Here is a 44,913-nt window from a genome sequence, read left to right on the forward strand (position 1 = left end):
GTCGGGGACCGAGCGGCTCAAGGCCGGGCTGTTTCACGGCCTCGGGTTTCGGACCTTCTCGAAGACCACCGGGTGCGAGGCGATGTTCATCCACGCCGCGCCCCTCGGTCCGCAGGTCGAGATCTACACCTTTCGGCCCTACGGCAAGGCCACGATCTGGGAGCAGCGCGACCTCCTTCAGCTCGCCGCCGGGCTGCGCAGCGAGGTGTTCTTGTGGGAGTGCATGGCGCTCAACCCCGAGTACGTCGACATCCTCCAGCGCGGGTGGATGCGCGACGACTTCGCTACGATCACCAACACCTACCCCGACCACGAAGACATCCAGGGCCCGGCCGGTATCGACGTCGCGACCGTCGTCGGTCGCTTCATCCCCGAGGGCAACCCCACCATCAGCTCCGAGCTCGGCTTCAACCCGGTGCTGCGCGACTCGGCCCAGGACCGCGGCGCCGAGTTGATTGAGGTTGGCGACCACGACGGCGACCTGCTGCCCGACGATCTGCTCGGGCTGTTTCCCTACTCGGAGCACCCGCGCAACATCGCGCTGGTCGCCGAGCTCGCCCGCCAGCTCGGGATCGACGACGAGCTCGCGATCGTGACGATGGCCGACTACGTGTACCCCGACCTCGGGGTGCTCAAGTTTTACCCTGAGGTCCAGGTCCGCGGGCGCACGCTCTCGTTCGTCAACGGCTGCTCGGCCAACGAGCGCGCGGGCTTCTTGAACAACTGGCGGCGCACGGGCTGCGTCGAGCTGGCCGCGGCCGCCGACCCGGCGCGGGCGGTCATCACCGTCGTCAACAACCGCGACGACCGCGTGAGCCGGTCCGAGGTGTTCTCGCGCATCCTGGTCAACGACGTCGCCGTCGACGCCCACGTGCTGATCGGAACCAACCTGGCCGGGCTCCAGATCTTCCTTGATCGGGCGCTCGACGCCTTTGCGAGCGAGCAGGAGCTCGTCGACGCCGAGGCCCTCGCGCAGGGCGGGGCCGGGCTCACGCGCGCGCGCAAGCGCCTCGCGGCCTTGCTAAAGCGAGTCCGCGCGCCGGTCGAGGGCTGGTGGGAGCAGCTCGCGACCATCTTGAGCATGGGCCTGGGCGCGCTCGGCCGCCGCTTCGACCCCGAGGGCAGCGAAGCCGCCAAGATCCGCGCGCACGTCGAGGAGCTGCGCGGGGCCGAGGGCAGCCACGAGTTCGAGACCGTCGTCGCCAAGCTCGCGAGCGACGCGACGCTCAACCAGGCGCTGCGCGAGGCCCATGATCACAGCGTCGAGGACGCGGAGCTCATCCACCCGCACGAGGTCGGGCGCGCGGCCGACTACGACGAGCTGCTCTCGCACACGCGCGACCGCATCGCTCGCATGGTCATCGCCGGACGCCTCGCGGCCAAGCTCGAGTCCGTGCTCGAAGCCCGCGACGCCGCCGCTTTGGCCAGCCTCACCGCGGAGCTGAGCAAGGCCTGGGTCGGCCTGTTTCGCGCCCAGCTGATCGTGGTCTGGGACGCGGGCGCGACCGGTGATCAGATCATCGATCAGTGCGCGCGGGCCGTCCCGCCCGGGGCCCACGTCACGATCATGGGCACCCAGAACATCAAGGGCACCGGCCTCGACTTCATCTACCGCTGGCAGGCGCTCGACGCCGTCCACGCCGGCCTGAAGCAGCTCGCGAGCGAGGACGAGCAGACCCGCCTCGACGCCCTGCGCAGCCTCGACGCCCACTCGGACTTCGGCTTCACCGACACTGGCATGCTCGTCGCGCGGCTGCCCGAGTTCACGGCCGGGACCGCCCAGGAGGCCTCCTTGCGCCACGCGTTGCGTGACAAGGCCAGCGCGATCCACAAGCAAAAGCTCGCCAAGCTCGACAGCGGCGCGAGCGGAGCCGCGGCCAAGGGGGGCAAGTTCTGGACCTGGGTCGAGGGCTGGATCGACTTCATCGACGGCGCGGTGCGCTATCGGCAGTCGCGGCAGCTGGTTCAGGATCTGATCGATTTTCGCGTCAGCCACAACAAGATGGCCGTCGAGATGCGCGGGATCTATGCCCGGGCCAAGGGCGGCTGGCTGGGCAAGGCGCTGGCGACGAAGCTCGGGGTCGGGGGCAAGAAAGCTTAGACCCCCCGCGGTCGGTCGCGCCCGAGCGCAGCCCGGTCGCTCGGTCGCTCGGTGGGTGCCTGGGCTGGACCGACGCCCGCCTGATCGCCGACCGCGAGTGGCTCGACGCCAGGCGGCGCGAGTGGCAGTGCGAGGCCTCGTGAACCCTCAGCCCGTCGGCAGGTCGATGCCGCCCGGGTACCAGTAGGACACCGCCGTGCCGTAGCCGTAGACCGACAGCCCGAAGGGCATGCCGCCTTCTTGGACCACGAGCCGGTGGGTCCCGTCGCCGTCGTTGGACAGCGGGACCCGGCGGACGCGCCACGAGCTCACGCCGACCTGCTCGGACCCGGCCGCGTTGATGATCGTGTCGCCGTCGAGCTCGATCGTCGTGTTCTGGTCGAACACGACGTTGACCCAGTTCTCGCTGTAGTCCGTCGGCGCGTAGATCAGGTACTCGCTCAGGTAGCGCTCGGTCGGGATCGCGAGGCTCATCGAGGGGTCGCCGCCGCCACCGAAGGCCGCGCCGGTCATATACTCGGCGACGAGGACCTTGTCGCTCGCGTTGATCGTGAAGCTCGAGGTCGCGTCGAACTCGACGTAGTCACCTGCGTACTGAATGCTGGTCGGCGCGCCCATGACCGCGGGGTTGTAGGACAGGCCGGTGTCGTCCTTGGTCGCGATGATGCGCACCATTCGGCGCGCGAGCTCGGCGCCGTTGGTTTGTGGTTGGATCGGCGCCGAGACCAGGTAGGTGTCGCTGGCCAGCTCGACGGGGATGATCGCGTCTTCGAGCCGGTCGCAGGCCGACACGTCGAAGGGCACGTTGGTGCACTTCGAGCCGCCGATCACCTGGATCGGTTTGTCGGCCACGATCCGCGTTCCGGTCAGATCCGAGGGGATCGGCAGCATCGGATCGGGGTCGGGCGCGCGCCAGCTGAACACCTCGAGCACGTCGCCGCGGTGCAGGGTGACCTCGCCCGTGCCGTCGGCCGAGACCCCGCCACCCTCGCCGACCACGCCGCCTGTGTTCGAGGGGAACAGCTGCACCTTGGTGTCTTGCTCGCGGCCAACCACGGCGTAAAAGCCCGGGAACTCGAAATTCTCGCCGAAGACCCAGTGGTTGCGCGAGACGACGATGTACTCGGTGCCCCACGAGCGCGCGGGGAACAGCAGCGACGCGTCGCCGCTGCCGGTGTTGGCCCCTTCGTTGGGGTTGAACTGGTAGACGCTGACCGGGAGCTCCGTCCGGATCCGATAGCCCGCGTCCTCGGCAAGCACGCTCGGCTCGAGCTCACCCGACGGCATCACGACCGACAGCTCGGGGACATCCGCGAGCGCGAGGGGCTGGACCGTGTTCGGTCCGACGAAGCTCTGCTGCATGCAGTTGTCGCCGCCACCTTGGGTGACGCAGACCGAGGTGCCCTGGTCGTTGCCGTTGGCGATGACCACGCCGAGATCGAGGGCCTGGCCGAGCAAGGCCCCGGCGGTCACGGTCGGGTAGAAGTCACAGCCCAAGAAGCCTCCGGAGATCTCGCTGCAAGGACCCGTGCAGGCCCCGGCGTCACACGTGAGCCCCTGGAGCGGATCGCAGTAGCTCTCGTTCCAGGCCGTGCCGTCCTCGTTGCAGACGCTCGCGATCGTGTCGCCCTCGCACATGCTCGTATCCGGAACACACAGGACGCAGCCGAGGCCGCCGACGCACTCGTCGCTGCAGACCTCCTCGCTGAGGCTGCCAGTGTCGTCGCAGATCTGCGCCGTGCCGTCGACGCAGACGATCTCCTTCGGCGTGCAGCCGTCGCCGTCGCCGTCGCCGTCGCCGTCCCCGTCGCCGTCCCCGCTGTCGCCGTCGCCGTCGCCGTCGCCGTCGCCGTCGCCCGAGGTCTCGGTCTCGGTGCCGTCGCTCCCATCTTCGGCCTCGCCGCCCGGGCATCCGGTCACCAACAAGGGCAGCGCGAGCAAAGGTGCGCGGGTCCAGTCATGAAATCGCATGACCGGAAGATATCAGACTCCGGCCCAGGCCCGAGGGTGGGCGCTCGTGCCCTCCGCTTTGGGGCGGCGCTGGGACAGCGCGACCGCTAATCACACAGATCCATCTTGTTTCCGTTGAGCACTTCTGCGCCGCCGACGGTGATCGCGGCGGCGAAGTCCGTGACCAGGCACTCGGACAGGTCCTCGTTGCTGACCACGCTCAGGTCACCGTTGACCGTGGTGACGCCGAGCCCCTCGAAGCTCGTGAGCGCGGGGTTGTCTTGGATGCTCAGATCGCCGCCGACGGTGGTCAGCTTGTCGAGGCCCGTGAAGTCGGTGATGAGCGCCGAGTCGGACAGCTCGAGGCCGCCGCTGAGCATGGTCAGCTCCTCGAAGCCGCTGTAGTCCGTGAGGTCGGGGTTGCTGGCGATCTCGAGCCGGCCCGCCGAGCTCAGGGCCGGAAACGAGCCGAGATCGGTCAGCCCGTCGTTGCTCGTGATGATGATTGAGCCGACGGTCGCGAGATCGTCCCACTCGAGCAGCGTCGGCATCACGCTGTTGCCCGTGATGATCAGGGTGTCGACCCGCTGGAGGTTCTCGAGCCCGGTCAGCGTGGTCAGCATCGGCGCGAAGCGGATCTCGAGGATCCCGATCTCGCGCACGTTCGACAGCGCGCTCAGGTTGGTCACGCCGCCTCCGGTGATGATCAGGCGCTCGGGTACGCACTCGCCGAGCTGCAGCTCCTCGATCTCGGAGTTGAAGTTGACCACGATGTCGGGCCCCGGGGTGTCGGTGTCGAGGCAGCTGGGCTCGCCGGTCTCGGTCTCGGTCTCGGTCTCGGCCGACGGCTCCTGTGTGGGGCACGCGGTCAGGGCGAGGGCGGCCCCGAGCAGGGCGAAGGCTTCGAGGCGGGCGAAGTTTGAGCTCAAGGCAAGGGCACGCACCGCGCGAGTATGCCAGGGCATCTGTCAGCGCGCGACGGTCGGCCGCTGGGCTGGGAGCACGACCGTGAGCGCCTCGGCTTCGCTCGGGGCTGGGCCCTCGCTCGCGCTGAGGACGTGAATGGTTCGGGCCCGCAGCGTCGGCGTGCGCGCGAGCAGCACAGCTAGCGGGGCCATGACCTGCTCCTCGAGCACGCGCTTGAGCGGTCGCGCCCCGCGGGTCGGGTGCCAGCCCCAGTCGGCCAGCGTCGCCCGAGCCTCGTCGCTCACGCTCAGGCGAAGCTCGCGGCGCGCGAGCCCGGTCCGCTTGCTCATCTTGGCCAGCTCGAGCTCGACGATCGCCCGGATGTCTTCGGGCGCGAGGTTGCGAAAGGGGATCACGAAGTCGATGCGGTTGAAGAACTCCGGGCGGAAGTGGCGGCGGACGGCCGCGTCGAAGCCCTTGGCCTGCTCGCGCGCCGACGTGGCCCCGAACCCGGCCGCGCCACGCTCGGACACACCGAGGTTCGAGGTCATGACGATCAGCGTCATGCGAAAGTCGACCAGCGATCCGCCCGCGTCGGTCATCCGGCCCTCGCCGAGGACCGCGAGCAGGAGATCGAAGACCTCGGCGTGGGCCTTCTCGATCTCGTCGAGCAAGATCAGCGACAGGGGTTGCTGGCGGACCTTCTCGGCCAGGCTCTCGACGCCGGGCCCGACCGCGAGCAGGCGCTGGGCCGAGCCCGGGAGCATGAACTCCGACATGTCGAGGCGGATCATGCGATCGGCGGCGCCAAACATGTAGCGCGCGAGCTGCTTGGCGAGCTCGGTCTTGCCGACGCCGGTCGGGCCGACGAAGAACAGGCTGCCGACCGGGCGCTCGGGATCGTCGAGCCCGGCCTTGAAGCGCGCGAGGACCCGGGCCGCGGTCGCGCACGACTGGTCCTGACCGACGACCCCGGCCCGGAGCCGCGCGGCGATCGTCTCGGGCCCGGCGACGGACTCCTCGCTGATGAGCTCGAGCGGCAGCCCGGTGTAGCGGGAGAAGGCGGCCGAGGCCTGCTGGGCGCGCAGGAGGGTGACTTCGCCCGGCGGAGTATAGGTTGGCGGGGCCGCGCCGCTGTCTTCGCTCCCGCTGTCGTCGTTGGGGTCGTCGGGCTCTGGCCGCGCGCGCTCGACCAGGGCCGTGGTCTCGTCGAGGCCCTGCTCTTGGTTGAGCCAGTCGAGGAAGCGAAAGCCCTTGCCCGGAAAGCAGCTGTCGCGGCGAAACAGCTCGAGGTGCTGGACGACGCGGCGCAGGGCCTCGGGCGGGAGCGCGAGCTTGGGGTTGACCCGGGCCTGGTAGGCGCGGAGCAGGCCTGGCATCGCGACGGCTGGGGTCGCGGCGATCTTGACGGTCGTGAACGCGGCCAGGAGGCGCGGCGCCTTGGTCTTGAGCTGCTGGTACTCGTGGGGGTGGCACTCGGCGATGAGGCTGAGCTCGTCGGCCTCGATCGCGGGCAGGAAGAAGTCCGCGATCGAGCTCCGGGCGGTGCGGACGTCGAGCAGCGGCGGGAGCTGGCCGACGTAGAGGTAGTCGCCCTCGTGCGAGAGCTCGTGGACCATGTCGAGGCAGCGCTGCTCCCACTGCCCGAGGTACATCATCCCGGCGATGATGCGCTCGGCCGAGGTCGACCAGATCCGTGGGCTGGTCCGGGCGCCAGCTGGACGCGAGCCTCGGCGCCGCCGGGAGAACTCGCGGGCCAGGGCCTCGACCCAGGTGGTCTTGCCGACCCCGGGCCCGCCGACCAGCAAGATCGAGGCCGGGGTCTCGCGCTCCCACAGGTGGGCGTGGCCGCGCAGATCCGGGGGCTCGACGAGGCGCGAGCGTCGGCGGCGGGCGTGTTGGACCAGCTCTTCGGCGACGGCGTGGAGGGTAGGGAAGGCCGCCCAGCTCGGGGGCTCGCCGCGCTTGCGCTTGCGTCGGCCGAGGACCGGCGGCGACCAGGTCTCGATCCGCTCGGGGCCGAGCGAGCGGAAGTCGAACAGTGAGCGCGCGGCCTCGCCGAGCAGCGCGGTGCTTACGGCCTGGCTGAGGACCTGCGGGGCGATGTCGAGATCCTCGAGGATGAACCACCAGTCGAAGCGGGGGAGCACGACCCGGTAGCCGCCCTTGTCGAGCTTCGACCACGCGAAGGCGAGGCGCAGGGAGATCGCGTCCTTGCCGATGACCCAGCGCTTGTGGACGACCGCGAGCGGGTGGACCTCGATCTCCACGGTCCGGACGTTGAGGGCCTCGTCCCACAAGAACGAGTCGATCGGCTCCTCGCGGACGATCATGTCGGCGAGGAGCTGCTCGAGGCCGGCGTAGACCTCGGCTTCGCTCGCGCCGAACACCGCGGGGGCCCGCTCGGCGTAGCCGCGCGCGAGCAGGGTCCCGGTCAGCTTGCCGTCGTGGTGGGTCACGAAGTAGACGCGCAGCGAGGGCTTCATGAGTCGCCCCCTGGCCCGAGCCCGGCGTCGGTGTTGCGGCGCTCGCGATCTTCGCCGATCGCCACGCCGACCCGCATCAGCCACAGCAGCGCCAGGACCGGCTCGAGCTGCGCGCGGTGGGGCTCGTCGTCTCCTGACTCGGGCTTGCGGCCCGCCCCCCTCGCTTCGCTCGGGCCCCCAGGCCCTGGGAGGCTGTCTTTGTCGTCTCCAAGACTCCCTCGCTGCGCTCGGCCCCCAGGTCCTGGGAGACTGTGGCTCGACACGTGGCTGAGCGGGTAGTCCTCGACCTCGACGCTGGCCGGGCGCCCGGGCCGGGCCTCTTCGAGCCGGAAGCGGCGGATGATCGGCAGCATCGCGTCGGGGTTGGGCGGGAGCTCGGTCCCGGCCTCGAGCGCCTCGATGAAGGCCTGGCGCTGGGCCAGGGTCCGGGTGATCAGCTGGGCGGGCTCGTCGCTGGGCTCGCCGTCGAGCACGCGGACCCGGACGATCTCGTGGCCGCCGCCGAGGGTCTCGAGCACCTGGCAGCCCGACTCGCCCGCGAAGAACTCGCGCACGCTCGGGCCGACGAGCTGGAGGACCAGGAGCTCGGGATCGTCGGCGCACAGCTGCTCGAACAGCTCGCGCCCGAGCTCCGGGTCGCGGATCCGGACCGAGACCACGTCGTCGATCCCGCCGCCGCGGCGCAGGCCTGCGCAGGCTTCGAGCTCCCCGCGGCCGCGGCTGCGGTAGGCGTGGGCGAGCTCGGCGAACAGCCCGGTCTGGTCGGCGGCGAAGCGACCCGAGCGGCGAGGATCGCTGATCCGCGAGAGCTCGAGAAAGACCACGTGCTGGCGAGGATCACGGGCGCGCTCGAGCGCGCGCTCGAGAAACCACACCTCGGCGATCGCACGGAGCATGGCCTGGCGCTCGCGCAGCGGCAGGCTCGGGTTGAATTGGCGCCGGTCGAAGCGGCGGACGCTGGGTTGGCTGCCGCCGCCGAAGGTCCGCACCCGCATCTGCTCCTGCGAGAAGCGATCGATCTCGAGCTGCTCACCGAGGCCCTCGTGGGGCCCCTCGCGCTCCTCGACCTGGCCGCTGAGGCGCTGATCGTAGGTCGCGTGGAGCTCGAGGGCCTCGCGCAGCCCGTGGATCTCCGAGCGCAGGATCTCGAGGTTGTAGAGCGCCTCGGTCTGATGGGTTGGGGCGCTGTCTTGGCCCTCGTCGGCGGCGTGGCGGTTGTAGGCCTCGAGCAAGGTCGCGAGGGTCTTGGACAGCTGCTCGAGCCGGGGGCTGCGCTCGAGCCCGCGCAGAAACGCGAGCGCGGCCGGGACCTGCTCGAGCAGCGCGGCGTTGGGCTGCTCGAGCAGCTCACCGAGGCGGCTGTCTTCGGGGATCGGATCGGCCTCGCGCAGGGCCTCTTCGTGGACCTGCAGGGCCGCGCGCGCCTGATCGCGCGGCTCCCCACGCGGTTCATAGATCCACAGCAGGCGCATGCTCGCCGCGCGCGAGCGCGTGAGCGTGTCGACCAGCAGCGAGCCGAGGTTGTCCTCGAGCCAGCGCTTGAGCGAGCGGGCCCCGTCGCGGGCGTTGAAGCCTTCGCGGACGATCTTGGCCAGGACCGCCTCGGTCGTCCGGACGAAGGAGTTGCGCTCGGCCAGGCCCCGGCGCCCGAGCAGGCGCGCGAGCTCCTTGCGCGCGATGATCCGGGCGGCGGGCTCGTCGAGGGGGCGAAATTCGACGACCCGATCGATGCGGTTGAACAGCTCGGGCGGGAAGAACTCGCGCACGGCCTTGGCGATGTCGAGCATGATCGCGCGGCGGTCGTCGCCGCCGAAGCCCATCGACGAGCTCCCGCCCGCGCCGAGGTTGGAGGTCATGATCACGACCGCGTGGCGAAAGTCGGCCACGTCGCCGCTCGCGTCGCTCAGCCGGCCGTCGTCGAAGAGCTGCAGCATCAGGTTGAGGACCGAGGGATCGGCCTTCTCGACCTCGTCGAGCAAGACCACGCAAAAGGGCTGGGCGCGGACCCGGCTGGTCAGCACGCCGCTGGGCTGGAAGCGATCGCCGATCAGCCGCGCGGCCGCGCCGGGCACGTTGTACTCGCTCATGTCGAGGCGAACGAGCCGGCTCTCGTCGCCGAACAGGTACTCGGCGAGGGCCTTGGCCATCTCGGTCTTGCCGGTCCCGGTCGGGCCGGTGAACAAGAACACGCCGTAGGGGCGGCCCGGGTCGCACAGCCCGGCCTTGATGCGGACGATCAGATCGCGGACCACGGCCACGGCCTGGGGCTGGCCGATGACCTGGGCCGCGAAGCTCGACGCGACCGCGTCGGCCTCGAGGGGGACGTCGGGGGCCAGGAGCAGGGCGGGCATCCCGGTCCGCTCGGACAACAGCTCGATCAGCTCGGGCGTGCCGACCTTGGGCCGACCGGTGTCCTCGCCGCCCCCACCGGCGTCGCCGCTTGCTTGGTGCATGAGGATCTCGGCGAGCTGCATCTTGGCCGCGCGCTCGCGCGAGGTTCGGTGTCGAGCCCCGAGCGCGCGGACGAGCTCGAGCGCCTTGCCGGGGTACGCGGTGCCCGAGTAGAGCGAGCCCGAGAGCTCGTAGATCGATCGGTAGACCCGCGGATCGAAGCCGCAGCCGAGCGCGAGCTCGAGCTTCCGGGCCTCGTGGACGAGCATGCGCATGGTCGTGCCCGCGTCGGTCGGCTCGACGTGGATGGTGGTGAACAGGTTGGCGAAGCCCGAGGCGTCGGCCTGGAGCTGCTGATACTGGGCGGTGGTGCACTCGGCGATCAGCGTGAGCTCGCCGCGGGCGACGGGCCCGCGAAAAAAAGCGGTGAGGCTGCGATCGCTCTGGCGCGACTCGCCGATCCGGCCCCAGGCGTGGAGATCTTCGGCCCACAGCACGATCCGCTTGGCGTAGGTCTCTTCGAGCAGCTCGATGCAGCGTTGCTCCCACTGCCCGAGGTAGCTCATGCCCGCGATGATCCGGCGGCCGCTGATCTGCCACACGTGGTGGACGCGATCGAGGTTCTGGTGGGCGGCCCAGCCGTCGGCCTCGAGCAGGTCGACGATCATGCGGTGGAGCAGCGTGGTCTTGCCGACCCCGGGCGGGCCGATCAGCAGGACCGGGGCCTTGCGCGAGCCACACAGCAGCTGGCGGAGCTGCTCGCGGTAGGGCGCGCGGACCATGCCGGGCGAGAGCTCGTCGTCGACGGCCTTGCGGGTGAGATCGAAGCCGAGCTCGCTGAGCAAGGTCGTGCCGGGGCGTCGCCTGCGGGTCCCGATCTGGGCCATCTCGGGCCCCTTTTGCTTGGCCAGCTGCGAGAGCAGCGACTTCGGCTCGGCTCGAAACGCGATGATCTTCAGGGTCTCGTCGCCGCGGCGGACGAGCTGCTCGAGCTGCTCGGGCTCGAGCCCCGCGGCCGACCAGCGCCGCTGGAACACCGCGTTGGCCAGCTCCTGCAACGAGTAGCGCTCGTTGAGCGGGAACCACTCGTGCGGGCGCATGGGGTGGTAGGCGATGTCGAGGGTCCGGGTCGGACCGAGCGGCCGCGGCTCGACGATGACCGGGACCCGCCGCGCGAAGCGGGTGCGCGCGTCGTCGGTCCGGACGCTGAGGTCGAGCTGGACGTGGTGGAGCCGACGGCCGCGGACGAGCTTCAGGGCGGGCAGCTCGGCGGGCAGGGCCCGACGCACGCGCTCACGGCACTCGGCGATGAAGCGGTCGCGGAGCTTGGACGAGGTCCGGCCACCGACATAGACCTCGCGCGCGCCGAAGCCCAGCGACCACCACTGGCTGAAGTTGTTGGACTGGCGCTGAAACACCGAGACGGAGAAGTCGAGCTGGGCCATGGGTCAGTCTCGTCCCGCCTCGTCGTGGTCGCCCTCGAACGCGCGCTCGACCAGCGAGGCGAACAGGACCTGCTCGATCTGTGGCCAGAACTGCGCGGGGGTCAGGGCCATGCGGCCGGTGGTGATCTTGCCGTCGAGCATGCCGCGCTCGTCGAAGTGGGCGAGCTTGGGCGTGGCGTCGAGCTGCTTGCGCCCGAGCGGCCGGCCGACCTCGACCGGGCCCTTGTCCCAGGCCTCGGCGTTGAGGGTCGCGCTGCGGGAGACGAAGCGACAGCGCAGGTGGGTCGGGCGCTGATCCTTGTCGCGGCGGCCCTCGTGTTGCCAGGGGTGCTCGTAGCGAAACAGGCCCAGCTGGCTGTCGATGACGGCGCCTGCGTGGCGGCCCTGGACGCACATCAGGAGGTCGCGAAACCGGCGCTTGGCGGCCTTGTCGGCGCCGGGCTCGAACTCGGCGAGGAGCCGGCGGCGGAGCCACGCGGGGCTGCGCGGAGGGCCCCAGGCGCGGCCCTCGGGCCACCTGACCTCGGCCTTGTCCTTGTCACCGAACACGTGGAAGGTGGCCGACCAGCCGCGCTCGCCGAGGCAGTCGAGCAGCGGCAGGAGGTAGATCAAGAACGCGCCGCGAGGGTCTTGCTCTTGGAGGTGGACGGTGATCGTGTGGCGCTCGTTCTCGAGCAGCAGCGCGTCGACGATCGCGAGCTGGAGCGCGCGGTGGGCGTCCTCGGCGGCGTTCTGGTAGAGATCGGCGGGCTCGCCCTCGTAGAGCGCGGCGATCGTCAGCTCCTCGGCCGACTCGATCGACTCGCGCAGCTCGTCGAGGCGCTCGAGGGTCCCGACGAGGCGGCCGTGCTCTGACTGCAGGCGCCCGAGATCGGCGGCGTGCTCCCAGGCCGAGCGCGAGCCCTTGCGCTTGTGGGCGCCGTAGCCGAGCTCGGCCACGAGCACGCGGAGGCGGTCGCGGAGCTCGCGGATCGGGTTGAGGTCGAGGGCCGCGGCCGCGCTCCGGCGCAGGGTCGAGACCCGGTTCAGGGCGTCGAGGGTCCGCCGGGCCGCGCGACCGCTCGGGACCGCGACCTCGATCGTGAGGCTGTCTTGGGTCTCGCTGGTCAGGACCCGCTCGCGCTCGCGCTTGCGCCTGGCCGCGGCCTCGCGGGGCTTGGCGTCGGTGCTCGGGGCCTCCTCGACGCGGATCGTGCCGCCCTCGGCCCGATCGCCGAGCTTGGCCAGGGTCCGGGCGAGGGGCGCGACGAGGCGATCCTCGAGCTCGCGGCGCAGCGCCCGGGCCCCGTAGGTGTCGGAGTAGCCCTCGGTCGCGAGGCGCGCGAGGGTGGTCTCGCTGACCTCGAGCTCGATGCCGCGCTCGCCGACCCCGTCGCGCTCGCGGACCCGCGCGAGCGAGACCGTCGCGACGTGGAGGATCTGCGCGCGGTCGAGGGGGTGAAAGGGGATGACCCGGTCGATGCGGTTGACGAACTCGGGCCGAAAGTGGGTGTCGACCTGGTCGAGGTAGTAGCGCTCGGCGGCGCGCTGATCGCTGGCGGGGTCGCGGTCTCGCTCGCCGCCGCCAAAGCCGGTGCTCGGGCGCCGATGCGCGGCCCCGAGGTTGGAGGTCATGATGATGATCGCGTTGTGAAACCAGGTCGTGCGCCCGCGCGCGTCCGACAGCCGGCCCTCACCGCAGACCTGCAAGAGCAGATCGAACACGGCCGGGTGGGCCTTCTCGATCTCGTCGAGCAAGACCACGCAAAAGGGCTGCTGGCGGACCTTGCGGGTCATCACGCCGTCGTCGCGATCGGTCCCACGGATCAGGCGCTCGGCCGCGAGCGGATCCATGTATTCGCTCATGTCGAAGCGAATCATGCGCTCGGGGGAGCCGAACAAGAAGCGCGCGAGGGTCTTGGCGACCTCGGTCTTGCCGACGCCGGTCGGCCCGACAAACAAGAAGGTTGCGAGGGGCTTGGCCGCGGGCTGAAGCCCAGCCTTGACCGTGCACAGGGTCTCGGCCACGCGACCGATCGCCTCGCTCTGGCCGATCACGCGGGCGCCAAAGTAGTCGAGGATGCGCTGGTACTCGAGGGTTCGATCCTCGCGCAGGAGGAACATCGGGATGCCCGAGTGGATCGAGAACCCGCGGTAGACCTCGTCGGGGCCGATCGCTCGGGGTTCGCCGCCCTCGCCGAGCTCGCCCTCCTGGGTCGCGCGCAGCGAGGCGTAGAAGCGCACGGCCTTGCCTGGGAACGCGCGGTAGCTGAGGTAGCGCTCGGCGAGATCGACGAGCGGGGTGACGGCGTCGCGCTGCGGCGGCAGCGACAGGGTCGGGCGGTCGGGGTCGCTGCGGCGGTCGTACCTGGCCCGGGCCTCGAGGATCGCCCGGGTCTGGTCGGCGTCGAGGGCCGTGACCGGGATCCGATTCAAGTAGGCGAAGAAGCCGACGTGGCGCTTCTCGTGGTGCTCGAGCAGCTCGGGGGTGATCTCGCCGAGGAGCCGAACCCGGCCGCGCTCGAGCCACGGGCGCATGCTCGACGCGACGTCGCCGAGCTCGCCGCTGGTCCGCGCGAACAGATCGCCGAGGTTGTCGAAGTAGAGGATCGCGTCGAGCATCTCGGCCGCGGCCATCACGTCGTTGACGCGCTGCTCGAGCTGACCGAAGCCCGACTGACCCGCGACCAGCTGGGCCCCACTCGTCGCGATGATCTCGGGCAAGGTCGCGAGGCGGCCGCGCGAGCGCGAGCCCTGCAGCCAGCCGTCGATCATCCCGTGGAGCAGCGCGGTCTTGCCCGCGAGCTCGGGTCCGACGAGCATCAGGGCGAGGCGCTCGGGCCCGCGCAGGAGCGCGTCGAGGCTGGCGATCTCGCGCTCGCGGTGGAGGACCGGCGCTCGCCGACGCAGGCGGAGCTCCTCGACCAGGGCGGTGCCGACGCGGCCGAGGAGCTTGCGCGCGTCGGACTCGCTGCGCTCGCGCGCGCGGCGTCGGCGGGCGGCCGCTCGGGCCTCGGCGCCAGCTCGTTCTTCGCGCTCGACCTCGATCGTGAGCGGATGCAGCTCGAAGGGGTCGGCGCCGCTCAGCAAGCCCAAGAAGGCGTGACCGTCGAGCTCGCGCGCGGACACGACCCGCTCGACTTCGTCGCGGATCTTGGCCGCGCGCAGCTCGGGCTCGGCGAGGCCGCCGGGGATCCAGACCGCGTGGCGCAGGTTCAAGACCACCGCCCACGCGTCGGCGCCAGCGGGCACGATCAGGCAGGGGAAGGTCAGGGGCTCGGGCAGCGAGACCCGATCGGGCAGGTCGTCGCGCTGGAGCGGGACCTCGACGAGCTCGAGCTCGGCCTCGGCGTGAGGGTCGTAGATGGCGAGGGCGGCCCCCGGCGCCTTGGCCAGGTGCTCGCGCAAGAACAGCTCCTGTTGCTCGATGGCCTCCTCGCGCGTGCGGCCGTGGGCGACCTTGTCGGGCTCGGCGAAGGGCCACGCCAGGAAGTCGCCGCTTTGCAGCTCCTCGATGACCAGCAGCACGACGAGTTGGAGGGGCTCGGACATCGATCGGCGGCGAGTGTAACAGGCCGGCCCTGTGCGCGCCGCCGGGGCGGCGCCCTCCTCAGGCGCGCCTCGCGGACGCTACTTGATCGAGATTTCTTTGGTGATCACCGCGCCGCCGCGCTCGACGGTGACCGACAGGTGGCTGGCCCGGCGCAGCTTCTGATACATCGCGAGGGCGTCGTCGATCGTCCCGAGCTTGCTGCCGTTGATCTCGCTGACGACGTCGCCGTTCTTGAGCCCGATCATCGTGGCGAGGCTGCCCGTGCGCACGCCCGAGACCCGGAAGCCGGCGGTCTCGCCGTCTTTGGTCACCGGGTACATGCGGGCCTGTGTCATGAGCTGCTGCGGGTTCTTGATCAGCTGGTCGACGAACTTGCGGTCGACGGTGCAGGCGTTCTCGCTGCTGCAGTCGATCGCCTGCTCGGCGCCCGCGAGGGCGACCGTCTTGCCCCGCTTCGCGCTCGTCGTCGCCTTCTTGGTCGGCGCCTTCTTGGTCGGCGCTGGCTTGGGCGGCTCGGCCCCGAGCGTGATGTACTCGCGCTGCCCCTGGTTGAGCAAGACCACGCGGCCGCGCTCGACGGCGAGGATCGTGACGCCCGGACGGATCTGCTCGTTGGCGGTGTACGGACCGAGGCTGTTGTTGTCGAGGTCGCGGATCGTCGCCATCGACCAGGCCGGGTCGTCGGACTCCATGGTCGCTAGCAGCTGAAGGGCGAGCGGGCTGGCGACCTCGCCGGCGACCAGCTGGGTCGCGTTGGCGAGCACGGGCTGCTCGTCGATCGGCGCGCAGGTGGGGCAGAAGATGTTGTTGTTGACGACCTCGTCCGCGCTCATCTGCTTGCGCGTGCCCTTGTTGGCCATGGCCCCGAGGGCGCGCTCGTTCATCTTGGCCTGGGCTTGCGCCTTCTCATCTTCGGCGTCGCCGTCTTCGGCGTCGTCGTCCTCGTCGCCGGTCTCGCTGTCGTCGCGGGCCGAGCTCGCGGCGGCGGAGACATCGAGGAGCAGCTTGGATGCGAGGTGGGTGGTCAGGGCGCTCCCGGCAAAGAACACGAGCAGGCCGATGCCGAAGAACTTGACGAGTCCGAAGTGCCGGGAGAGGAGCCGTTGCATCGCCTGCATCGCCCCCACGGGTTGTGCAACGGTCGTGCCACGCGACCCAGGTTCAGGAGCAAAGCTCGAAGGGCGCGTGGAGGCTCCCTCCGAGCCGGTTTTCATCGGCGGCTGTCCGCCATCGGTGCAGCGGAGGTGACAAAGTGGCAGCTGTGACCGGCGAGAGGAGACCTCAGGTCCGACTGTCATGCCATGCGAAGCAGGCTGCACCCGAGGGCTCGAGCGGCGGCAAGGCAGGATCTGCGAACATGCCTACTTGCTTGGTTAGTAGCTGCACATAGTCATGGTTGGTATGAAAACGCGCATTCAAAGTGGCCCGGACCCGGGTCGCTCCCGCGGACCGCGCGTGCCAGGCCGGTTTCCGCGGGGGTGGCGACAATTCGACCGCCCAGTCGCTCAGCTCGGATCCTCGACCTCGGTGGGCATGCGAGCACGAAGGATCTCGTCGACCCACGGGGCGAGGCGTTCGCGTACCGCGGCAAAAGCCCGGGACAGGCGGCTGCGAACGGTGTTGTATCGGAGGTCGAGCTGGTCGGCGATCTCGCGGTTGCTCGCGCCCTTCATGTGCAGCCTCATCACGCTCTGATAGTGGTCCTCGAGCTGCGCGACGGCTTCGGTCAGGCGCTGGAGGTACTCGGCCCGCGCCATTCGTTCGCTGGGCGGCGTCTGGGAGTCCGGTGGCTCGCTCGTGGGTGCCGACTCGGTCACAACGCGTCGTCCGAGCTGCCGACTGCGCTCGGCCAGGACGTTACGGGCCACCGCGAACACGTAGTGGCGGAAGCTCGACTCGCCCCGAAAACGCTCGATCCGGGCCACTGTCTCCAACAGAGTGACCTGTGTGAGCTCATCGGCCTCCTCGAGCGGCACCCGCTTGCGGTAGTAGGAATTCAGTTCGTTGTGGTAGCGGAGGGCCAGCCGGTTGCCAGCGGTCTTGTCTCCAGCCCGCATCGCAGCGATGAGCTCGTCGTCGGTCACGTGCCCACGCTAGCACCGCAAATTAGCCGAATTTTGGGTCGAGCGTCTCGGGCCACTTCGACGATCCCGAACCCCGACCCAGCGTATCTGCATGGTCGAACCACGGAGGTCTTCGAGTTTCGATCATGGTCCGAGCTTGCGCGCGAGGGTGTTGCGCCCGATGCCGAGGCGCCGGGCCGCCTCGCTCTGGTTGCCCTGACAGGCTTCGAGCACCGCCTCGATGTGGGCGCGCTCGAGCTCGGCGAGTGTGAGCTCGGGGTCGCCGAGCTGCGGCCCGCCGGGCGAGCGCTTGGCGTGGGCGCGGGGCCGAACGACCAGCGGCAGGTCGTCGGCGTCGATGACCCCGCCGTCGCACAGGACGACCGCCGACTCGATGCAGTTCTCGAGCTCGCGGATGTTGCCGGGGAAATCGTGGGCCAGGAGCCGGGCGAGGGCCGCCTCGGAGACCCGGCGGATGCTTCGCTCGTGGCGCTTGGCGTAGCGGTCGACGAAGTGCTCGACGAGGCGGAGGAGGTCCGCGCGTCCACGCTCGCGCAGCGGCGGCAGCACGATCGGGACGACGCGCGCGCGGTAGTAGAGATCTTCGCGGAAGTCACCGCGATCGATCATCGCCGGGAGGTCGCGGTGGGTCGCGCAGATGACCCGGATGTCGGCGCGGATCGTCTCGGTGCCCCCGACGCGCTCGAACTCGTGATCTTGCAGGACCCGCAGGAGCTTGGCTTGGAGGGGCAGCGGCAGCTCGCCGAACTCGTCGATGAACAGCGTGCCGCCGCTCGCGGCCTCGACCTTGCCCTGGGTGCTGCGATCGGCGCCTGTGAACGCGCCGCGCTCGTGGCCAAAGAGCTCGTTCTCGATCAGCGCCTCGGGCAGGGTCGTGCAGTCGACCTTGACGAAGGGCTGGTCGCGGCGCGGCGAGTTGACGTGGACGGCGCGGGCGATGAGCTCCTTGCCGGTCCCGCTCTCACCGTTGATCAGCACGGTCGCGTCGGTGCCCGCGGCCTTGCGCACGACCGCGTACACGGCCTGCATCGCCGGTGACTCGCCGACGATCTGATTGAAGGTGTAGCTCGGGCCCGGCCGCGCCGCGTCGTCGCCGTCGAGCTCGACCGGTCCGCGCGCGCGCAGCTCGGCGTAGAGGCTGGTGGCCTCGAGCACCTGCCCAGCCTGGCCGGCGAGGACCATCGCCCGCTGCTCGTCTTCGGCGTTGAACTGGCCGCGGGCGGCGTTGAGCAGCTGGAGCACGCCGATGACCTCGCCGCCGCTGTCGCGGATCGGCATCGTCAGCATCGAGCGGGTGGTGAACCCGGTCCGTTGATCAAAGGTCGCGTCGAAGCGCGGATCGGTCGCGGTGTTCGACACGCTCACGACCTTGCCCTCGGCCGCGACGGTGCCCGCGACGCCCTGACCGAAGTCGAGGCGGATGCGGGCGAGCTCGGGCAGGTGAGCGACGACCGAGTAGAGCGTGCGCGTGCGACCGTCGACGAGGTAGAGGGTCCCGCGCTCGGCCGCGAGGCGATCGACGATCGTGTCGACGACCGCGACCAGCAGCGCGTCGAGCTCGACGCCGCGGGTCAAGAAGGGGGCGGCCGCCAGCGCGACGCTGTCGCGCGGCGAGGGCTCGCGGCCGGGCTTGGGCTCGCTGGTCACGAGCCCAAGGTTGGCCCACGCGCGCGGGCGTGCAAAGCCGGAGGCGGGCCGGGTGCTCGACTTGGTGTCCATGGCTCCCGAGCGTCGGCTAGAGGGCGGCGACGGCCTCGACCGAGGGCGAGCCCGGCAGCGCGACGCGAGCGTGGCCGCGCGGCTCCCCGAGCTCGATGACCATGTCTTCGCGGGCTACGGTGGTCGCGGGGAACCGGCGGCGAGCCCGAGCCGCGAGGGCGTCCATGAAGCCGTCGTCGTGGCTGGGGTCATGGTGGAACAGACACAGCTCGCGCACGCCCGCGGCCTCGGCCACGGCGGCGCCCGCCTCGAAGGTGCTGTGGCCCCACCCGCGCCGACTGGGACCGCTGACGCCCGCGTACTCCTCGGGGGTGTACATCGCGTCGTAGATCAGGAGGTCGGCCCCGGCCGCGAGCTCGACGAGGGCCGGCGGGGGGGCGTCGGCCTCGTGCTCGAGATCGGTGGCGTAGACGATCGCGTGGCCGTCGTGGTCGACGCGCCAGGCCACGCAGCCGTTGGGGTGATCGACGGCCGCGTGGCGCAGCCGGGCCTGACCCACGCGGACGACGTCGCCGAGGCTCAGCTCGTGGAAGCAAAGATCGCCGCCCATGAGCTCGAGCCCGACGGGGAAGGTTGGCGGTCGCATCTGATCGGCGAGGACCTCGCGAGCTGGCGGCGCGCCATCGCCCGCGCGGACGTGCCAGATGTCGAGGCGGTTGCCGGGCACGTAGGCCGGACCGAAGAAGGGGAAGCCCTGGATGTGATCCCAGTGCAGGTGGCTGAAGAACAGGTTCGCGTGGACGCGCCCGACCCCGGTCGCGCGGGCGAGGTCGCTGCCGAGCGCGCGGATGCCCGTGCCCGCGTCGAAGATGAGCTGCTCGCCCGCGACCTCGACGGCGACGCAGGGGGTGTTGCCGCCGTAGCGACGGGTGGCTTCGCCGGCGGTGGCGATCGAACCTCGGACTCCGTAAAAGCTGACTCGCATGGTGTTTCTCCTGGTGCGCTCCGTGGCGCTCGCCAGGTACATTTGCAATCGTCGTTCGAGTCGCGTGGTGTAGTAATTCCAAATAGTTAGACCTGCCCGCGGCGATCTTCGCGCGATCGCTGATCCATCCTGGGGCAGGCCTGATCCAAGCTGGATCGCTGGCGGATGGAGCTTCAGTCACGCAGCTTGAAGTACAGGTCGCGCTCGAAGCCGCAGCGCGGGCATCGAACCCTGGCGATGCGCAGACGCTGCTCGGCGATGGTCTCGGCGCGGTGTTGCTCGCAGCGCACCTGGCCCTCGCACACCGGGCAGGGCCAGCGCTCGGCGTGGCCCTCGATCACCGCCGGGGAGTCGACAGCGATCGCCCGCCCGGGGTCTGCGCCCGGCAGCTGATCCGCAGGGGGCAGCGGCCGGACCGGGTCGCGCCCGAGCGCGGGCCTGGGGTCGGCCCTGGCCGCGCCGCCGAGCCCGTAGAACAGGCCCGACAGCAGCGCGAGGGCCAAGAGCGCGAGCAGCACCGTCACCGAGGCGTCCCGGCTTCGACCTCGGCGATGTGCTCGGCGATCAGCGCCGCGACCTCGCGGCTGGCGAGCACCGGGCCCATGTGACCGACGTCCGCGAGCTCCACGTGCCGACACTCGGGCATGACCTCGGCGAGCACCTCGCAGCAGCGCCTGCCCGCGCGAGTCGAGGCCTCGCCCGACATGACCAGCGTCGACAGGTGGCCGAGGGCCTCGACGTAGCGGGGGTGGGCGACGTCGTCGAGGGTCGTCTCGCGGACCTCCTCGAACATCTTGCGGCTCGATCGCATCCATCGCCCGCGCTCGTCGGCGTCGAACTCGGCGAAGGTCCCGGCGCCGCTCCAATAGTCGACGAAGCGCGCGACCCAGGCCTCGCTTCCGCCAAAGTCGTCGGCGAGGAAGCGGCCGTCGGCGTCGTAGTCGCCGAGCTCGTCGAGCCCGACGCTGTCGTCGGTCGAGCGCAGGACGCCGAAGCAGGTCGGCTCGAACAGCGCGAGCGAGCGGAGGCGTGCGGGGTCGCGGAGCCCGGCCAGGAGCCCGACGCGGCCGCCGTAGGAGTGGCCCACGAGGTGGGCTGGGCCCTCACACCGTTCGAACAGCGCGTCGGCGACGTCGACGTCGTAGCGCGTGCGAAATGGCCCGCGGTCGGGCCCGGCGGGCCAGGTCTCGGACTCGCCGTAGCCGATCAGATCGACCGCGAAGACCTCGTGACCGCGCTTGCTCAACAGCTTGGCGAGGCGCCGCCACTGCAGGCCCGAGAGCCCGGTGCTCGGCAGGCACACGACCGGCGCGTGTGGGCGCGTTGCCGGGCCCGCCGGGAAGTGGTGGTAGGCGATGCGCAGGTCGTGGACCGTGAGCGTCGGCATGGTCAGGGCAGGGGAGCACGGCCGACGGGCGTCGACAAGGCTGCCGCTCAGTCCGGCTTGGCCACGCCGCACGCGGCGTTGAACCCGGTCGGGCGTCGAACCCGGTCGACGGTCGCGCGGACCCGCTCGCATCCCGCTCGCTGGACGCCGGGCTCCAGGTAGACCCCACCAGGGCCCCCACCACGGCCGAGGCTACGCGCGCTCCTTCAGTCGCGCCGGGTCGGATGATCGCTCAGCGTCGGCGCCGGTCTGCGCTCCGCCTGCGCAGGCCGAGGAGGCCGAGGAGCGCGAAGCCGAGGAGCGCGCCCTCGCGACCCGGCGCGGGCTCGGCCGCGCACCCGCAGCCGACACCATCGACAAAGGCGTCGTCCTGAAATCCGCCCGACCCCCCGGTCTCACCGCCGCCGTCGCCCTCGGTCCCGTCGTCGGCCGAGCCCTCGGGCTCGCAGTAGCCGTCGACGCAGATCAGGCCCTCGTCGCAGCTCCCACCCATGGTGCACATGCAGTCGAGCGCGCCGATGTAGCACTCTTCGCTGGTGTCGCCCTCGCCCTCGCCGTCGCCGCTCGCCGTGCCGTCGTCCGAGGAGTCGCCGCCATCCCCGTCGCCGCTGTCGCCGTCGCCGTCGCCGGAGTCGCCGTCGCCGGAGTCGCCGTCGCCGTCCCCGACCTCTCCAATGCACGCGCCCTGGGCCTGGGTGAGGTTCGTGTCCTCGCCGTAGTAGAAGCGCAGGATATCCTCGTAGCCGTAGCCGTTGTTGTTCTCGAGGCAGCGCGCGCCCCACTGGGACATGCACCCGCGGTTTTGGCCGAAGCCGTTCTCGTCGGGCTCGAACACCCAGCCGAGCGCGGTCTGTTCGACGTCGGGCCCGGCCATGTTCTCGTTGTAGGTCACCCAGTGCTCGGTCCCGACGTCGACATCGCCGACGCAGCTCGGCGCAGGGGTGTTGGGATCTCCGGCGACATAGAAGGCGTAGGTCAGCACCCCATTGAAGTTGAGGTACATGCCGCTGGTCTCCTCGACGGCCTGGTAGGCCGCGGCCGAGGGTTCGGCTCCGCAGGTGTAGACCTGGCAGCCCTGGCTGTCACACACGCTGCCCTGGTTGGCGATGTAGTAGTAGGCGACCGAGCGGGCGGCGATCGCCTGGGCCTTGAGCGCCTCGAGGTTGGCCCCGCCGTTCTCGCAGGTGATCACATGGGGCAGGTAGTCGGTCTCCATGTCCTTGACGCCCTTGCCCTCGACGAGGATCTCGCAGTAGGCCTCGGGCAGCGGCGCCGGGATCCAGGCCGAGGGGGCGGGCGTGTAGTCGGCGCGAAAATGTTGTTGGTCATCGGGGCTGCAGGCGAGTGAGAGCCCGCAGATGATGCTGGTAAGCATCGTGAGTGATACGAAGACATTGCGACGCGCCATCACTACGTTATTTTCGCACGTCAGCGGGGCGGGGCCCAGGCGTGAATCGAGCTGGTATTTGATAGGCTGCTGCCGATGGTCTCCGACCGCCCCTACGACATCGTCCTCTATGGCGCGACAGGCTTTACTGGTGGGCTGATCGCGCAGTACTCGAGCGCTCGCCTCGCGCGCGCAGATTCGAGCGATCGCGCGCTCCACTGGGCGATCGCAGGGCGCAACCGCGCGAAGCTGGAGGGAGTTCGGGCGAAGCTCGATGGCGCAGGTGACGTCGGGCTGATCGAAGCCGACACCGACGATCCTGCCTCACTGCGGGCGATGGCCAGCCAGGCTCGAGTCGTGATGACGACGGTCGGGCCCTACGCGCTCCACGGCGAGCCGCTGATCGAGGCCTGCATTGAAGCTGGGACGGACTACGTGGACCTGACGGGCGAGCCGACGTGGTGGCGGGCGATGGTCGACCGCTACCACGAGCGCGCCGTCGCGCGCGAGGTGTTGATCATCCCCGGCTGCGGCTTCGACTGCATCCCCGCCGACATGGGCGCGCTGTTTACGGCCATGCAGCTGCCCGCGGGTCAGCCGATGACGATCGACGCGTACATGCGCGGCAGGGGCTCGGCCTCGGGGGGAACGACCGCCTCGGCGCTCGAGGCCATGCGCGGCTCGGGCCGCGGCGGCTCCGATCGAGGTTCGGGCCAAGGCCTGCTCACGCGAGTCGACGCCCTCGACATGTGGGCGCTGCCGTCCCCGGTCCTCGATCCCCTCGTCGTCCGTCGCAGCGCCGAGCTTCAGCCGCAGCGCTACGGGAGCGAGCTGCGCTATCACCAGTACTTTGGGTTTCGCCGCCGGGCAGAGGCCCTCGGCGCGCTGGCTTTCTTCGGCGTGTTCTACGGCGCGGCCAAGCTAGCGATCGGGCGCAAGCTGATCACCAAGCTGCGCCCCTCGGGCAGCGGGCCCGACCAAGAGACGCGAGACAAGGGCTGGTTTCGCTTCGACTTCATCGGCCGCGGCGGCGGGCGAGAGGTCCGGGCCCACGTCAGCGGCGGAGATCCAGGCTACACCGAGACGTCGAAGATGATGTCCGAAGCGGCGATCATGCTGGCCGAGGCCCGCGACGAGCTGCCGCTGCGGGGCGGGGTCGCGACCCCGGCCGCGGGCCTCGGCCCGGCGTTCATCGATCGCTTGCAGGCGGTCGGCATCGAGTTCGCGGTCGACAGCTGAGCCCCGAGCACCCGGCCGCCGATCGGGCCGCGCCGCTTCGGTGAGCGCTCACTGGGTCACGCACAAGGTGAACCTGTCGACCTGGTTGTTGCCGACCGAGCACCACGAATTTTGCTCGGCCCCGCAGCCCGAGTCGTTGATCCAATTGTGGCCCATGTACTGGTAGATGCCCCACAGATCCTGGCACTGCGAGGGCGCGTCGTCGTTGCACAGCAGGCTGGCCATGTCCTGCATCGGGTTGCCGCAGCTGTCTTCGTTGTTGGTCTGGACGCAGACCTCGTCGTTGTAGCTGCAGTTGTCGGGGCCCGCGCAGGGGATGTCGAGGCCGCAGTCCGAGCACGCGGTCTCGATGTTGGTGTCGGTCATGGCGCCCATGACCGGGACCTTCCAGTAGGTCCAGCCGTTCCAGTCGTCGACGATGACCTCGCCGCCGCACTCCGCCACGCACATTGCGTCGCAGCCGTCGTTGCTCATGTTGTTGCCGTCGTCGCACTCCTCGACGCCCTGCTGCTTGAAGCCGTCGCCGCAAAGCTGCTCAGCCCACGAGCTTGGTCCACAGGTCGAGCGCGCGCGCGTCGAGCACGCGCCGAGGATCGCGGACGGCCACGTAGCTCCGGCTTGGGAGGCCCGCGAAGGGCACCAGCTTCACGCCCCGAGGTGGGCGGCAGAAGTCGTTGACGACCGCGACACCGACCCCGAGCGCGACGAGCTGCAAGGTCAGCGGCCAGCCTCCGACCTCGACGGCGATCTCGACCTCGGCCCCGAGCTCGCGGCGGAGCCCGACCTCGAGCGCGAGCCTGTGCGGGCGACCCGGGGCCGGGGCGATCAGCGGTCGACCGCGCAGATCGTTCCACGAGACCCGCGCGCGCCCGGCCAACTCATCGCGCTCGAGGACCGCGAGCGCGAAGCCGACCTCGGCGATCGACTCGTGCTCGAGCGTGGTCGGGACCGTGTCGCTCGACAGCACCCCGAGGTGGGCGACGCCGCCGGACACCGCCTCGATCGTGCCCTCGGCGTCGCGGACCAGGACCTGGAGGGCGTCGCGCCTCGCAAAGCGGCGCAGGGCTGGCCCGAGCAGGTACAAGAGCGCGCCTTCGCCCGCGCTGAGGCAGATCGGCGCCCGGGCGCGCGCGTCGTCGAGCTCCTCGGTGAAGTCCCGCAGCCGCGCGCCGATCTCCCGGGCGAAGCGGGCCGCTCGCTGCCCGGCCTCGGTCAGGACCAGGGCCCGGCCCTCGCGGCGGTACAGCGGCGCGCCCAGGACCTCGCTGAGGCGGCGCAGCCGGGTGTGGAGCGCGGGCTGGGACAGGCCGAGCTCCCTCGCGGCTCGCGTCAGGTTGAGGTGATCGGCGAACACCGCGAACGCGGCCAGCTGTTCAAAGTCTGGAACCTTGGACATGAACTATCCAAGTTGTGGATAGCATATCCAGACAGCCGAATTGCCCGGTCACCCTCGCGGGCCCATCTTGGCGTCATGCAAGCTAACATGACATCAAGCATGGAGCGCCGGCTCGTCAAGAAGAGCAAGCGGCTGTCGTGGCTGCTCCGCCACCACGCCACCGATCAGGGCCTCGACATGGACGAGGCCGGCTGGGTCGCGGTCGACCAGGTCCTTTCAGCCCTGCAGATGAGCCTCGCCGAGCTCGAGCTGGTCGTGCGCGAGAACAACAAGCAGCGCCTCCAGCTCGACGGCGGACGCGTGCGCGCGTGCCAGGGCCACTCGCTCGACAACCGCGCGGTGACCCGCGAGGGGCTCGAGCGATCGTGGGCGACCTACGGAGGCGAGGGGCCGGTCTGGCACGGGACCAAGGTCGACGCCGTCCCGAGCATCGCCGAGCAGGGCATCTTGCCCGTCGCCCGGACGCACGTGCACCTGGCCCCGACGCTGGTCAGCAAGGTCGGCAAGCGTGCTGCGGTCCACGTGATGCTCGAGGTCAGCCCGGCGCGGCTGCGCGCGGCGGGCGTCGTCCTGTACCAGGCGCCCAACGGGGTCGTGCTCGCGCGGGACATCCCGGCCAGCTGCGTCGTCGGGCTGCGCGCGATGACCCGGCGCGCGCGCGAGCGCGAGCTCGAGCTGAAGGGGCTGTTCCCCGAGCTCGCTCTAGCCTGAGCGGCGGGCTCACGCGGGTCGAGTCCCTGCCGAGCTGCTCGACGGGGCCGAGGTGTTCGACGGGGGCCGAGCTGCTCGACGGGGGTCGAGCGGTTCGACGGGGCCGAGCTGCTCGACGGGGCCGAGCTGCTCGACGGGGCTGAGCTGCTCGACGGGGCCGAGCGGCTCGACGGGGCCGAGCTGTTCGACGGGGTCGAGCGGTTCGACGGGGCCGACCGGGTCGCCGACGAAGGTCGGGCCTGGCGTCTACTGGCCGGTCAGGACCCGGGCGGGATCCGTCCGCGCGGCCCGGTTGGCCGGGAAGAAGGCCCCGAGCACGCAAAAGCCGATCGCAAACCCAAACGCCGCGAGCAGCAGCAGCGGGTCGAAGTCGAAGTAGGTCCGCGGCTTGTAGGGAAAGTCGGGGATGTAGCTGGCCGAGACCCAGTCGAACAGGCGCCCGGCGCCGATCGCCATCGCGACCCCGACGGCGCCCGCGAGCGCGCCGACGATCGCGGCCTCGCCGATGATGATCCGGCGGATGTCACCGCGGCTGGCCCCGACCGCGCGCATGATCCCGAGCTCTTGCTGGCGCTCGTAGATCAGCATGAAGAACACATGCATGATGTTGACTGCGGCGATCCCGACGATGACCACGCTGACGAAGCCGAACACCATCATGAAGATGGTGATCAGCAGCGCGGCCTGCTCGGCCCCGGTGTCGGTGACCTCGAGCTCGAGGTCCGCGACCGCGGCCGCGACCGCGGCGACGTCGTCCTTGGACTCGATCTCGACGACCGCCGAGTGGAACATCGTCGCGGCCTTGGCGTCGCCGAATTCGACGTTGAGGCGGCGGACGTAGCCGACAGGAAAGGTCATGCCGAGGTCGATCGCCTTGTCGGAGAAGCCGACGAGCATGCCCCGGGCCTCGTAGGTGTAGTCCTTGGCCGAGGCGTCGACCATCGACGCGCCAAAGGTCAGATCGAAGGTGAAGCCGATCGCCGAGTCGGGGTTGATCTTGGGGAAGCCGTGGGCCCGCCGGACCGAGCCGTTGTAGAGCTCGACGATGTGGTGCGAGATGATGATCGGGATGTAGTTGCGGCACCGCGGCTGTTCGAGGGGCTTGGCCGGCGGCTCGGTGTTGCGCTTCTTGGCCCGGGCCGCGGCCTTCTCCCAGCTCGCGAGCTGCTCGACGCCCCAGCAGTAGGTCTGCTCGCCGTGCTGCTCGACGCACTGCTCGTTGTTCTCGCAGGGCGTGGCCGTGGCCAGGGTCTTCCAGCCCTCCCAGGTCTCGGCCTCGGCCTCGAAGTCCTCGAACGCCCAGTGGCGGCTGATGTCCTCGCGGACGAGCTCGGGATCGACGCCGTCGGCGACGAGCTCGGCCCGGAGGTTGTTGCCGAACAGCTTCTGGCCGCCCCAGACCATCGAGGGGATGGTCAGCTTCATCTTGGGGTAGACCGCGACGACGCTGGGGATCGACTCGAGCTGCTCGACCTTGGTGTCGTCGATGATCTCGTTGCCCAGCGGCACGCGCAGGAGCGAGACGTCGACGTCGAAGCTCTTGGGCACGACCTCGAGCTTGTCGAGGGGGAAGATCTTGCCGAGCACGACCTTGCGGACGCCGCCGCCGAGGGCCAGAAAAAAGGTGAACGCGGCGATCCCGACGACGACGCCGATCGACGCGAGCAGGAAGTGCCTGCGGTTGCGCTTGATGTCGTCGAGCGCGACGCGGAGGAGTCGTGTGGCCCTCATGCGCTCAGCCCCGCTTCGCTCGTGAGCCGGGGCTCGGGCTGGTCGTCGAGGGGGCGCTCGGCCCTGGCCCGGGGTTCGGGCTCGGGTTCGGGTTCGGGTTCGGGCTGGGGTTCGGGTTCGGGTTCCGCTGCGTCGAACAGCGCGCCGCTGCCGTCGACGATCCGGCCGTCGGTGATGTGCACGACCCGCTTGCACGCGCCCGCGATCAGACGATCGTGGGTGACGATGACCAGGGTGATGTCCTGCTCTTGGTTGAGGCGGTGAAACAGCGCGACGATCGACTGCGCGGTCGCGACGTCGAGGTTGCCGGTCGGCTCGTCGCAGATCATCACCTTGGGCCGATTGAACAGCGCGCGGGCGATGGCGATGCGCTGCTTTTGCCCGCCCGACAGCGTGTTGGGCAGCGCGTCGCACTTCTCGGACAGCTCGACCTGCTCCATGACCTCGCGCGCGCGGGCCAGCGCCGCTTCGTGGGGTACCGCGCTCTCACCGCGGGCGAACACCGCAGGCAGCGCGACGTTCTCGACGCAGGTCATGTGCTCGAGCAGGTAGAAGCTCTGGAAGATGAAGCCGATGTTCTGATTTCGATACGCGCTGATCTCGACGTCATCGAGCTCGCGCAGCTGCTTGCCGTCGACCTCGACGGAGCCATCGTAGTGGCTGTCGAGCGCGCCGATGATGTTGAGCAAGGTGGTCTTGCCCGAGCCCGAGCGCCCGACAATGCCCACGAATTCACCCGCTTCGATGTCGAGATCGATGCCCTTGAGGACCTCGTTGACCACCTTGTTGGTCGTATAGCTCTTGCGGACACCGCGGAGGCGGATCATGGCGCGAGACGATAGCTGCCGCGCCTGGGGCGGTCAAACCGAGGTCGCCCGGGACACTTTGTCAAACATGGTCTAGCGCCCCAATTTCGCCAGTTTTGCGCGGTGTACGCGAGCTCGAGGGCCGTTACACTCGGGCCGACATGAGCGACACAGCCACGGTGTTCGACAAGATTCTCGACGGCGAGCTCCCCTGCCACCGCGTCTACGAGGACGAGCACGTGCTCGCCTTCCTCGACATCTCGCCGCTGGCCCCAGGGCACACCCTCGTGATCCCCAAGCAGCGCAAGGCCTTCCTCCATGAGCTCGACGACGAGTACGCGGCCGCGATCGGGCGCGCGCTGCCTCGCATCGCTCGCGCCGTCATGGCCGCGAGCGGGGTCGACCAGTACAACGTGCTCCAGAACAACGGACGCGGCGCCCACCAGGCCGTGTTCCACGTTCACTTCCATGTGATCCCCAAGATCGAGCACCGCGGCCTCGGGATCAGCTGGCGGCCGGGCGGGCTCGAGGCTGCTGATGCCAAGGCGCTGCTCGCGACCATGCACGCCTCGTTGGCCGCCGACCCCGGCTCGAAGTAATGCCCACGTCCATGTCGATGTCCACGCCGATGTCCGCCCCGGCCAAGGTCGTGGAGTACTTCGAGCCCGAGGACCTGCCCGTCGGTCGGATCACCCGGCTCCTGGTCGAGATCGCCCATGACGGCCTCTCGCGGCCGATCCAGCTCCCGGTCCTGGTCGCGCGGGGGGCCAAGCCCGGGCCGGTGTTTGGGCTGACGGCGGCGCTGCACGGCAACGAGCTCAACGGGATCCCGGTCATCCGCCGCCTGCTTGGCCGCCTCGATCCGAAGGCGCTGCGCGGCACGGTCGTCGGCGTCATCGTGGTCAACGTCCCGGGCTACCTCAACCACACCCGCTACTTCGGGCCCTGGGACCTCAACCATATGTTCCCGGGCCACGCCGAGGGCAACGCGGCCTCGGTCTACGTCAACCGCCTGCTCGAGCGCCTGGTCTGCAAGTTCGACTTCCTCGTCGATCTCCACACGGCCAGCTTCGGCCGGGTCAACTCGCTCTACGTCCGCGCCGACATGACCAACGAGAGGGCGGCGCGGATGGCCTACCTCCAGCGTCCGCAGATCATCGTCCACAACCCGCCCTCGGACCGGACCCTGCGCGGGGCCGCGGCCGAGCTCGGGATCCCGGCGGTCACGGTCGAGATCGGCAACCCCCACCGCTTCCACCGCGACTACATCAAGCGCACGCTGACGGGGCTGCGCTCGGTCCTCGCCCGCGAGAAGATGATCCGTCCGCGCGCGGTCAAGCTCGGGCCGCCGCCCGTGCTCTGCGACCGCTCGCACTGGATCTACACCGACCACGGCGGCCTCCTCGAGGTCTTCCCGGGCGTCACCGATCGGGTCGAGTCCGGCGAGGCGGTCGCGCGGCTGACCACGCCCTTCGGCGACCTGATCGCCGACTACGAGGCGCCGGACACGGGGGTCATCGTTGGCCACAGCGTGAACCCGGTCGCCGAGACCGGCGCCCGGATCCTCCACATCGGGTTTCCGGTCGAGGATGGCGACCCACGCTTTCACCAGCGCGAGCCGGTCGCGCAAGACGGCGCGGACCCGCCTCCCACAGCGCGCGACTCGGGTGAGGGCTGAGCCGTGCGACAGCTCCGACCCTGAGCCCGAGGGCTGGGCCCGAGGACTGGGCCCCTGCACCCGTCGGGGCGAGAACAAAGCGGAGCCCGAGCTCGACGATCCCAGGGCCGGGCGCAGGCCAGCCACCCGGCGGTGTCAGCTCGACTCGCGCGCGGGAACGCGCGGGACGGGATCGGCTTCGGCGGCCAGCAGGCGTCGGTAGAGCCGGGCGGCGCGCTCGGGCCGACGCAAGGGGCTGCCGTACATCCACAGCTCGCGCGGGGAGACCCGCAGCAGCTTCGGGGCATGGTTCCAAACGCGCAGGCGCCCGGCGTAGCACAGCGCGCTCGCGCCGAGCTCCCCGCGCAGGAAGCCGAGCAGATCGCTGGCCCAGCACTCGAGGCCCGAGGCGAAGCTCGTCGGCCTGAGCCCCTCGGCGCAGACCTCGAAGCGGCACGCGTGGGGTTCGTAGCGCAACACGAGCGGGCCGTCGTCGCAGCGCAGCGAGAGGCACAGCTGGGCCCGGACCTCGCCGCCCGCGTCGGCCGCGAGGGAGGTCGGCAGCGAGTGAAGCTGGCAAAACAGGGGCGTGCCGTACAGGTAACGGGCGAAGTCGACGAGCTCGTCGAGCAGCAGCTCGCGCTCGGCGGCCGTGATCGGCGTGCGTCCGCAGGCCGGGCGGTAGTCGACGAGCTGCGGCCCCGCGCCGCGATGGTCACGGGCGGGCCAGGTCGCGCGCGGTCGCGGCTGAATGAAGGGGCGCTGGCTTCGCTCCGCGATCAGCTCGCCGTCGCGCAGGACCAGGGTGTGACCGGGGTGCGGCGCGACTGCCCGATCTGCGCAGGTGTTTGCCAAGCTGGCGGCGAGGCGCTGGGAGTCGACCGGGAACAGGTGATGGTTCATCCACGCCCGCGGACCGGGGAAGCTCCAGCCGGCGCCGCAGATCAGCGTCGCCACGGGGCGACCCCAGCTCGCTTCGAGCTGGGCGTGGCGGCGGGCGACGGCTGCCGCGAGCAGCGGCGTGTCGTCGGAGTCCGAGGCGGGCAGGTCGTCGGGCGCGCGGCTGCGGCTCATGGTTTGAAAGCTCGCGCGTGAGCAGTTGTTGGCGTAGGCCCACACGCCGGGCCGCGGCGCGAGCGCGCGTAGCTGGGCGAGATCCGCGTCACGAGGGCGCACGTCGACCGACGACCACAGGCTCCCGTGGCCGCCGCGGTCGCGGACGAGGAAGGGGAACACGTCCCACTCGTCGCCCTGCTTGGCGCCGTCGTGCTCGGCGACGAAGCTGCGGTAGCGCAGCTCGCCGATCTCGAGCTCGTCGTCTGGTGCCAGCAGGTTCACGCGCGCGAAGCCCATCTCGTCGAGCAGGCCGCGCGCCGCGCTCGACGAGCGGCTCGACAGGTAGATCGGGATGCGCCGATCGAGGCGGTTGAGCGACGGGAGGTCGAAGTGGTCGTCGTGCTCGTGGCTCAGGATCACGGCGTCGATCGGCGGAAAGCGAGCGAGGTCGAGGGTCCGCGGCGGGTAGAGATCGCCGAGCAGGCCGCCGTGACCGAAGTGATCGCCGAGCAGCGGGTCGATCAGGAGGTTGGTGGTCGCCGTCGACAGCAGCCAGCCCTGGTGGCCGAGGAAGGTCAGCTCGAACATTGCCTGCGCAGCACCACTTTACCTGTACAATCTCTCCATCGCCTCCTGGCTTGAGTCAGGGAATTTTCGTTGGGGCGCCAAGTTCGTCCCGCCCACCGTCGCGCCACCATGAACAACCCATACGGCAACTCGAATCAAGGACAGGGTTACGGCCAGCCGCCGCAGTACGGCCAGCCGCCGCAGTACGGCCAGCAGCCGCAGTACGGTCAGCAGCCCTACGGTCAGCCTCCGCCCCAGGGCCAGCAGCCGCCCTACGGTCAGCAGCCGCCCTACGGTCAGCAGCCGCCCTACGGTCAGCAGCCGCCGCCCGGCCCGACCGGCCACGTCAGCTACGGTCAGGGCGCGGCGCCGCCCAACCCCTACCAGCCGCCGCCTGGCTTCCACCAGCCCAACGAGCTGAGCAAGCTCGAAGACGACAGCCAGCTGTGGCTGCTCGTCGCCGCGGGCGGGTTCTGGTTCGGCTTCGGCTGGATCACCGGACCGCTGGGCTGGTACTTCGGCAGCCAGATCCGCGGCAAGTACCGCGCGCTCGGCCACCACCCGTGCTCGTCGGCCAATTGGGCCTGGGGCATCGGCATTGCGACCACCTTGATCTACTACGTGACGATCGCCTTCGTGGTCGGCCTGCTCATGTTTGTCGTGGGTGGGGCTGCCGCCGGCTTGTGAGGCAGGCCTCGAGCCCCGCGCGATAGTCCGGACAGGCGAGCTCGACGCCGAGCTCGCCGCGGACGCGCGCGTTGGCCACGCGGACGTCGTCCTGCCAGAAGCTGCGGGCCATGGCCGACATCTGCGCGTCCTCGAAGGGGACCTCGGGGGGCGGCTCGACGCCGAGCAGCTCGGCCGCGTAGCTCAGGACCTCGGCGCTGGTGGCCGGGTGGCCGTCGGACACGTTGTAGACCCTGGCCTCGCGTCGGTGCTCGGGCTCCTTCGAGCGCAGGATCGAGGCCGCGAGCACCCGCGCGATGTCGTCGACGTGGATCCGGTTGAACAGCTTGCCGGGCTTGATCACGCGGCGGGCCTTGCCGGACTCGACGCGCTCGAGCGCGCTGCGCCCGGGGCCGTAGATCCCGGCGAGGCGAAACACGCAGGCGCCGAGGGCGAGCCACGCGTCCTCGGCGACGCGCCGACGCTGCGTCCGCGGCTTGCTCGGGCGTCGGGGGCTGTCCTCGTCGACCCACGCGCCGCCGTGGTCGCCATAGACCCCGGTCGTCGACAGGTAGCCGATCCAGCGCAGCTGCGGGAGCGCGTCGATGAGCTCCGCGTGCCAGCGCAGGACCGGGTCGCCGCCCTCGCCCGGCATGATCGAGTGCAGCAGGTGGGTCGTCCCGGCCAGGGCCCGCTCGGCGTCTGCGAGGGGCGCCTCGCCGTCGAACGCGAACAGCTCCCAGCTCGGCTCGTTCAGCGCGGCGCGCTTGGTCGCCGGGTCGCGGGTCGTCCCCGCGATCTCGAACCCGCGCCCGGCGAGCCTGCGGGCGAGTCGCTCGGCGCTGTAGCCGAGGCCAAAACAGAACAAACGAGGCGATGACATCTAGCAGCCCGGGGTGCAATGCCTCGCGCCGCCTCGCTTGGCCCTTTCGCCGAGGGCTTTGTCGCCAAAACTTGCAGTACGCCCGGTACAGCGGCGTTTTGGCTTCGCGCCCTCGGCGAAAATTCCGGCGCGAGGCGACACGATGCGTTGCACCCCGGGCTGCTAGGATGTTCCTCCATGTCGAGAGAGTAGCCCCTCAGCCGGTCCTGGCTGGATCTCTGCGAATTCGGCCGCCGCGAGAGCGTTGGAGGCGCCGCGACCCGGGGCCAGCAATCGTCGCCGTTGTCAGGCCTGGCGCGCGGGCCTAGGATCTGCCCGCCTCGAGGATCACGACGAGCTCGCGGGGAGACGGAGCGAATGGCCCACACCAAGCCCTGGAGCACGCGCACCCCCGACGGCGACCTCGACTACATCGTGATCGGGTCGGGCATCGGTGGCATGTGCGCGGCGGCGCTGCTGGCCAAGCTCGGCAAGCGGGTGCTGGTGCTCGAGCAGCACTACGAGCCGGGCGGCTTCACCCACACCTTCAAGCGCAAGGGCTGGCGCTGGGACGTCGGCGTCCACGCGGTCGGCGAGGTCACCAAGCGCTCGATGCCCGGGCGCTTGCTCGCCCACCTGACCGACGATCGACTCCGCTGGGCCAGCCTCGGCGAGGTCTACGACGAGTTTTACTGGCCCGAGGGCTTCCGCATCGACTTCCCCGACACGCCCGACAAGTTCCGCGCGAACCTGCTCGCGGCGTTCCCCGAAGAGCACGAGGCGATCGAAAAATGGTTCGCGCTCGCGCGCGAGGTCGCCGGGAGCATGCGCGGCTACTACCTGAGTCGCAGCCTGCCGCCGGGGATCGGGCGCCGGGCCGAGGCCGTGTTCGCGCGCGGGGCCAAGAAGTGGTTCGAGCGCCACACCGCCGAGGTCGTCGCCGAGCTGACCGACAACGAGCAGCTGCGCGCGGTCCTGGTCTCGCAGTGGGGCTACTACGGCTCGACGCCGCAGCGCTCGTCCTTCGCGATGCAGGCCCTGGTCACCCGCCACTTTCAGTGGGGCGCCTACTACCCCGTCGGCGGCTCCGATCAGATCGCGCGCTGCCTGCTGCACACCGTGGCCGCGGCCGGCGGCTGGACCAAGATCCGGGCCGACGTCGAGGAGATCCTGATCGACGAGGGGGCGGTCTGTGGCGTGCGCCTGCGCGATCGCGAGGGCGGGCCCGGCGAGGTCATCCGCGCCGATCGGATCATCAGCGCCGCGGGCGTGTGGTCCACGGTCAAGCGCCTGCTGCCGGCCGAGTACGCCGACGAGGGCTGGGTCCGGGCGGTCGCCCGGCTCGACCCCGCGCCGCCGCACGTGTGCCTCTACCTCGGGTTCGAGGGCGACATCACCAAGGCCGGCGCGGGCGCGGCCAACAAGTGGTTCTACGAGACCTGGGACACCGAGGTCAGCGGCTGGGCCGTCAAGCCGGGCCAGCCGGTCCCGCGGGCGCCGATCCTGTACTGCTCGTTCCCCTCGCTCAAGGATCCCGAGCACGACCCCGGACCGCGGCAGCGCCACACCGGGGAGGTCGTGACCTTCGTGCCCTGGTCCTCGTTCGAGCGCTGGCGGGGCTCTCGCTGGCAGCGGCGCGACGAGGACTACGAGGCCTTCAAGCAGGAGCTCCACGACGTGATCCTGGCCCAGTACCTCGAGTATCTGCCCGAGCTCGAGCCGATGATCGTCCACGCCGAGCTCTCGACCCCGCTGAGCACCGATCACTTCGTCCGGCCCTACGCGGGGTCGATCTACGGGTTGGAGCCGACGCCCGAGCGCTTTCGCAACCCCTGGCTGCGCGCGCGCTCGCCGATCAAGGGCCTGTTCTTCGCGGGCAGCGAGGTCTCGACCGTCGGCGTGGTCGGCGGGATGATGGGCGGGGTGCTGGCGGCGCTGTCGGCCGAGCCGGTCGCGGGCGGGCGCTTGATGACCGAGGTCGAGCGCGGGTGACGGGTGCCCTGGACGCGGCCGGGGGAAGGGCGGTAGGCATCAGCGATGCAGCGTCGTGAACTGGACCACGAGATCCACTGCCCGCCCGCGCGCTTGTGGCAGCTGTACTTCGACGACGCGTTCAACGTCGAGATGTACGAGGCCGGGCTCGGCTTCCCCTCGTGCAAGATCGCCGAGCGGACCGACGACGGCGAGACCCTTCATCGGCGGATGGTCATGATCCCCAAGCTCGAGATGCCCCGGGCCGTCGCCAAGCTCGTCGGCGACAAGGTCGGGTACGAGGAGATCGGCGACTGGGTCCGGAGCGAGGGGGTGTTTCGCTGGCGGCTGCTGCTCGCGGCCTTCGGCGACAAGGTCCGGGTCGCGGGGACGATGCGGGTCGTGGCTTCGGGCGAGGCGCGCTGCCGACGGCTCGTGGAGTTCGAGGTCGAGGCCAAGATCTTCGGGGTCGGGGCGCTGGTCGAGAAGACCGCGCTCAACAACACCGTCGACGGTTGGAACGCCAGCGCCGCCTGGATCAACGGCTACCTGGCTCGCACTTCGGCCTGAGCGCGGCTCAGTTGCGCGACACGGCCAGCTGGTAGTTGTTGCAGGTCCCGTCGTTTTGGAACCGGAACACGCGGACCCACACGGTCGTGGGCCACAGGGTGTTCTCGGCGTACTCGAGCTGCTCCTCGTTCGGGGCGAGGTCGCTGAAGCTCCACTCGGTCAGCGGCGGGGAGCTGGCGCCGAACTCGGCCGCGAGGCCCTGGCCGTAGGCTTCGGCGCCGCAGTCACGATAGACCTCGAAGCGGTAGTCATTGTTGTCGTTGGTGGCGAACTCGATGACAGCCATCCCGGCCATTGGGCGCGGGTTGTCGGGGTCGATCGGGAAGTCGACCTGATACCAGTCTTCGGCGCCGTTGCCCTGGCCGTTGTCGGTCGCGGTGATCGTGCCGACCGGGAGGTCAGCGGCGACCTCGCCGATCGCGTAGGTGCCGTGGTAGGCGCTGGCCTGGCCGCAGCTGGAGCCGACCTGGGCTGGATCCGTCGCGCAGTCACCATCGCCGGTGTCGCCGTCGCCGGTGTCACCATCGCCGGTGTCACCATCGCCGGGCTCGCCGTCGCCATCGCCGGGCTCGCCGTCGCCATCACCGGAGTCGCCGTCACCGTCACCGGTCCCCATGTCGGAGCCCGCTTCGCCCGTGCCCCCGTCGGCGTTGGTCTCGCTGCCATCGCCGGTCGTGAACATCGGCATGTTGCGGTCGTCTTCGGCGACGCCGCAAGCGAAGACCAATGGAAGCAGGAGTACGGGGATCAAGCGACGAGACAAGGACATGGCGGTTTCCAAGCGTCAGTAGTTGGTTGGGATGCTACCACGCCCCGGGGCGGGGCCCTGTCGAGAGGGAGTTTGCGCCATGTCCGCTCGAGCACGCGACAGCGTGACCCGTGAACAGAGCAAACTGCGTTCGAGCCCGTGTTCAGGGGGGCACGCAGACGATGGCGAAGCTCATCCCAGCTCCCGAGCGAGGGCGCGCAGCGACCGAGCGACCGAGCGACCGGCCGCTCGCGGGGGTCTGAGACGACCCGTCTATGGTGTTCGATCGAGCTCGGCGATCTCGGCGAGCAGTTCGTAGCTGCGCAGGCGCGCCTGGTGATCGTGCGTGATCGTCACGACCAGAAACTCATCGGTCTCGTAGAGCATGGCGAGGCGCTCGAGCCCGCGCGCCACGGTCGCGGGGCCGCCGTGAAGCCGCAGCGCTCGCAGCTGCCGACGCATCGCGGCGGCCGCGGGGCTCCACTCGTGCGCGAGGGCTTGCGCGGGCGTGGGGAAGGGGACCCGCCGGCCGAGCTGGAGGTTGAGAAACCACAGCTCGGTGCTGCTGACGAGGCGCTGGGCCTCGGCGTCGTCGTCGGCGGCGAGCACGAAGGCGCCGACCGCGACGCGCGGGCGCGGTTGCCACGGTGAGGGCTTGAAGGCCTGGCGGTAGGCGTCGACGACCGCCACGCCCGAGGCGCCGCCGATGAAGTGGGCGAAGCAAAAGCTCCAGCCGAGCTTGGCCGCGAGCGCGGCGCTGCCGGTCCCGGAGCCGAGCAGCCACGGCTCGGGCTGGCCGTCGCCGCCGGGCATCGCGAACAGCCGCGCGTGGGGGTGTTCGGGCCGGAGCTCGCCGCGCAAGAAGCCGCTCAGATCGCGGAGCTTGGCCTCGAACAGGCGCTGCTCGACGTCGGGGGGCCCGGCGTTGGGGCACAGGGCTTCGGTCCCGAGGGTGTCCGCCCCCGGTGCTCGGCCGACGCCGAGATCGATCCGGCCCGGGTACAGGGTCTCGAGCATGCGAAATTGCTCGGCGATCTTGAGCGCGCTGTAGTGCAGCATCATGACGCCGCCGGAGCCGACCCGGATCGAGCGAGTCCGCGCGGCGACATGGGCCATCAGGATCTCGGGGCAGGGCCCGGCGAAGCTCACGCTCGAGTGGTGTTCGGCCAGCCAGTAGCGCGTGTAGCCGAGCGCTTCCGCCCGGATCGCGAGCTCGACGGTCTCGGCCACGGCCTGCGCGGGGCTGCGGCCTTCGGCGATCGGGCTCTGATCGAGGACGCCGAAGCGGTAGCGAGGCATGGCCAGAAGCTACACCATCGCTGGGCCCGGGAAGGGCAGGGCAGGTAGGCTTGGCTCCGATGGCCACGGTCTACCTGGTCCACCGAGGCGAGGCTGCGCTCGAGCATGAGGCCGCCGTCGCGTTGGCGGCGGCGCTGCGGGCGAGCGGGGTGCCAGGTCGCGCACGCGGAGCTCGAGTGGACCCACGACCCCGCGTGGGCGATCGCGGGCCTCGGGTTGGGGTTGCTCGCGGGCATCGACGAGCCGAGCGCGGGGATCGGGCCTGCCGAGATCGCGCGCGTGCGTGGGTACCTCGCGCAGCGGGAGGAGCCGATGGTCGTGGCCGTCGATGGTCTCGAGCTGATCTTGTTCGCGCTCGAGCCTCGCGAGCGCGGCGCGGCGTCGGCTGCGAGAAGAAGGTCCAGAGCTACGCGGTCGAGACCGGCGAGCTGGCCGAGGGAGGCCGCGAGCTCGCCCGCTTCGACGGGCCCTTCGCGCTCACGAAGGTCGCCGTGGTCGGGTCCAGGCTCGTCGCGGGGGACGTGGTCGGCAACTACCTGATCCTCGACGTCGACTGGCCTCGGCTGGCGGAGTTGGCGACAATCGCCTCGTGAGCGGCTCGGGCGAGTGTGTGCTGGCGATCGATCTGGGGACCTCGGGCCCCAAGGTCGCGGTCGTGACCCTCGACGCCGAGGTCGTCGGCTGGCAGACGCGCCCGGTCGCGCTGTCGCTGTCGCCGGGCGGCGGGGCCGAGCAGGATCCGGCCGACTGGTGGCAGGCGATCTGCGCGGCGGCGCGCGGGGTCCTCGACCAGACCGAGGCGGCGAAGCGCGTCGTCGCGGTCGCGGTGACCTGTCACTGGTGCGGGACCGTGGCCGTCGACGGCGCGGGCCAGCCTCTGCGCCCGGCGATCATCTGGATGGACTCTCGCGGCGCCCGCTACGTGCCCGAGCTGTGCCGCGGGCTGATCCGGATCGAGGGCTACGGCCTGCGCAAGCTCGTCCGCTGGCTGCGCCTGACCGGCGGGGTCCCGGGCCTCGCGGGCAAGGAGCCGGTCTCGCACCTCTTGTGGCTGCGCCACAACGAGCCCGAGGTCTACGCGGCCGCGGCCATGTTCCTCGAGCCCAAGGACTGGCTCAACTTCAAGCTGACCGGGACCTTCGCGGCGACCTACGACTCGATCGCGACCCACTGGGTGACCGACAACCGCAGGCTCGACGATATCCGCTACCACGAGGGGCTGCTCGACTGGATCGGGGTCCCGCGCCAGAAGCTGCCCGATCTGTGCGGCGCGAGCGAGATCATCGGAACCCTCACCCCCGAGGCCGCGAGCGCGCTCGGGCTCGGCCAGGCCGAGCACGTTCAGGTTGTCGGCGGGACCCCCGACCTGCAGTCGGCGGCCGTCGGCTCGGGCGCCGTCGACGACGGCCAGGCCCACATCTACGTCGGGACCTCGTCGTGGGTGACCTGCCACGTTCGGTTCAAGAAGACCGACGTGCTCCACAACATGGCCTCGCTGCCCTCGCCGCTCCCGGGCCGCTACTTCGTCGCGGCCGCGCAGGAGACCGCGGGCGCCTGCTTCGAGCACCTGCGCGATCACTTCTTGTTCGCCGACGACGAGCTCGGGACCGGCGAGCTGCCCGAGGACTTCTGGCCGCGGCTCGAGCGAGTCGGCGCCGCGGCCCCGGCCGGCAGCGGCGGGCTGATCTTCACGCCCTGGCTCTACGGTGAGCGCAGCCCCGTCGCCGACGCGACCCTGCGCGCTGGCTTTCACAACCTCTCGCTGCGGACCGGCCGGCCCGAGCTGATCCGCTCGGTCTACGAGGGCGTCGCGTTCAACACTCGCTGGCTGCTGAAATACCTCGAGCGCTTCGTCGGGTCCCGCTGCGAGCCGATCCGCTTCATCGGCGGCGGCGCGATGTCCAACCTGTGGTGTCAGATCATGGCCGACGTCCTCGACCGCGAGATCCACCAGGTCGTCGAGCCCCGGGCCTGCAACGCCCGCGGCGCCGCGCTGCTGGCCTCGCTCGGGCTCGGGCACCTGGAGGTCGAAGACATCCCCGCCCGCGTCGGGATCGCCCAGCGCTTCGAGCCGACGCCGGAGCACCGCGAGCTCCTCGATCGTCAGTTCGCGGCCTACCTGCAGATCTACGCCAAGAACAGCGCGATCCACCGGCGGCTCAACGCGCTCGAGTGAGGGGCAGGGGCTCGTCGTACCCGAGCGAGTTGTAGCGCGTGGACACCTGCGTGGCCTCGAGCTCGTGCTCACGATCACCGAGGAGCTCGTGCGCGCGACGGGGGTCGGCGAACAGCCAGGTCCGGACCGCCTCGGGGTCGACGATCGCGGGCATGCGATCGTGGATCCAGCGCAGGTCTTCGCTGGCCGGGACCGTGACGATCGAGAAGCGCGCCGCTGCGTCGGGGCTGGCCGGCGGGTCGACGAGGGCCGCGAAGAGCAGCGCGCTGCGCTCGGGTCGATGAAACCACCACGGCTGGCGCTCGTGCTCGCGGCGCTGCCACTCGAAGAAGCCGTCGGCCGGGATCAGGCAGCGCGTGCGCGCGAACGCGGCGCGGAACATCGGCTTGGTCGCGACGGTCTCGGCGCGGGCGTTGATGACCAGCTTGCCCGGCTTGGCCCCCATCGCGAAGCCCCAGACCCCGCGGTCGAGGATCGGCCGGTCCTCGCGCCCACGGATCAGCCAGTGCTCCTGGCCCGGGCCGACGTTGTAGCGCGGCCGGTAGCCGGCCTGCTCGAGCCAGCGCGCGAGCCCCTCGACCTCGAAGCCCGGGACCGCGTCGGCGAGCAGCTTGGCCGCGGCGCGGTGGTTGGGCGCGCTCAGACTCAGGCGTCCGCACATGGCTTGGTTGTACGAGAGATCGCGTGGAGCTGCGCGGCAGGTTTTTGGCTCCCAAAGCACTGCTCCTCACTCGGCGCGACAGGCTTTTGGCTTCCAAAGCACTGCTCCTCGCTCGGCGCGAGCGCGCGCCGAGCCAGGTCGTCATGACCAGCTCCTCGGCGTCGGCGCTCGCGGCCAGGCGCCTGCGGAGGTAGGCGTGGAGCCGGGCGTGGAGCTCGGCGATCGTCGTGGGGCTCGCCGAGATCTGCCAGGCTCCGGACATCGACGCGAGCCCATCACCCGAGCGTTTGGTCTGGGCTTTCGACCCAAAGACCAGTCCTCGGGGTCGGGGAGCGGGTCCCCTGGGCCGATGCCGCTGTCCTCGACGCCAGGCTCCTTGCTGGCCAGCTGCCGCGTCGCCGGCTGGGGCTTGGAGCTCGAGAGCGACGAGCGGCCGGCGCTCGACGAGCTCGTCGCGCTCGCTATCGCCGTTGGGCAGGCGGTCGAGGGCGATGTTGCTGGCGCGCTCGACCGCGTCGGGGAGGAGACCGGCGGCACGGGCGACGCGGGGGGCGAGTTCGAGGATGACGAAGCGTGCCAGGGTGCGCTCGAGCGCCGCGACGAGGGGCGGGGACTCGAGCTGGTGCTCGTGGGCCTCGGCGTCTACGGGGCAGCGATCGATCGGCGACGCCGACGGCGACGCCGACGGCGACTGCTGCGGGCGCCCTGACGCTCGGCTGACTCAGGGCGTGAAGCCGCAGTCGTCGACTTCGCAGCCGCCGCAGTCCCAGCGGAAGTTGTCGAGCAGCACGACGCTGCCATTGTTCTTGTCGCCGAGGTCGGACATGAACAAGGTGATCTCGACCTCCTCTCCGGGCGCGACGGGTCCGCGGGCGCGGAGCCAGTTGGTGCTGCCGTAGCCCTCGAAGCCGGTGCCCGCGAGGGCGGGGTCCTCGTCCGTGTGGCTGAAGCCGTCGGCCTGGGCCAGCGAGGTCGTGTTCATCGGCGACTGTCCGATGAAGGTCAGGTTGCCCGTGTAGGCCTCGGAGTTCGACCAGGCCACGAACATGTCGTTGTAGGTCGTGTTGACGAAGTCCGGGTACTCGGAGGTGAAGAACGCGAAGTCGAACATGTAGCCGTAGACCTCGGCCGGCGGGGTGACCTTGAACTTCAGCCACATCTTGTTGTGGAGCTGGTTCCAGCCGTCCACGAACCACTGCTCGTAGAGCGAGTCGGAGCAGTCGTTGACGCCGTCGCAGTCGTAAAAGGGGTTGCCACCTTGGCCGAAATTGGACCCGAGCTGCGGCGAGATGGGCTCGGGGAACTCGCCGCCGCTGGCGTTCGCGTTGTTGTCCGAGTTGGTCTGCGAGCCGGGCTGGAGGACCACGCCACCCGACTCGTCCGGCTCGGGGAGCAGGCCGGTGCTGAGGATCAAGATGGCCCCGGAGGTGTTCGGGGGGATGTCGGGCAGATCGCCGCCGGGCGAGACGAACTCGTTGTCGTGCGCGGCCCACAGGTAGCCGCCAAAGTGCGGGCCCTCGGCTTCGCCGAAGTGCGTGGCCACCCGCCAGCTCGCCGGGTTGTTGGCCGTCAGGGCCGGCTCGACGACCGGGATGGTCTCGCTGTCCGGACCGGTGCAGCCGAGGCCGAGGGCGGCGAAGGGGCTGTCGGTCAGGTCGTCCTGGTCGTTGAAGTCGCAGTCGGCGTAGTGCTCGGGCGCGCCACACAGCGGGCCGTCGCCGTCGCCATCACCGGGGTCGCCATCACCGTCGCCATCACCGGGGTCGCCGTCGCCGTCGCCATCACCGGAGTCGCCGTCGCCGTCGCCGTCACCGTTACCATCACCGTCACCGTCGCCGTCGTTCGAGTCGCCATCGCCGGGCTCGTCCTCCCCGTCGCCGACCACCTCCGTGGCGTCGCCCATCGTCTCGCGCTCGTCGAACGCGGGGTTTGGCATCGTACAGTCGACGAGCAAGAGCACGCCGGATGCGCAGATTCCTGTAGTGATGCGCTGCAAGGTCGAGACCCGCACCGCCACTGTGCCACGCTTGATGGGTGCGAGTGACCCGCAATGGGGGTCAGTCAGGTCATTCGATGACCATATCGAGCTGGCTGCGCACGTGCGCTTGCTTGGCGAAGCTGGTCTTGTCGAGGGCCTTGTCGAGGGCGTCCTGTGCGCTGATGGCACCTTCGCGCACGAGCTTGTCGAGGGTCGCGTCCATGCCCTGCATGCCCTCGCGGGTGCCGCCTTGGATCAGGCTGTCGATCATCGAGGTTCGGTTCTCGCGGATGCAGGTCGAGACCGCGTTGGTGCCGATCATGATCTCGTGGGCCGCGACGCGGCCGCTGCCGTCGGCGCGCTTGAGCAGCTGCTGGGCGACGATGCCAGCTAGCGACTCGCCGAGCATCCCGCGGATCGCCGGCTGCTGACCGGCCGGGAACACGTTGATGAAGCGATCGACCGTCGCGGCCGCCGAGTTCGTGTGTACGGTCGCAAAGATCAGCACGCCGTAGCTGGCCAGCTGCAGCGCGAGGCGCATGGTCTCGGGTCCGCGGAGCTCGCCGACGAGGATCACGTCGGCGTTCTCGCGTCCGGCCGAGCGGATCGCGTCGGCGAAGCTCGGCACGTCGGTCCCGACCTCGCGGTGCGTGATCAGGCTCTTGACCGGCTGGTGGACGAACTCGACCGGGTCTTCGATCGTCAGAATGTGGCTCGCGCGGTTGTGGTTGATCCACGAGATCATCGCCGCGAGGGTGGTGCTCTTGCCGCTGCCGGTCGGGCCCGTGACCAGGACCAGCCCGGCCCGCCTCCGCGCGAGGTTGAGGACCTGCTCGGGCAGCCCGAGCTCCTCGGCCGTGAGGATCTTGGACGGGATCGTCCGAAACACCGCGCCGGGGCCGGTGTACTTGTACAGATAGTTGCAGCGAAAGCGAGCCCGGACCTCGCCGCCCGAGCTCAGCGAGTAGGCGAAGTCGAGGTCGCGGTCGCGATGGAAGCGCTCGCGCGTGGGCTCGTCGAGGAGCTCGTCGAGGAGCTTGCGCATCCGGGCCTCGTCGATCACCTGCTCGCCGTGGGGCACGAGGTCGCCCTTGAGCCTCAGCATCGGGGGGTAGCCGACGCTCAGGTGCAGATCCGAGGCGCCGGTGTCGAGCATGGTTTCGAAGTAGCGGTCGAGGGCTGGCATCGCGTCAGTTGTCGTCCTTGCGGCCGCGGCCGAACATGCTGCGGACGGCTCCGAGCGCGGCCTTGCCGATGTCTTGGTTGGGGGGGGCGGCGCCGGGTGAGTCGGGCGCGGCCACGGGCTTGACCCCGCCGGGGTTGATCGCCCGGGGGTCGTCGGCGTACTGGCGCGCGGTGTCTTCGTCGATCAGCCCGCGCGCGAGCAGGTCGTTGAGCGAGTCCTCGACCCGGATCATCCCGTAGTTGCGCCCGCGCTGGAGCAGGCTGGGCAGCTGGAACAGCTTGTTCTCGCGGATCAGGCTCCACAGCGGGATGTTGCCGGTGATGAGCTCGGCGGCCGCGATCATCTTGGTCCCCGCGACGTTGGGGACGAGGCGCTGGGAGACGACGATCTTGAGGGCGCCGGCCAGCGTCGAGCGGACCTGGGCCTGATCTTCGGGCGGGAACATGTCGATCAGCCGATCGATGGTCTTGGCGCCCGAGGGCGTGCTCATGCTCGCGATGACGAGGTGACCGGTCTCGGCCGCCTGCATGGCCATCTCCACGGTCTCGCGGTCGCGCAGCTCGCCGATGATGATCACGTCCGGGTCTTCGCGCAGGGCGCCCTTGAGCGCGGCGTAGAAGCTCTTGGTGTGGAGCCCGACCTGGCGCTGACTGATCACCGCCTTGCGGATCGGGTGGACGACCTCGATCGGATCCTCGACCGTGATGATGTGGTCGGGCTTGGACCGATTGACGAGATCGACGAGCGCGGCCATCGTCGTGGTCTTGCCCTGGCCGCTCGGGCCCGACACGACCGCGAGGCCCTGGTGGTACTGCGCGACCTTCTGGAGCTCGACGGGGAGGCCGAGCTGATTGAGGCTCGGCGGCTCCTGCACGACCAGGCGAAAGCAGCCCTTGAGGCCCGTCTGGCCCCTGGCGAAGTTGACCCGGAGCCGTCCCGCGCCCGGGACCTCGATCGCAAAGTCGGTGTAGCCGAACTCGGCGAGCCGGGCCTTGGCGTGGTCACCGGCCTCGTCGAGCAGCGGCATCAGCATCTTCTCGATCTGGCCGGGGCCCGGGAGCGCGTCGCCGACCGGCGCGAGCTCGGCGAGGCGACGCAGACGCGCCGGCTGGCCGCCGGTCACGTGGACGTCGGTGCAGCCGGCCGCGCGGGCCTCACACAAGAGCGCGCGCATCCGGGCCTCGGGGCTGCCCTTGGCCCAGGTGTGGCGGGGAGGGCGGGTCGAGAAGGGATCGCCCGCGGGCCCGCTCGTGCGCGCCCGGCTCGACTCGACCGACGCGACGGCGTCGGCGATCGCGGCCTCGGTCGCCGACGGGGTGG

The 44,913-nt window shown here is 70.4% G+C and carries 33 protein-coding genes and 1 pseudogene; 10 read left to right on the forward strand and 24 right to left on the reverse strand.

Translation table 11 applies throughout. The features are described 5' to 3' along the window. Positions 1–2,101, forward strand: a pseudogene (locus ENSA5_RS38235) (capsule biosynthesis protein CapB); the annotation flags it as partial. 147 nt (positions 2,102–2,248) lie between these two features. Here the strand turns inward: ENSA5_RS38235 and ENSA5_RS25390 are convergent. The 12 genes from ENSA5_RS25390 to ENSA5_RS25450 form a co-directional block, all read right to left on the reverse strand. Beyond that, on the reverse strand, positions 2,249–4,072 hold the full coding sequence (locus tag ENSA5_RS25390; protein WP_181198136.1) for an IgGFc-binding protein: 1,824 nt from the start codon (positions 4,070–4,072) through the stop codon (positions 2,249–2,251). 86 nt (positions 4,073–4,158) lie between these two features. Next, entirely contained in the window at positions 4,159–4,995 is an 837-nt protein-coding gene (locus tag ENSA5_RS25400; protein WP_146156105.1) for a hypothetical protein, read from the reverse strand. A gap of 24 nt (positions 4,996–5,019) precedes the next feature. After that, positions 5,020–7,443 (reverse strand): AAA family ATPase, encoded by a 2,424-nt coding sequence (locus tag ENSA5_RS25405; protein ID WP_106394286.1) that lies wholly within the window; start codon positions 7,441–7,443, stop codon positions 5,020–5,022. Continuing rightward, positions 7,440–11,279, reverse strand: a complete 3,840-nt coding sequence (locus tag ENSA5_RS25410) for an AAA family ATPase (RefSeq protein ID WP_106394287.1) — start codon at positions 11,277–11,279, stop codon at positions 7,440–7,442. Before ENSA5_RS25410 ends, ENSA5_RS25405 begins: the two co-directional genes overlap by 4 nt. Positions 11,280–11,282: 3 nt before the next feature. Next, on the reverse strand, positions 11,283–14,810 hold the full coding sequence (locus ENSA5_RS25415) for an AAA family ATPase (RefSeq protein WP_106394288.1): 3,528 nt from the start codon (positions 14,808–14,810) through the stop codon (positions 11,283–11,285). 78 nt (positions 14,811–14,888) lie between these two features. After that, the gene (gspC, locus tag ENSA5_RS25420; protein ID WP_181198137.1) at positions 14,889–15,920 is read right to left on the reverse strand and encodes a type II secretion system protein GspC; all 1,032 of its coding nucleotides are present in this window, start codon (positions 15,918–15,920) and stop codon (positions 14,889–14,891) included. Positions 15,921–16,316: 396 nt separating this feature from the next. After that, a complete protein-coding gene (locus ENSA5_RS25425; protein ID WP_106394290.1) occupies positions 16,317–16,895 on the reverse strand; it encodes an RNA polymerase sigma factor in 579 nt (192 codons plus the stop codon). Between the two features lie 123 nt (positions 16,896–17,018). Then, the gene (locus ENSA5_RS25430) at positions 17,019–18,614 is read right to left on the reverse strand and encodes a sigma-54-dependent Fis family transcriptional regulator (protein WP_106394291.1); all 1,596 of its coding nucleotides are present in this window, start codon (positions 18,612–18,614) and stop codon (positions 17,019–17,021) included. Between the two features lie 16 nt (positions 18,615–18,630). Next, a complete protein-coding gene (locus ENSA5_RS25435; protein WP_106394314.1) occupies positions 18,631–19,539 on the reverse strand; it encodes an MBL fold metallo-hydrolase in 909 nt (302 codons plus the stop codon). Positions 19,540–19,712: 173 nt separating this feature from the next. Beyond that, positions 19,713–20,063, reverse strand: a complete 351-nt coding sequence (locus ENSA5_RS25440) for a hypothetical protein (protein ID WP_146156106.1) — start codon at positions 20,061–20,063, stop codon at positions 19,713–19,715. Further along, entirely contained in the window at positions 20,060–20,926 is an 867-nt protein-coding gene (locus ENSA5_RS25445; protein ID WP_181198138.1) for an alpha/beta fold hydrolase, read from the reverse strand. The genes ENSA5_RS25440 and ENSA5_RS25445 overlap by 4 nt, the downstream gene beginning before the upstream one ends. A 232-nt stretch (positions 20,927–21,158) precedes the next feature. Continuing rightward, positions 21,159–22,301 (reverse strand): SpoIID/LytB domain-containing protein, encoded by a 1,143-nt coding sequence (locus tag ENSA5_RS25450; protein WP_181198139.1) that lies wholly within the window; start codon positions 22,299–22,301, stop codon positions 21,159–21,161. A gap of 108 nt (positions 22,302–22,409) precedes the next feature. Between ENSA5_RS25450 and ENSA5_RS25455 the strand changes: the two genes are divergently transcribed. Continuing rightward, positions 22,410–23,552 (forward strand): saccharopine dehydrogenase family protein, encoded by a 1,143-nt coding sequence (locus ENSA5_RS25455; protein ID WP_106394295.1) that lies wholly within the window; start codon positions 22,410–22,412, stop codon positions 23,550–23,552. Between the two features lie 48 nt (positions 23,553–23,600). Here ENSA5_RS25455 and ENSA5_RS25460 read toward each other — a convergent pair whose 3' ends face one another. Next, positions 23,601–24,146, reverse strand: coding sequence for a DUF4215 domain-containing protein (locus tag ENSA5_RS25460; RefSeq protein WP_106394296.1), 546 nt, complete (start codon positions 24,144–24,146; stop codon positions 23,601–23,603). Next, complete coding sequence (locus ENSA5_RS25465; protein WP_106394297.1) at positions 24,088–24,948, reverse strand: LysR family transcriptional regulator; 861 nt, start codon at positions 24,946–24,948, stop codon at positions 24,088–24,090. Before ENSA5_RS25465 ends, ENSA5_RS25460 begins: the two co-directional genes overlap by 59 nt. Before the next feature lie 99 nt (positions 24,949–25,047). On the opposite strand from ENSA5_RS25465, the gene ENSA5_RS25470 reads away from it, so the two are divergent. Further along, positions 25,048–25,659 carry an RNA 2'-phosphotransferase gene (locus ENSA5_RS25470; protein ID WP_106394298.1) on the forward strand — a complete coding sequence of 204 codons (612 nt, stop codon included), beginning with the start codon at positions 25,048–25,050 and terminating at the stop codon, positions 25,657–25,659. A 246-nt stretch (positions 25,660–25,905) separates the two neighbouring features. On the opposite strand, the gene ENSA5_RS25475 is transcribed toward ENSA5_RS25470, so the two are convergent. Together ENSA5_RS25475 and ENSA5_RS25480 are read right to left on the reverse strand one after the other, a co-directional pair. Then, positions 25,906–27,390, reverse strand: coding sequence for an ABC transporter permease (locus tag ENSA5_RS25475; RefSeq protein ID WP_106394299.1), 1,485 nt, complete (start codon positions 27,388–27,390; stop codon positions 25,906–25,908). Beyond that, complete coding sequence (locus tag ENSA5_RS25480) at positions 27,387–28,217, reverse strand: ABC transporter ATP-binding protein (protein WP_106394300.1); 831 nt, start codon at positions 28,215–28,217, stop codon at positions 27,387–27,389. The genes ENSA5_RS25475 and ENSA5_RS25480 overlap by 4 nt, the downstream gene beginning before the upstream one ends. A 140-nt stretch (positions 28,218–28,357) precedes the next feature. Between ENSA5_RS25480 and ENSA5_RS25485 the strand changes: the two genes are divergently transcribed. Both ENSA5_RS25485 and ENSA5_RS25490 read left to right on the forward strand, forming a co-directional pair. Further along, on the forward strand, positions 28,358–28,795 hold the full coding sequence (locus ENSA5_RS25485) for an HIT family protein (RefSeq protein ID WP_106394301.1): 438 nt from the start codon (positions 28,358–28,360) through the stop codon (positions 28,793–28,795). A gap of 11 nt (positions 28,796–28,806) precedes the next feature. After that, complete coding sequence (locus ENSA5_RS25490) at positions 28,807–29,874, forward strand: succinylglutamate desuccinylase/aspartoacylase family protein (protein ID WP_258183017.1); 1,068 nt, start codon at positions 28,807–28,809, stop codon at positions 29,872–29,874. A 135-nt stretch (positions 29,875–30,009) separates the two neighbouring features. Here the strand turns inward: ENSA5_RS25490 and ENSA5_RS25495 are convergent, their stop codons facing one another. Continuing rightward, entirely contained in the window at positions 30,010–31,497 is a 1,488-nt protein-coding gene (locus ENSA5_RS25495; RefSeq protein WP_106394302.1) for an MBL fold metallo-hydrolase, read from the reverse strand. 108 nt (positions 31,498–31,605) lie between these two features. On the opposite strand from ENSA5_RS25495, the gene ENSA5_RS38240 reads away from it, so the two are divergent. Continuing rightward, positions 31,606–32,163: a hypothetical protein gene (locus ENSA5_RS38240; RefSeq protein WP_181198141.1), complete on the forward strand. Its 558-nt coding sequence runs from the start codon at positions 31,606–31,608 to the stop codon at positions 32,161–32,163. Here the strand turns inward: ENSA5_RS38240 and ENSA5_RS25505 are convergent. Beyond that, entirely contained in the window at positions 32,126–33,025 is a 900-nt protein-coding gene (locus ENSA5_RS25505) for an SDR family oxidoreductase (protein WP_106394303.1), read from the reverse strand. The two genes, ENSA5_RS38240 and ENSA5_RS25505, sit on opposite strands and share 38 nt — an antisense overlap. Before the next feature lie 357 nt (positions 33,026–33,382). Here ENSA5_RS25505 and ENSA5_RS25510 point away from each other — a divergent pair, with 357 nt between their 5' ends. Continuing rightward, entirely contained in the window at positions 33,383–34,996 is a 1,614-nt protein-coding gene (locus ENSA5_RS25510; protein ID WP_106394304.1) for a phytoene desaturase family protein, read from the forward strand. A 45-nt stretch (positions 34,997–35,041) separates the two neighbouring features. Next, positions 35,042–35,545, forward strand: a complete 504-nt coding sequence (locus tag ENSA5_RS25515) for a DUF2505 family protein (RefSeq protein WP_106394305.1) — start codon at positions 35,042–35,044, stop codon at positions 35,543–35,545. Between the two features lie 7 nt (positions 35,546–35,552). Here the strand turns inward: ENSA5_RS25515 and ENSA5_RS25520 are convergent, their stop codons facing one another. Both ENSA5_RS25520 and ENSA5_RS25525 read right to left on the reverse strand, forming a co-directional pair. Next, positions 35,553–36,314 (reverse strand): hypothetical protein, encoded by a 762-nt coding sequence (locus tag ENSA5_RS25520; RefSeq protein WP_146156107.1) that lies wholly within the window; start codon positions 36,312–36,314, stop codon positions 35,553–35,555. A gap of 252 nt (positions 36,315–36,566) precedes the next feature. Beyond that, entirely contained in the window at positions 36,567–37,592 is a 1,026-nt protein-coding gene (locus ENSA5_RS25525) for an LLM class flavin-dependent oxidoreductase (RefSeq protein ID WP_106394307.1), read from the reverse strand. A 589-nt stretch (positions 37,593–38,181) separates the two neighbouring features. Between ENSA5_RS25525 and ENSA5_RS25535 the strand changes: the two genes are divergently transcribed. After that, complete coding sequence (locus ENSA5_RS25535) at positions 38,182–39,768, forward strand: xylulokinase (RefSeq protein WP_258183018.1); 1,587 nt, start codon at positions 38,182–38,184, stop codon at positions 39,766–39,768. Here the strand turns inward: ENSA5_RS25535 and ENSA5_RS25540 are convergent. Next, positions 39,752–40,429, reverse strand: coding sequence for an SOS response-associated peptidase (locus ENSA5_RS25540; RefSeq protein ID WP_106394309.1), 678 nt, complete (start codon positions 40,427–40,429; stop codon positions 39,752–39,754). The genes ENSA5_RS25535 and ENSA5_RS25540 overlap by 17 nt on opposite strands. A gap of 349 nt (positions 40,430–40,778) precedes the next feature. On the opposite strand from ENSA5_RS25540, the gene ENSA5_RS25545 reads away from it, so the two are divergent. Further along, a complete protein-coding gene (locus ENSA5_RS25545; RefSeq protein ID WP_106394310.1) occupies positions 40,779–41,138 on the forward strand; it encodes a hypothetical protein in 360 nt (119 codons plus the stop codon). 12 nt (positions 41,139–41,150) lie between these two features. Here ENSA5_RS25545 and ENSA5_RS25550 read toward each other — a convergent pair whose 3' ends face one another. The 3 genes from ENSA5_RS25550 to ENSA5_RS25560 form a co-directional block, all read right to left on the reverse strand. Next, positions 41,151–42,365 carry a choice-of-anchor L domain-containing protein gene (locus tag ENSA5_RS25550; RefSeq protein ID WP_181198140.1) on the reverse strand — a complete coding sequence of 405 codons (1,215 nt, stop codon included), beginning with the start codon at positions 42,363–42,365 and terminating at the stop codon, positions 41,151–41,153. Between the two features lie 130 nt (positions 42,366–42,495). Next, positions 42,496–43,593, reverse strand: coding sequence for a type IV pilus twitching motility protein PilT (locus tag ENSA5_RS25555; protein ID WP_106394312.1), 1,098 nt, complete (start codon positions 43,591–43,593; stop codon positions 42,496–42,498). Between the two features lie 4 nt (positions 43,594–43,597). Then, positions 43,598–44,913 (reverse strand): type IV pilus twitching motility protein PilT (locus ENSA5_RS25560; protein WP_106394313.1); only part of this gene is annotated, 1,316 nt, incomplete at its 5' end.

This window comes from Enhygromyxa salina (assembly GCF_002994615.1).
GTDB lineage: Bacteria > Myxococcota_A > Polyangia > Nannocystales > Nannocystaceae > Plesiocystis > Plesiocystis salina_A.

Coding starts and splice junctions, on each gene's coding strand:
- ENSA5_RS25390 (WP_181198136.1), bottom strand. CDS start 4,072: ATGCGATTTCATGACTGGACCCGCGCACCTTTGCTCGCGCTGCCCTTG.
- ENSA5_RS25405 (WP_106394286.1), bottom strand. CDS start 7,443: ATGAAGCCCTCGCTGCGCGTCTACTTCGTGACCCACCACGACGGCAAG.
- ENSA5_RS25410 (WP_106394287.1), bottom strand. CDS start 11,279: ATGGCCCAGCTCGACTTCTCCGTCTCGGTGTTTCAGCGCCAGTCCAAC.
- ENSA5_RS25415 (WP_106394288.1), bottom strand. CDS start 14,810: ATGTCCGAGCCCCTCCAACTCGTCGTGCTGCTGGTCATCGAGGAGCTG.
- gspC (WP_181198137.1), bottom strand. CDS start 15,920: ATGCAACGGCTCCTCTCCCGGCACTTCGGACTCGTCAAGTTCTTCGGC.
- ENSA5_RS25430 (WP_106394291.1), bottom strand. CDS start 18,614: ATGGACACCAAGTCGAGCACCCGGCCCGCCTCCGGCTTTGCACGCCCG.
- ENSA5_RS25435 (WP_106394314.1), bottom strand. CDS start 19,539: ATGCGAGTCAGCTTTTACGGAGTCCGAGGTTCGATCGCCACCGCCGGC.
- ENSA5_RS25445 (WP_181198138.1), bottom strand. CDS start 20,926: ATGCCGACGCTCACGGTCCACGACCTGCGCATCGCCTACCACCACTTC.
- ENSA5_RS25450 (WP_181198139.1), bottom strand. CDS start 22,301: ATGCTTACCAGCATCATCTGCGGGCTCTCACTCGCCTGCAGCCCCGAT.
- ENSA5_RS25455 (WP_106394295.1), top strand. CDS start 22,410: ATGGTCTCCGACCGCCCCTACGACATCGTCCTCTATGGCGCGACAGGC.
- ENSA5_RS25465 (WP_106394297.1), bottom strand. CDS start 24,948: ATGTCCAAGGTTCCAGACTTTGAACAGCTGGCCGCGTTCGCGGTGTTC.
- ENSA5_RS25470 (WP_106394298.1), top strand. CDS start 25,048: ATGGAGCGCCGGCTCGTCAAGAAGAGCAAGCGGCTGTCGTGGCTGCTC.
- ENSA5_RS25475 (WP_106394299.1), bottom strand. CDS start 27,390: ATGAGGGCCACACGACTCCTCCGCGTCGCGCTCGACGACATCAAGCGC.
- ENSA5_RS25480 (WP_106394300.1), bottom strand. CDS start 28,217: ATGATCCGCCTCCGCGGTGTCCGCAAGAGCTATACGACCAACAAGGTG.
- ENSA5_RS25485 (WP_106394301.1), top strand. CDS start 28,358: ATGAGCGACACAGCCACGGTGTTCGACAAGATTCTCGACGGCGAGCTC.
- ENSA5_RS25490 (WP_258183017.1), top strand. CDS start 28,807: ATGTCGATGTCCACGCCGATGTCCGCCCCGGCCAAGGTCGTGGAGTAC.
- ENSA5_RS25495 (WP_106394302.1), bottom strand. CDS start 31,497: ATGTTCGAGCTGACCTTCCTCGGCCACCAGGGCTGGCTGCTGTCGACG.
- ENSA5_RS38240 (WP_181198141.1), top strand. CDS start 31,606: ATGAACAACCCATACGGCAACTCGAATCAAGGACAGGGTTACGGCCAG.
- ENSA5_RS25505 (WP_106394303.1), bottom strand. CDS start 33,025: ATGTCATCGCCTCGTTTGTTCTGTTTTGGCCTCGGCTACAGCGCCGAG.
- ENSA5_RS25510 (WP_106394304.1), top strand. CDS start 33,383: ATGGCCCACACCAAGCCCTGGAGCACGCGCACCCCCGACGGCGACCTC.
- ENSA5_RS25515 (WP_106394305.1), top strand. CDS start 35,042: ATGCAGCGTCGTGAACTGGACCACGAGATCCACTGCCCGCCCGCGCGC.
- ENSA5_RS25520 (WP_146156107.1), bottom strand. CDS start 36,314: ATGTCCTTGTCTCGTCGCTTGATCCCCGTACTCCTGCTTCCATTGGTC.
- ENSA5_RS25525 (WP_106394307.1), bottom strand. CDS start 37,592: ATGCCTCGCTACCGCTTCGGCGTCCTCGATCAGAGCCCGATCGCCGAA.
- ENSA5_RS25540 (WP_106394309.1), bottom strand. CDS start 40,429: ATGTGCGGACGCCTGAGTCTGAGCGCGCCCAACCACCGCGCCGCGGCC.
- ENSA5_RS25545 (WP_106394310.1), top strand. CDS start 40,779: ATGCCGCTGTCCTCGACGCCAGGCTCCTTGCTGGCCAGCTGCCGCGTC.
- ENSA5_RS25550 (WP_181198140.1), bottom strand. CDS start 42,365: ATGCCAAACCCCGCGTTCGACGAGCGCGAGACGATGGGCGACGCCACG.
- ENSA5_RS25555 (WP_106394312.1), bottom strand. CDS start 43,593: ATGCCAGCCCTCGACCGCTACTTCGAAACCATGCTCGACACCGGCGCC.